At 63.8% G+C, this 54685-nt stretch carries 57 protein-coding genes, 1 tRNA gene and 1 riboswitch (1 of these 59 cut by a window edge); of the genes, 34 read left to right on the top strand and 24 right to left on the bottom strand.

Annotated elements, in window-relative coordinates; all coding sequences use genetic code 11:
- Positions 1-1344, bottom strand: partial view of a transcription-repair coupling factor gene (mfd, locus tag DK874_RS00500; protein WP_114311705.1) — the start only. Its footprint begins 1599 nt before the window's first position; 1344 of the gene's 2943 nt are visible here — the first part of the coding sequence; the start codon lies at positions 1342-1344; its stop codon lies off the left edge, out of view.
- A 52-nt stretch (positions 1345-1396) separates the two neighbouring features.
- Complete coding sequence (locus tag DK874_RS00495) at positions 1397-2233, bottom strand: DegV family protein (RefSeq protein ID WP_114311643.1); 837 nt, start codon at positions 2231-2233, stop codon at positions 1397-1399.
- 51 nt (positions 2234-2284) lie between these two features.
- Here DK874_RS00495 and DK874_RS00490 point away from each other — a divergent pair, with 51 nt between their 5' ends.
- The 5 genes from DK874_RS00490 to DK874_RS00465 all read left to right on the top strand — a co-directional run bounded on the left by DK874_RS00490 (position 2285) and on the right by DK874_RS00465 (position 7267).
- Positions 2285-3532, top strand: a complete 1248-nt coding sequence (locus tag DK874_RS00490) for a lipid-A-disaccharide synthase-related protein (protein ID WP_338065437.1) — start codon at positions 2285-2287, stop codon at positions 3530-3532.
- A gap of 163 nt (positions 3533-3695) precedes the next feature.
- Positions 3696-4091, top strand: coding sequence for a glycosyltransferase family 4 protein (locus DK874_RS00480; RefSeq protein ID WP_240307563.1), 396 nt, complete (start codon positions 3696-3698; stop codon positions 4089-4091).
- Positions 4088-5209: a UDP-galactopyranose mutase gene (gene glf, locus DK874_RS00475; protein ID WP_114311634.1), complete on the top strand. Its 1122-nt coding sequence runs from the start codon at positions 4088-4090 to the stop codon at positions 5207-5209. The genes DK874_RS00480 and glf overlap by 4 nt, the downstream gene beginning before the upstream one ends.
- Positions 5202-6044: a glycosyltransferase family 2 protein gene (locus tag DK874_RS00470; protein ID WP_114311632.1), complete on the top strand. Its 843-nt coding sequence runs from the start codon at positions 5202-5204 to the stop codon at positions 6042-6044. The genes glf and DK874_RS00470 overlap by 8 nt, the downstream gene beginning before the upstream one ends.
- Before the next feature lie 11 nt (positions 6045-6055).
- On the top strand, positions 6056-7267 hold the full coding sequence (locus DK874_RS00465) for a glycosyltransferase family 4 protein (protein WP_114311629.1): 1212 nt from the start codon (positions 6056-6058) through the stop codon (positions 7265-7267).
- Here the strand turns inward: DK874_RS00465 and DK874_RS00460 are convergent.
- Positions 7206-7889 carry a glycosyltransferase family 2 protein gene (locus DK874_RS00460; protein ID WP_114311627.1) on the bottom strand — a complete coding sequence of 228 codons (684 nt, stop codon included), beginning with the start codon at positions 7887-7889 and terminating at the stop codon, positions 7206-7208. The genes DK874_RS00465 and DK874_RS00460 overlap by 62 nt on opposite strands.
- Positions 7890-7903: 14 nt before the next feature.
- On the opposite strand from DK874_RS00460, the gene DK874_RS00455 reads away from it, so the two are divergent.
- Both DK874_RS00455 and DK874_RS00450 read left to right on the top strand, forming a co-directional pair.
- Positions 7904-9070, top strand: a complete 1167-nt coding sequence (locus DK874_RS00455) for an MFS transporter (protein ID WP_114311625.1) — start codon at positions 7904-7906, stop codon at positions 9068-9070.
- On the top strand, positions 9061-10242 hold the full coding sequence (locus DK874_RS00450) for a polysaccharide deacetylase family protein (RefSeq protein ID WP_114311622.1): 1182 nt from the start codon (positions 9061-9063) through the stop codon (positions 10240-10242). Before DK874_RS00455 ends, DK874_RS00450 begins: the two co-directional genes overlap by 10 nt.
- Here the strand turns inward: DK874_RS00450 and mnmC2 are convergent.
- A complete protein-coding gene (gene mnmC2 / locus DK874_RS00445) occupies positions 10151-10804 on the bottom strand; it encodes a tRNA (5-methylaminomethyl-2-thiouridine)(34)-methyltransferase MnmC2 (protein ID WP_114311619.1) in 654 nt (217 codons plus the stop codon). The genes DK874_RS00450 and mnmC2 overlap by 92 nt on opposite strands.
- Positions 10805-10822: 18 nt before the next feature.
- Here mnmC2 and DK874_RS00440 point away from each other — a divergent pair, with 18 nt between their 5' ends.
- From DK874_RS00440 to DK874_RS00380, 14 genes are all read left to right on the top strand, one after another.
- Positions 10823-11566 (top strand): DUF554 domain-containing protein, encoded by a 744-nt coding sequence (locus tag DK874_RS00440; protein WP_114311617.1) that lies wholly within the window; start codon positions 10823-10825, stop codon positions 11564-11566.
- Positions 11567-11592: 26 nt separating this feature from the next.
- Positions 11593-11862 carry an Asp-tRNA(Asn)/Glu-tRNA(Gln) amidotransferase subunit GatC gene (gene gatC, locus DK874_RS00435; RefSeq protein ID WP_205387539.1) on the top strand — a complete coding sequence of 90 codons (270 nt, stop codon included), beginning with the start codon at positions 11593-11595 and terminating at the stop codon, positions 11860-11862.
- A 2-nt stretch (positions 11863-11864) separates the two neighbouring features.
- A complete protein-coding gene (gene serS / locus DK874_RS00430; RefSeq protein ID WP_114311613.1) occupies positions 11865-13133 on the top strand; it encodes a serine--tRNA ligase in 1269 nt (422 codons plus the stop codon).
- Positions 13124-14233, top strand: coding sequence for an o-succinylbenzoate synthase (menC, locus tag DK874_RS00425; RefSeq protein ID WP_114311611.1), 1110 nt, complete (start codon positions 13124-13126; stop codon positions 14231-14233). The genes serS and menC overlap by 10 nt, the downstream gene beginning before the upstream one ends.
- The gene (locus tag DK874_RS00420) at positions 14206-14988 is read left to right on the top strand and encodes a GNAT family N-acetyltransferase (RefSeq protein ID WP_114311609.1); all 783 of its coding nucleotides are present in this window, start codon (positions 14206-14208) and stop codon (positions 14986-14988) included. Before menC ends, DK874_RS00420 begins: the two co-directional genes overlap by 28 nt.
- Positions 14969-16081 (top strand): amidohydrolase family protein, encoded by a 1113-nt coding sequence (locus tag DK874_RS00415; RefSeq protein ID WP_114311607.1) that lies wholly within the window; start codon positions 14969-14971, stop codon positions 16079-16081. Before DK874_RS00420 ends, DK874_RS00415 begins: the two co-directional genes overlap by 20 nt.
- A gap of 7 nt (positions 16082-16088) precedes the next feature.
- On the top strand, positions 16089-17453 hold the full coding sequence (locus DK874_RS00410) for a hypothetical protein (RefSeq protein ID WP_114311605.1): 1365 nt from the start codon (positions 16089-16091) through the stop codon (positions 17451-17453).
- A 10-nt stretch (positions 17454-17463) separates the two neighbouring features.
- Positions 17464-17766, top strand: coding sequence for a hypothetical protein (locus tag DK874_RS00405; RefSeq protein ID WP_114311603.1), 303 nt, complete (start codon positions 17464-17466; stop codon positions 17764-17766).
- 311 nt (positions 17767-18077) lie between these two features.
- A complete protein-coding gene (locus DK874_RS11630) occupies positions 18078-18218 on the top strand; it encodes a hypothetical protein (RefSeq protein WP_162798679.1) in 141 nt (46 codons plus the stop codon).
- A 583-nt stretch (positions 18219-18801) separates the two neighbouring features.
- Positions 18802-19884: a hypothetical protein gene (locus tag DK874_RS00400; protein ID WP_162798678.1), complete on the top strand. Its 1083-nt coding sequence runs from the start codon at positions 18802-18804 to the stop codon at positions 19882-19884.
- 233 nt (positions 19885-20117) lie between these two features.
- The gene (locus DK874_RS00395; RefSeq protein WP_114311598.1) at positions 20118-20549 is read left to right on the top strand and encodes a hypothetical protein; all 432 of its coding nucleotides are present in this window, start codon (positions 20118-20120) and stop codon (positions 20547-20549) included.
- Positions 20546-21496, top strand: a complete 951-nt coding sequence (locus tag DK874_RS00390) for a zonular occludens toxin domain-containing protein (RefSeq protein WP_114311596.1) — start codon at positions 20546-20548, stop codon at positions 21494-21496. The genes DK874_RS00395 and DK874_RS00390 overlap by 4 nt, the downstream gene beginning before the upstream one ends.
- 282 nt (positions 21497-21778) lie before the next feature.
- The gene (locus DK874_RS00385; protein WP_114311594.1) at positions 21779-22720 is read left to right on the top strand and encodes an IS110 family RNA-guided transposase; all 942 of its coding nucleotides are present in this window, start codon (positions 21779-21781) and stop codon (positions 22718-22720) included.
- A complete protein-coding gene (locus DK874_RS00380; protein WP_114311592.1) occupies positions 22720-24096 on the top strand; it encodes a chloride channel protein in 1377 nt (458 codons plus the stop codon). The genes DK874_RS00385 and DK874_RS00380 overlap by 1 nt, the downstream gene beginning before the upstream one ends.
- On the opposite strand, the gene DK874_RS00375 is transcribed toward DK874_RS00380, so the two are convergent.
- Positions 23984-24637, bottom strand: a complete 654-nt coding sequence (locus DK874_RS00375) for a PIG-L deacetylase family protein (RefSeq protein ID WP_114311703.1) — start codon at positions 24635-24637, stop codon at positions 23984-23986. The two genes, DK874_RS00380 and DK874_RS00375, sit on opposite strands and share 113 nt — an antisense overlap.
- A 68-nt stretch (positions 24638-24705) precedes the next feature.
- On the opposite strand from DK874_RS00375, the gene aroH reads away from it, so the two are divergent.
- Positions 24706-25074, top strand: a complete 369-nt coding sequence (aroH, locus tag DK874_RS00370; RefSeq protein ID WP_114311589.1) for a chorismate mutase — start codon at positions 24706-24708, stop codon at positions 25072-25074.
- Positions 25075-25116: 42 nt separating this feature from the next.
- Here the strand turns inward: aroH and DK874_RS00365 are convergent, their stop codons facing one another.
- From DK874_RS00365 to DK874_RS00345, 5 genes are all read right to left on the bottom strand, one after another.
- Complete coding sequence (locus DK874_RS00365; protein ID WP_114311586.1) at positions 25117-26709, bottom strand: aldehyde dehydrogenase family protein; 1593 nt, start codon at positions 26707-26709, stop codon at positions 25117-25119.
- A gap of 19 nt (positions 26710-26728) precedes the next feature.
- Positions 26729-27214: a pantetheine-phosphate adenylyltransferase gene (coaD, locus tag DK874_RS00360; protein ID WP_114311583.1), complete on the bottom strand. Its 486-nt coding sequence runs from the start codon at positions 27212-27214 to the stop codon at positions 26729-26731.
- Entirely contained in the window at positions 27215-27730 is a 516-nt protein-coding gene (locus tag DK874_RS00355) for an RsmD family RNA methyltransferase (protein ID WP_114311581.1), read from the bottom strand. It lies immediately after the preceding gene.
- A 10-nt stretch (positions 27731-27740) separates the two neighbouring features.
- Positions 27741-29231 carry a Na/Pi cotransporter family protein gene (locus tag DK874_RS11940; protein WP_114311579.1) on the bottom strand — a complete coding sequence of 497 codons (1491 nt, stop codon included), beginning with the start codon at positions 29229-29231 and terminating at the stop codon, positions 27741-27743.
- A 40-nt stretch (positions 29232-29271) separates the two neighbouring features.
- Positions 29272-29348, bottom strand: a tRNA-Pro gene (locus tag DK874_RS00345).
- A gap of 114 nt (positions 29349-29462) precedes the next feature.
- Positions 29463-29599: riboswitch (SAM riboswitch) on the top strand.
- Positions 29600-29728: 129 nt separating this feature from the next.
- On the opposite strand from DK874_RS00345, the gene DK874_RS00340 reads away from it, so the two are divergent.
- The gene (locus DK874_RS00340) at positions 29729-30994 is read left to right on the top strand and encodes an O-acetylhomoserine aminocarboxypropyltransferase/cysteine synthase family protein (protein ID WP_114311577.1); all 1266 of its coding nucleotides are present in this window, start codon (positions 29729-29731) and stop codon (positions 30992-30994) included.
- Entirely contained in the window at positions 30991-32133 is a 1143-nt protein-coding gene (gene metX / locus DK874_RS00335; protein ID WP_114311575.1) for a homoserine O-acetyltransferase MetX, read from the top strand. Before DK874_RS00340 ends, metX begins: the two co-directional genes overlap by 4 nt.
- 3 nt (positions 32134-32136) lie before the next feature.
- Here metX and mnmE read toward each other — a convergent pair whose 3' ends face one another.
- The 8 genes from mnmE to gap all read right to left on the bottom strand — a co-directional run bounded on the left by mnmE (position 32137) and on the right by gap (position 41566).
- Entirely contained in the window at positions 32137-33435 is a 1299-nt protein-coding gene (gene mnmE / locus DK874_RS00330; protein WP_114311573.1) for a tRNA uridine-5-carboxymethylaminomethyl(34) synthesis GTPase MnmE, read from the bottom strand.
- A gap of 3 nt (positions 33436-33438) precedes the next feature.
- The gene (gene hemL / locus DK874_RS00325; protein ID WP_114311570.1) at positions 33439-34713 is read right to left on the bottom strand and encodes a glutamate-1-semialdehyde 2,1-aminomutase; all 1275 of its coding nucleotides are present in this window, start codon (positions 34711-34713) and stop codon (positions 33439-33441) included.
- Between the two features lie 705 nt (positions 34714-35418).
- Positions 35419-36414, bottom strand: coding sequence for an alpha-ketoacid dehydrogenase subunit beta (locus tag DK874_RS00320; protein ID WP_114311568.1), 996 nt, complete (start codon positions 36412-36414; stop codon positions 35419-35421).
- Positions 36408-37448 carry a pyruvate dehydrogenase (acetyl-transferring) E1 component subunit alpha gene (gene pdhA, locus DK874_RS00315; protein WP_114311566.1) on the bottom strand — a complete coding sequence of 347 codons (1041 nt, stop codon included), beginning with the start codon at positions 37446-37448 and terminating at the stop codon, positions 36408-36410. The genes DK874_RS00320 and pdhA overlap by 7 nt, the downstream gene beginning before the upstream one ends.
- The gene (locus DK874_RS00310; RefSeq protein WP_114311564.1) at positions 37445-38560 is read right to left on the bottom strand and encodes a pyridoxal phosphate-dependent aminotransferase; all 1116 of its coding nucleotides are present in this window, start codon (positions 38558-38560) and stop codon (positions 37445-37447) included. The genes pdhA and DK874_RS00310 overlap by 4 nt, the downstream gene beginning before the upstream one ends.
- Before the next feature lie 32 nt (positions 38561-38592).
- Positions 38593-39345 (bottom strand): triose-phosphate isomerase, encoded by a 753-nt coding sequence (gene tpiA / locus DK874_RS00305; RefSeq protein ID WP_114311562.1) that lies wholly within the window; start codon positions 39343-39345, stop codon positions 38593-38595.
- 55 nt (positions 39346-39400) lie between these two features.
- Positions 39401-40570 carry a phosphoglycerate kinase gene (locus DK874_RS00300; RefSeq protein WP_114311559.1) on the bottom strand — a complete coding sequence of 390 codons (1170 nt, stop codon included), beginning with the start codon at positions 40568-40570 and terminating at the stop codon, positions 39401-39403.
- A complete protein-coding gene (gap, locus tag DK874_RS00295; RefSeq protein ID WP_114311557.1) occupies positions 40571-41566 on the bottom strand; it encodes a type I glyceraldehyde-3-phosphate dehydrogenase in 996 nt (331 codons plus the stop codon).
- A gap of 187 nt (positions 41567-41753) precedes the next feature.
- On the opposite strand from gap, the gene DK874_RS00290 reads away from it, so the two are divergent.
- The 8 genes from DK874_RS00290 (at position 41754) to DK874_RS00255 (ending at position 49226) form a co-directional block, all read left to right on the top strand.
- Positions 41754-42362, top strand: coding sequence for a biotin transporter BioY (locus DK874_RS00290; protein WP_114311701.1), 609 nt, complete (start codon positions 41754-41756; stop codon positions 42360-42362).
- 1 nt (position 42363) lies between these two features.
- Positions 42364-43074, top strand: a complete 711-nt coding sequence (locus DK874_RS00285; RefSeq protein WP_114311555.1) for a carbon-nitrogen hydrolase family protein — start codon at positions 42364-42366, stop codon at positions 43072-43074.
- Position 43075: 1 nt separating this feature from the next.
- Positions 43076-43510, top strand: coding sequence for an SsrA-binding protein SmpB (gene smpB, locus DK874_RS00280; RefSeq protein WP_114311553.1), 435 nt, complete (start codon positions 43076-43078; stop codon positions 43508-43510).
- On the top strand, positions 43507-44652 hold the full coding sequence (locus DK874_RS00275; RefSeq protein ID WP_114311551.1) for an N-acetylmuramoyl-L-alanine amidase family protein: 1146 nt from the start codon (positions 43507-43509) through the stop codon (positions 44650-44652). Before smpB ends, DK874_RS00275 begins: the two co-directional genes overlap by 4 nt.
- Before the next feature lie 2 nt (positions 44653-44654).
- On the top strand, positions 44655-45152 hold the full coding sequence (locus tag DK874_RS00270; RefSeq protein ID WP_114311549.1) for a GerMN domain-containing protein: 498 nt from the start codon (positions 44655-44657) through the stop codon (positions 45150-45152).
- The gene (locus DK874_RS00265) at positions 45149-48187 is read left to right on the top strand and encodes an SMC hinge domain-related protein (protein WP_114311547.1); all 3039 of its coding nucleotides are present in this window, start codon (positions 45149-45151) and stop codon (positions 48185-48187) included. Before DK874_RS00270 ends, DK874_RS00265 begins: the two co-directional genes overlap by 4 nt.
- Complete coding sequence (locus DK874_RS00260; RefSeq protein WP_114311544.1) at positions 48174-48500, top strand: nucleoside triphosphate pyrophosphohydrolase family protein; 327 nt, start codon at positions 48174-48176, stop codon at positions 48498-48500. Before DK874_RS00265 ends, DK874_RS00260 begins: the two co-directional genes overlap by 14 nt.
- A 75-nt stretch (positions 48501-48575) precedes the next feature.
- Complete coding sequence (locus tag DK874_RS00255; RefSeq protein WP_114311542.1) at positions 48576-49226, top strand: peroxiredoxin; 651 nt, start codon at positions 48576-48578, stop codon at positions 49224-49226.
- 54 nt (positions 49227-49280) lie between these two features.
- Here the strand turns inward: DK874_RS00255 and DK874_RS00250 are convergent, their stop codons facing one another.
- Both DK874_RS00250 and DK874_RS00245 read right to left on the bottom strand, forming a co-directional pair.
- Positions 49281-49529, bottom strand: a complete 249-nt coding sequence (locus tag DK874_RS00250; RefSeq protein WP_114311540.1) for a TFIIB-type zinc ribbon-containing protein — start codon at positions 49527-49529, stop codon at positions 49281-49283.
- On the bottom strand, positions 49530-50210 hold the full coding sequence (locus DK874_RS00245) for a zinc metallopeptidase (protein ID WP_114311538.1): 681 nt from the start codon (positions 50208-50210) through the stop codon (positions 49530-49532). It abuts the gene before it with no gap.
- A 257-nt stretch (positions 50211-50467) separates the two neighbouring features.
- Here DK874_RS00245 and DK874_RS00240 point away from each other — a divergent pair, with 257 nt between their 5' ends.
- The gene (locus tag DK874_RS00240) at positions 50468-51325 is read left to right on the top strand and encodes a sulfurtransferase (RefSeq protein ID WP_114311536.1); all 858 of its coding nucleotides are present in this window, start codon (positions 50468-50470) and stop codon (positions 51323-51325) included.
- A gap of 1 nt (position 51326) precedes the next feature.
- Here DK874_RS00240 and sdaAA read toward each other — a convergent pair whose 3' ends face one another.
- The gene (sdaAA, locus tag DK874_RS00235) at positions 51327-52190 is read right to left on the bottom strand and encodes an L-serine ammonia-lyase, iron-sulfur-dependent, subunit alpha (RefSeq protein ID WP_114311534.1); all 864 of its coding nucleotides are present in this window, start codon (positions 52188-52190) and stop codon (positions 51327-51329) included.
- 44 nt (positions 52191-52234) lie between these two features.
- On the opposite strand from sdaAA, the gene DK874_RS00230 reads away from it, so the two are divergent.
- Entirely contained in the window at positions 52235-52888 is a 654-nt protein-coding gene (locus tag DK874_RS00230; protein ID WP_114311532.1) for a response regulator, read from the top strand.
- Positions 52889-52891: 3 nt separating this feature from the next.
- On the opposite strand, the gene rplS is transcribed toward DK874_RS00230, so the two are convergent.
- From rplS to rimM, 3 genes are read right to left on the bottom strand one after another with little or no spacing between them, the layout of a single operon-like run.
- Positions 52892-53347, bottom strand: a complete 456-nt coding sequence (rplS, locus tag DK874_RS00225) for a 50S ribosomal protein L19 (protein WP_114311529.1) — start codon at positions 53345-53347, stop codon at positions 52892-52894.
- Between the two features lie 56 nt (positions 53348-53403).
- Positions 53404-54123 (bottom strand): tRNA (guanosine(37)-N1)-methyltransferase TrmD, encoded by a 720-nt coding sequence (gene trmD / locus DK874_RS00220; RefSeq protein ID WP_114311527.1) that lies wholly within the window; start codon positions 54121-54123, stop codon positions 53404-53406.
- On the bottom strand, positions 54124-54612 hold the full coding sequence (rimM, locus tag DK874_RS00215) for a ribosome maturation factor RimM (RefSeq protein WP_114311525.1): 489 nt from the start codon (positions 54610-54612) through the stop codon (positions 54124-54126).
- Positions 54613-54685: the final 73 nt, after the last annotated feature.

Genomic DNA, 54685 nt, shown 5'->3' with positions numbered 1-54685 from the left:
ATCCGGGGTCAGCTGGTGGGGAAAACCCCTTTCGATCAGGGGATCCCACTCCGGCAAGGGGGGGAAGGCCCGGCCCGGGGTAGCCTTGCGCTTGGCCTGAAGGACGAGGAGCCTTGCCGCCAGCTCCTCCACATCCTTCCTGGCCTTTTCCTTGAGCCGCTGCCATTCCCCTTTGCCCAGGGAAGAGAGCTCCGGAGGGTCATCCGTGGTGCCGGGATGGCGCTTGAGAAGGGGTAGCCCTTCCACCGGAAGGTAGAGCTTTCCCTCCCCCTTGTAGCGGAGGACCAGGTAGTCCCGCCTCACCCCCAAAACCTCCCGGGTTTCCAGCCCCAGGTACTGGCCCACGCCGTGCTCAGGGTGGATGAGGAAATCCCCAGGGGAAAGGGCCCCGGGGTCGGCAAGACCCTCCCCCACCCGCACCCTGGACCGCACCGCTCCCGTGGCAAAGACCAAGGCCTCGGTAAGCAGAACCTCCTCCCCCCACTCCCCTCCCCCCTCAAAGGCTCCCCGGAACAGGGAAAGCTGGCCCTTGGGTCCGGGAAAGCGCGGGAGCACCTGGGGTTGGAAGAGGGCAAGGCGCCTTTTCAGGTAGTCCAGGGTACGCTCGTGGGCCACGAAGAGGCTAACCCGCCTCCCCTCCTCAAGCCAGCGGGCCAAGTCCCTTTCCAAGGCCTTAAGGCTTCCCCGGTACGGGGAAAGAGGCCTCACCCCCAGGTCCCAGAGGGGAAGCTCCACCCCGCCCCCTAGGGCCACCACCTGACGCCCCCCTAAAAGGGGCCAAACCTCCTTTGGGGCCAGAGCCGGGGTGTCCAGATACACGGGGCCCGGAAAGTGGAGGATTTTCCTGGAGGAAAAGGCTTCCGCCTTTCCCGGTTTGGGCAATAGGACGTGCCGCCTCCTTTCCTCCCCGGCCACCCGGAGGCGCTCCAGCTCGTCCCCGAAGAACTCCAAGCGCACCTCGCCCAGCTCCAAAACCTCCCCCAACACCCGGTAATCCTCATCCCGGGCGTACCCCATCCGCAAGAAGCGGTCCACAAGTTCCCCCCGAGGGTAGCTCCGCCCCACCTCCAGCACCAGGCGCCAGGCGGAGGGGTCCTCAGGGAAGGGCGCCAGGGCCTCCCCGTAACTCATCACGAAAAGGGCCCGCTCCTCCCAGGCCTCGAGGCCAGGGTTCACATAAACGGGCCCACCAAAGGCCCCAAGGTCCCGGTAGCGCCCTAGCCGCTCCTCCGGGGCCAAGAGAACGGCCGGAGGCCTCTCCTGGGAAAAGAGCAAGGCCGCCACCACCTGAGGCACAGCCAGGCGGTGGCCGTAGTAGCGTTCCCGTTCCAGGGCGATCTCCATGGGCAAGAAACACCTACCCCCCTGGCCCTGGGGCCGGAGGGGCACCCTTTGCCTATTCTAGCGAGTAGGCGTGGACCGCTATAGCCCCAAGGCCCACGTTGGCGGCGATGGTGGCCCCGCTTCGCGTGATACGCCCCTTTTCCAGGCGCAAAGCCCCCTCCAAGCTTTTCTTTAAGCCCTCAATCCACTCGGTTCTGGCGTCGGTATGGGCGATGGTGATGCGGGCAGGCCGTCCTTTGAGCTCCTGGAGGACGAGGCGGGCAAGGACCTCGGGCACCGCACCCTCCCTGGCCACTTTGAGGAAGCGTATATGCCCCTTCTCAATCCGCAAGATGGGGCGAAGGCCGAGGAGGTTGCCCACCACCTCCCCGAAGCGGGGAAGGCGGCCATTCCGGGCCAAGTGGGATAAGTCGGCCACGCTGAAGTAGAGACTGGAATGCTTAAGCCTCTCCCACTCCCGCACCACCGCCTCCTCCTCCGCCCCCTTCCTCAGCATTTCCACCCCCCTGAGCACCATGGCCCCAAGCCCTGCGGACACCATCCCCGAGTCCACCACCCGGATGCGGGTGGGGGCCACCTTGAGGGCGGCCTCCCGCGCCCTATCCACGGTTTTGGAAAGCTCCCCCGAAACGTGGAGGGAAAGGATGCGGTCGTATACCTGGAGGTAGCGCTCATAAACCTCGGCAAAGTCCTCCACCCCTGGAGGCTCGGTCACAGGCTCGGCCCCTGCCCGCATGGCTTGGTAGAGGGCATCCGGGGTAAGTTCCTGCCAGTCCTTGTACCTTCTGCCCGCCAGGTGGACATAGATGGGCACCAAGCCCACGGCCTCCTCCTCCAGGATCCTGGGGGACAGGTCCGCAGCGGTATCGGTGATCAGGCCTAGTTCCATGTGAGCCATTTTATACTAAGTCAAAGGCAATGCCCGACCTATAATGGCAACGTGTTGGTTCCTGCCACGGGGAAGGCTACACGGTCCCTGATCCTCAGTAGATTCAAGCCACACCGAGGTGAACTCCGTATGAAAATAGTTTTTGTCTCCAACGGTCCCACCGAGGACGCCATCGGAGCCCGCATAGCCCAACATCTGGCTTCAGGAAAGGAAATCTTAGCCTTACCCCTAGTGGGTCAGGGGAACGCATACGTGGGAATAGCCCAGGCAATCCTCGGGCCACGTAAATCGATGCCTTCGGGTGGCTTCCTCTTCGGTAGTTGGCAAAACCTCCTAGCAGACCTCAAGGCAGGTTTTATCTCCATGACCCTTGCTCAGTGGCGTGCAGCGCGCTCCCTTTTGGTTGATGCAGTGATAGTAGTAGGAGATGCGTACGCCTTAACCGTAGGCCTCTTGGCGGCAAAGGGCGCTCCCATCTTTCACGTCAATCCCCTTGTTTCTACATACTACTTGGAAAACGCATCCTTCTTGGAGTTAGCGCTAGTCTGGGGAGGAAGCGACTTCACCCCCTACGAACGGCTTCTTCATCGCTCGGTGAAGGCGGTCTTCGTGCGTGACCTAAAAAGCCTGGAACGCCTTAAGAGCCTAGGGGTCCATCATGCGTATTGGTACGGTAGCTTCGCCATGGATCTTTTGCCTCCCCCTGAGCGTGACCTCGACCCTTTGGTGGGCGAGGCTCCAGTCATGGCCCTTATCCCGGGGACTCGTGGAGATGAAAGTTTCAGTCTACCCCTTATGCTGGAAGCCAGCCTTCGCGTTCCCTTGACCCCTGTGGTGGCCTGGGCTAAGGCATGGAACGCCCTTCCTCCCTTACCCGGTTGGCAGGCCCAGGAAGAAGATGCCTACACCCTCCGTCTCACCAAGGCGGGTAAGGTCGCCTGGGTTCTTCGGGGGTCCTTCTCCGCCATCCTCCACCGCAGCGTCCTCGCCCTATCCACCGCGGGAACCGCTAGCGAGCAAGCCGCAGGCTTGGGCATTCCCATCGTAGGTTTCCCCACACCCGGTCCCCAATACACCCGGGCCTTCGCCCGCCGACAAAAGAGGCTCTTAGGCCCAGCCCTTCGCCTGACCGAAGCCGACCCACATAGGATAGCCGCGGAAGTCCTTTTCCTACTCAACGCTCAGGAAGCCTACGTTCAGGCTAGCCAAGAAGGCAAACGCCGCATCGGACCCCCAGGCGGAATCACCGGCACTGCCCAACACATACGTAACCAACTGGAGAACCCTGAGGTAAGCTAGATGGGCATGCGTCTCTACCGCGTAGGCCTCTTCACCGACGTGTACTTCCCCAACCCCAACGGGGTGACCACCAGCGTTTACCTTCTCCTTAGGGAGCTCCGGCGAATGGGGCACAGCGCCCTAGCCGCTCCTCCGGGGCCAAGAGGAGGTAGACTTTCTCCTGGTGGGAACAGGGGAACTCATGGGGCTTTGGCAGCGCACTACCCGCCTCCTCAACCTAAGAAATGTGCACTGTCTCGGGCGCCGCAACGACATGCCTGAACTTTACCGGGCTGTGGATGCCATGCTCCTGCCCACTTTAGGAGAGAACCAAAGCCTGGCTACCCTCGAGGCCATGGCCTCAGGGCTCCCCGTGGTAACCACACCGATCCCCGCACAGAAGGAGGTAATACGCCATGGGAAAGCAGGTCTGCTCATACCCCCTCGTCCTTCCGCCCTAGCCTATGCCCTGCAGAACCTACCCAAACAGCTGGGGGAAGAGGCGCGAACCTATGTCCTCGCCCACCACACCCTGGAGGCTAGCGCCAAGCAGCTTTCTAAGACTTTGGAGGAGATATGAAAATAGACTACCTCATCGTGGGTGCCGGTTTCACCGGGGCCACCCTGGCGGAGCGCATAGCCAAGGAACTGGGCAAGAGGGTGTTGGTGGTGGACCGCCGCCAGCACGTGGGGGGCAACGCTTACGACGAGTACGATGCAAACGGGGTCCTGGTGCACAAATACGGTCCCCATATCTTCCACACCAACAGCCAAAAGGTGTGGGACTATCTCTCCCGATTCACGGAGTGGCGCCCCTACTACCACCGGGTACGGGCGGTGGCGGAGGGCCAGGAGATCCCCCTCCCCTTCAGCCTGGCCTCTTTGCGGGCCCTTTTCTCCCAAAGGCTTGCCGAGAGGTTAGAGGAAAAGCTCATCGCCCACTTCGGCTACGGGGCCCGGGTCCCCATCCTCAAGCTCAAGGAGGTGGAGGACCCCGATCTCCGCTTTCTGGCCGATTACGTGTACAAAAACGTCTTTGAGGGCTACACCCTGAAGCAGTGGGGCCTGAGGCCCGAGGATCTTTCCCCCACGGTCACCGGACGGGTCCCCGTGCTGGTGAGCTACGACCAGCGTTACTTCCAGGACACCTATCAGGCCATGCCCAAGGAGGGGTACACCGCCCTTTTCCAAAGGATGCTGGCCCATCCCCACATCAAAGTGCTCCTGGGGGCGGACTGGAAGGAGGTGGAGGGGGAGGTGCGCTTTGACCGCCTCATCTTCACTGGGCCCATCGACGAGTTTTTCGGCTACCTCCATGGCCCCCTGCCCTACCGCTCCCTGCGCTTCCGTCTGGAGCACCATGCCAAGCCCTGGTTCCAGGAGGTGGCCACGGTGAACTACCCAGGCGACCAGCCTTTCACCCGGATCACCGAGTTCAAGCACCTCACCGGGCAAACCTACCTGCCCCACACCACGGTGGCCTACGAGTTCCCAGAGGCCTACGAAACGGGAAGGAACGAGCCCTACTACCCGGTTCCCCGGGAGGAGAACGAGGAGCGGCTCAGGCTTTACCAGAAGGAGGCGGCCAAGCTGAAGACCGTCCTCTTTGCCGGGAGGCTTGGCGATTACCGCTACTACAATATGGACCAGGCGGTGGCAAGAGCCCTGAAGGTGTTTGAGGAGGTGGCCCGTGGATAGGGTGTGTGCGGTGATCGTAACCTACAACCGCAAGGAACTCCTGCGGGAGTGCTTGCAGGCAGTGCTATCCCAAACCCGCCCCCCGGACCATGTCCTGGTGGTGGACAACGCCAGCACCGACGGGACCCGGGAGATGCTCAAGGAAGAATTCCCCCAGGTGGAGGTCCTGGCCTTGCCGGAGAACCAGGGGGGTGCCGGAGGCTTTCATGAGGGGATGAAGCGGGCTTATGAAGCAGGGTATGACTGGATATGGGTGATGGATGACGATACCATACCTGGAGAGTCCGCTCTTGAAAAGCTCTTAGAAGCGGCAGCCTGTCTGAATCAAAAAGGAAGGGCCGTAAACGCAATAGGCAGTAGAGTTCTCTGGACCAACGGTAAGGTCCACCCTATGAACTCTCCTTGGTCTAAATTAAGATTTCTCCCCACCCCATGTGCACTCAAAGAGGTGGTCTGGATAAGTTTTGTTTCGGTACTAATAAAAAGGGAAGCCATTTTTAAAAAAGGCCTGCCGAAAAAAGAATTCTTTATATGGAATGATGACGTTGAATACTTCCTTCGCCTTGGTAACGCGTTTCTCAATCCCTCTAGTATAGTGGTCCACAAAACCACTGCCATCTACACGCCTGCGGATTCTAAAGACGGCCGGTATTATTATCAGGTTCGTAACCGTCTTTGGATAATGCGTTCTAAGAACCTGCCGTTATTTTGGCGATTTCTTCTTTTCCTTCACTTTGCCGGCGAAGCCATAGTCTACCTCATCAGGCAAGGCAAGCGAGGCTGGTACACAATCCTCAAGGGCTTAAAAGATGGCCTAAAACCTCTTCCCTGGTAAACTAGCCTTGCATGCGTCTCTACCGCGTAGGCCTCTTCACCGACGTCTACTTCCCCAACCCCAACGGAGTGACCACCAGCGTCTACCTTCTCCTTAGGGAGCTCCGGCGAATGGGACACGAGGCCTGGGTGGTGGCTCCCCATCATCCGGAGGCTCCGGAAGGAGAAGAAGGCGTGGTCCGGGTCCCCTCCGTGGCTTACCCCTTTTACGAGGGGCAGCAGATCGCTCTACCCTCTTCCCGCCACCTGCCCACGGAGTTTGAGCTCATCCATACCCACACCCCCTTAACCCTGGGAGTATGGGGCCTAAGGATCGCCCGCAACAAAAACCTGCCCCATGTTTCCACCTTCCACACCCACTACGAGAAGTACGCCCATTACGTTCCCGGGCTAGCCATACTGGACAAATACACGGGCATCATCCCTAGGCTCGCCAAAGCCTTTTACAACCGGGTGGAGGTGGTCATCGCCCCCACGGAGCCAGTCAAGCGCTTGGCGGAGGGCTACGGCATCCAAAGGCCCATTCGGGTCATTCCCACAGGGATTGACAACCGCATTCTGGAGGAAGCGCCCCTTCCCTCACCCTCCCCCTGGCCGGAGGGCAAAAGGCGGCTCATCACCGTGGGTCGGCTAGGCAAGGAAAAATCCTTTGATGTGGTCCTCAGGGCTGTAGCTGAGATGGCCCGGGAAGAGGACGTCTTCCTGGCGCACATAGGCGAGGGGCCGGAACTGGAAAGCCTAAAGCGCCTGGCGGCCCAGTTGGGTATAGAAGACCGGGTACGCTTCTTGGGCACCGTGCCCTACCGATATATCGGCGGGTACTACCGGATGGCGGAAGTCTTTCTGTTCGCCAGCGAGACCGAAACCCAGGGGCTGGTCATCTGGGAGGCCCAGGCCATGGGGGTACCCGTGGTGGCCGTGGGAGCCGAGGGGGTCCTGGAGGGGGTGGTGGAGGGGAAAACCGGGTACCTGGTGCCTCCGGGCGACCACCGGGCCCTGGCGGAAAAGGCCTTGGATCTCCTGCGGGATGAGGACAAACGCCGGCATTTCAGCTTACAAGCCCGGGCCTGGGCCATGGAGCGGTCTGCGGAGCGAATCGCCGAGAAGATTGTCGCGGTGTACGACGAAGCCAATGAGATTCTGCGGGTGGAGCCCCAGAGGCTTATCTTTCCCTTCCCCCGTCTTCCCCGAAGTACCCTCGAGAATCACCCAAGAGATTTCTAAGCTGTTGGGCCAAAAACCTTCCCCAACCCCCCTTTAACCTTCTGGGCGAGGTTAGGACCAGGGCTTCGGGCACATACCGCACTTTTCCTATCTGGCGAAGCCTCCAACCCAAAAGCACATCCTCCCTGGCTTCCACCTCCGGGAAGCCTCCCACCTTCAAGGCGGCCTCCTTCAGAACCATCATGTTGGCCCCGGCCAGGTTGGGTCTTCCCAAGAAGGCCATCAGGTTCAGGAAGGCCCGGTAGCCCCACTCGGAAACCACGCCCGCCCAAGGCGACACCCCATAAAAGCGCAAGGGTCCGTAAAGGGCCACTGCGCCTTCCGCACGGTGGGCCAGGCTCTGAAGCCACGTGGGAAGGGGCAGGGAATCGGCATCGGTCATGGCCACCCATTCCCCCCGGGCAGCCAGTAGTCCCGCCTGGCGGGCATAGGCCACCCCTTTCCTGGCGCAGTACACCACCCGTACCCCAAGCGCCTCCGCCACCTCCCGCGTGCGGTCGGTGGAGGCATTGTCCACCACGATCACCTCAAAAGGAGGCAGGGTTTGCTGCAAAACCGCTTGCAAGGCTCCTGGCAATAGGGTCTCTTCGTTGTGGGCCGGGATCACCACGCTGATGCGCACGGGTATACTTTAGCGTGTTTCGCTATCTACCGTGGGCCAAGGAGGGGCTTTTCGTCTTCCTACGCCTCGTCCTAGCTGTAGGTCTGATGGAGGGGGTACGAAGCGGCTTTTTCGCTGGCCTCCTCCCCTTCTATGCCCCAGAGCACCTGGGGCTGGGTCCTGCCACTTTCACCTTAGCCTTTACCTTCCACCAGCTCTCCGAGAACCTTTCCAAGACCTTTGGAGGGCTGCTGGCGGAAAGGGTGGGGTTCGGACGCACGGTAAGCCTGGCTGCCTTTATAGGTTTCCTCACCCTCCTCCTTACCCCCACGGCCCACGCCGGCTGGGTCCTATGGGGGCTGGCCATCCTTTGGGGGATGAGCATGTCCACCCTGTACCCCGGGCTTATGACCCTAGCCAGCCGCATCGCCGTGCCTGGCCGGGAAGCCAGGGCCCTATCCTTCACCCTGACCTTGGTGATGCCTTGGGTGGGGATTGGTCTGGTAGGCGTAGGGCAAGTGGCCCAGAAGGAATCCGAAGCCGCGCTTACCCTCCTTATCCTGGCCCAGGGTGTGGTCCTGCTTCTCGCCTTGAGTCTGTTTCCCTTCCGCATCCCAATCCCCCAGACTGCGCGGGAACCCTACCCCTTCCAACGGCTTCTCCTTTTCCTTCCCGCCGCCTTCGGCCAGACCTTCGCCCCCGCCCTGGTTTCCCTGTTCATCTTGCGTTTTGCCAAGGAGGAGCTAGCCCTCGAGCCCATCGCCTTAGGCGGACTCCTCCTTTTGGGTGGTGGTCTCGCCTTCGGCCTCCTGCCCTTTACCGGCCGGCAGGTGGACCGGCGGGGCTACCGCTTCGCCCTGGTGAGCGGGCTTCTCCTCCTGGCCTTGGTGATGGCACGCCTGGCCTTCGCCCCTAGCTCCTGGGAGCTTTTGCTGCTCGCCGCCCTGGGCGGCCTTGGCTTTAGCCTTTTCCTGCCTGGCTGGAATGGCTTCCTGGCCAAGAATCTGCCCCAGGAAAATCGGGCCGCCATCTGGGGGGGGTTGATGACCGTGGAGGGCCTGGGGATAGCCCTGGGGCCGGCGGTGGGGGGAATACTCTGGGAGGCCTTCGGCATAAGGGCTCCCTTGCTGGTAGGTAGCGCTATCTTTTTTCTGCTTAGCCTCTTTTACGCTACCCTTTTCTGGAGAATGCGATGGAACTGATCCTGGGCCTGATCCTCCTCCTCTATGGGCTCTCGGACCTCCTCTTTCGCTTTTTGGGTCTTGGGGCTTACGCCCACGCCTCGAGGCGCACCCCCAAGGTGGCCCTAACCTTTGACGACGGCCCCTCCGAGAGGACGGAGGCTCTCTTGGCGCTCCTGCACCGCTACGGGGTCAAGGCCACCTTCTTCCTGACCGGGGAACGGGCCAGGGCTAGACCCGACCGGGTGGAGGCCATAAGGCGGGAAGGACACCAGATAGAGGACCACGGGGAATGGCACCAAGCCTGGAAACTTTTCCTACCTTGGCTGGAATGGGAACACATGCGGCGAAATCCAGGCCGTTACTACCGGCCACCCCATGGGCTTCACACCCCTTTCACCCGGCTTTTTGCTCGACTTCTAGGTAAACGCGTGGCCCTATGGGACCTGGAAAGCAAGGACTGGCTGGACCTCCCTCCCGAAGCCCTGGCAGAACGCCTGCTTTACTACCTGCGCCCCGGATCCATCGTGCTTCTCCACGATGGCCCAGAGCGCACGCTCAAGCTCCTGGAACGGGTGCTGCCCCAGATGCTCCACCTCGGATACGAGCCGGTCACCCTGGACGGGCTTACCCCCAGGCCCCTCACCCCCAGGCTGGCCCTCATCCGCGGCCTGCAAGGGTTTGAGGAACGGTACAACACGAGGCACCGGGTGGCACGGGCGGGATATGGTCCCTTTGACCTATTCCGGGTGGAGAAGAAACCCTTCCCTGGGCCCAACCTTAAAGACCTGCCCCGCGGTACCCCGGCCTTTGAGCTACATCTGGAAAGCCAGCGAAGCATGGAGCTTACCCCCCTGGAGGCCATTCGCTACGCCCGGGAGAGCCTGAAGAAGGTGGCCCAAAAGGTGGCAGAAGACCCGGAGGTGCGCCTGATTTACGGATACAGCTACCTGGCGCAAGGAGCCAGGCTCTTTGGGTTTCAGACCCACTCCCTTCCCCCTTGGCCCCGTCTCCTGGCCACCCTGAGCAGCGCCTGGTTCCTATGGCTGTACCGGGGGGAAGTGCCCAAGCCCGACCGCTCCTGGGCCAAGCTGGCCTACCTCAGCCGGGAGGAGCTTTTAAGGCGATTCCCACCGTCCACTCCCGCTTCCCCAAAGCCGGCACCCGGTGAAGGGCAAACCCTGCCGCCTTAAGGCTCCTGCGGAAGCCCCCTTGGGCAGAGTACGTGGCCAGCCTCCCACCACGCCGCAAGGCCCGGCGAAGCTTCTGCAAAACAGCCAAAGACCAGGGCCCTGGGTTTGCCCGAGGGCTGAAGGGGTCCAGGTAAACCGCCGTGGCCCAATCCCGGGGAAGTTCCAGCGCCTCCACCTCCCCAAAGAGGATGCAAAGCTCCCCCCAAGGCCCCCGGAAACAGGCCTGAGGCCAACCCTTGAGGATCTCGGCAAACACCTCCTCCGCCCGGGGGAGGGGAAGGCGCACCTGGGCTAAAAGGTCCCGGGGTAGGGGCTCCCGTTCCACGGCCAGATAGCGGAGGTAGACCCCTCTTTCCAGGGCACTTTCCAGGGTGGTGCGAAAGTTTACCAAAAGCCCCAGGCCCACCTCGAGGACCCTAGGGGCCGGGTGCAGGTGGGTTAGGGTCTTCTCCAGGTAAAGCCGCCTGGCTTGGAGCAGGGCCCCCTGCCGGGGATGGTAGGCCTCCCCATAGCCGGGGTGGAACAGGGTAGGGGTGCCATCCTGGGTGAGAAGGGGCTCCACTCCCGTAGAATACCCCCCATGGAGCTCAGCCTTCTGGACAAGCTCTCGGGGACCCTGACCAACGCCGCCACCGTGACCCTGGGCACGGGGTTGGGTCTTTTGTTACGGGGCCGGCTACCCGAGCGCATGGCCCGCATCATGGTCCAGGGGGTGGGGCTCACCACCCTTTTCATCGGGTTCTCCATGGCGGGCGCCCTGGGAAAAGCCAGGGGTGGGGCCATGGACGGGGTTGTCCTGGGGCTCATCGCCCTGGTCCTGGGGGGGCTTTTGGGGGAGTGGTGGCGGATTGAGGAGGGCCTCGAGGGCATCGGGGAGAGGATCAAGCAGGCGGTACGGGGAGGCGGAAGCTTCACCGAAGGTTTTGTGGCCGCAAGCCTTCTCTTCTGCGTGGGGCCCATGACCCTCCTTGGCTCCATCCAAAATGGCCTTACGGGTGACCCCAGCCTTCTTCTCCTAAAGGCCACCCTGGACGGGCTTTCCGCCATCGCCCTCACCAGCTCCTTCGGCATCGGCGTGGGGTTTAGCGTCCTGGTGATCCTGGGCTACCAGGGAGGGATCGCCCTGCTGGCGGGTACCCTAAGCCAGGTCCTCCCCGACCCCGCCCAGGACCCCCGGGTCCTCCTGGTGACCGGGGTGGGGGGGCTTATGGTCCTAGGGGTGGGGATCAACCTCCTGGGCCTCACCAAGGTGCGGGTGGGCTCCTTCCTCCCTGCCCTTCTCCTGGCCCCTTTGGTCTGGGCCTTAGCCGAGTGGCTTTCGTAGGGCTTCCGCAAGGTAAAATGCGGGACATGGAGCTATCCCCTGAGCTGCTTCGCAAACTGGAAGCCTTGGCCAAAATCCGGCTTTCCCCTGAGGAGGAGGCCTTGCTGCTCACGGACCTCAAGGGCATCCTGGAGTTCGTAGACGCCCTTCCCCAGGTGGGGGAAGCTGGGGAGGAGGAGGCCCAAGGCCACCTGAGGGAGGATGAGCCCCTTCCTTCCCTCGCCCAGGAAGAGGCCCTAAAGGCGGCCCCGGAGGCGGAGGAAGGGTTTTTCCGCGTCCCCAAGGTGCTGGAGTAGCTATGGTGGACCTAAGGCATCTTCGCCGCAACCCTGAGGTCTATCGGGAAGCCATCCGCCTCAAAGGGGTAGCCCTGGACCTGGATGGGCTTTTGGCCTTAGACGCTGAGGTCCAGGGCCTAAAGGCCCGGCTCCAAGACCTCCAGACCGAGCGCAACCGTATCGCCAAGGAGGTGCCCAAAGCCGCCCCTGAGGCCAGACCTGCCCTCATCGCCCAGGGCAAGGCCTTGGCGGAGGAGGCCAAGGGGGTGGAGGAGGCCTTGCGGGAAAAGGAGGCAAGGCTTTGGGAGCTTCTCCTACACGTACCCCTACCCCCTTGGCCGGGGGCCCCCGTGGGGCCTGACGACTCCGCCAACGTGGAGATCCGGCGGGTGGGGAACCCTCCGGACTTCTCCTTCCCTCCCCTGGACCACGTGAGCCTGCTGGAGAAAAACGGCTGGTGGGAGCCCAGGATCAGCCGGGTTTCGGGAAGCCGCACCTACGCCCTAAAGGGGGATCTCGCCCTCTATGAGCTCGCCCTGATCCGCTTCGCCATGGACTATATGGTGCGAAAGGGCTATACCCCCTTGACCCTACCCTCCTACGCCAGGGAAAAGGCCTTTATCGGCACCGGCCACTTCCCGGCCGCCCGGGACCAGGTCTGGCCCATCGCCGGCACGGACCTCTACCTCACGGGCACCGCCGAGGTGGTTCTAAACGCCCTCCATAGCGGGGAGATCCTGGGGCTCGAGGAGCTTCCCAAGCGCTACGCCGGCTACGCCCCCGCCTTCCGCTCGGAGGCGGGAAGCTTCGGCAAGGACGTGCGCGGCCTCATGCGGGTGCACCAGTTCCACAAGGTGGAGCAGTACGTGCTGACCGAGGCCAGCCTCGAGGCCTCAGATCAAGCCTTTCAGGAACTCTTACAAAACGCCGAGGAGATCCTGGGGCTTCTGGAACTTCCCTACCGCCTCCTGGAAGTTTCCACTGGGGACATGGGCCCGGGAAAGTGGCGCCAGGTGGACCTGGAGGTCTGGGTGCCCTCGGAAGGGCGCTACCGGGAAACCCACTCCTGCTCGGCCCTCCTGGACTGGCAGGCCAGGCGGGCAGACCTCCGCTACCGGGATGGGGAGGGCAAGGTGCGTTACGCCTACACCCTCAATAACACCGCCCTGGCCACTCCCCGCATCCTGGTGATGCTTTTGGAAAACCACCAGCTTGAAGACGGCCGGGTGCGGGTGCCTAAGGCCCTGGTCCCCTACCTGGGCAAGGAGGTGCTGGAGCCATGCGCCTAGAGGCGGCGGAGCTGAGGGTTTTGGAGCTACCCCTAAAGTTCCGGTTTGAAACCAGCTTCGGGGTGCAGACCCAAAGGACCATCCTCCTCTTGAGGGTTTTTGGGGAGGGCCTCGAGGGCCTGGGAGAAGGGGTGATGGAGCTACTTCCCCTCTTTCGGGAGGAGACCGTGGCCAGCGCCCGCTACCTCCTGGAGGAGGTCTTCCTCCCCCAGGTTCTGGGAAAGGAGTTTCCCAATCCTGAGGCCTTAAACGGGGCTCTCGCTCCTTTTCGGGGAAACCCCATGGCCAAGGCGGTCCTGGAGATGGCCTTCTGGGACCTCTTTGCCAAGGGCCTGGGAAAACCCCTCTGGCAGGTCCTGGGAGGGGTGCGGCAAAGGGTGGAGGTGGGGGTTTCCCTGGGCATCCAGCCCACGGTGGCGGACACCCTGAAACTGGTGGAAAAGCACCTTTCCCAAGGGTATCGGCGCATCAAGCTCAAGGTCAAACCGGGCTGGGACTATGAGGTGCTGAAGGCGGTGCGCCAGGCCTTTCCCGAGGCCACCCTTACCGCCGACGCCAATAGCGCCTATACCCTCGCGGACCTCCACCGGCTTCGGCGATTGGACGAGCTTGGGCTGGACTACCTGGAGCAACCCCTGGGCTACGACGACCTCCTGGACCACGCTCGGCTCCAGGGGGAGCTTGCCACCCCCATCTGCCTGGACGAAAGCCTCACCTCCCCGGAGAAGGCCAGGAAGGCCATAGAGCTTAGGGCGGGAAGGGTATTCAACATCAAACCCGCCCGGCTTGGAGGGCACGGAGCAAGCCTCAAGGTGCATGCCCTGGCCCAAAGCGCCGGGATTCCCCTTTGGATGGGGGGGATGCTGGAGGCCGGGGTAGGCCGGGCCCACAACCTCCACCTGGCCACCCTGCCCGCCTTCACCAAGCCCGGGGACGTGAGCTCGGCCAGCCGCTACTGGGAGGAGGACATCGTGGAAGAGGCCCTGGAGGCGGAGGAAGGCCTCATGCCTGTGCCCGAGGGTCCTGGTATCGGCGTGCACCTGAAGCTTCCCCTGGTGGAGCGGATCACCCTATGGCAGAGGTACATGTCCGCGAGCTGAGAGGACCCGAGGAGATGGAGGCCGTGGTGGAGCTCCAGCGGGAGGTCTGGGGCCGCGCGGAGAGCGACCTGGTGCCAAGAGGCCTTCTCATCGCCGTCCAGGACGAAGGGGGCTTGGTGGCGGGGGCTTTCTGGGAAGGCAAGATGGTGGGCTTCGTCTTCGGCTTTCCCACCCAGGACCCCACCCTCCAGCACTCCCACATGCTGGGGGTCCTGGAAGCCTACCGGGGCACGGGGGCAGCCCTCCTGCTAAAGCGCTTCCAGCGGGACTGGTGCCTGGTCCGGGGGATTAGGAAGGTGGTCTGGACCTTTGATCCCTTGAGGGGGGTGAACGCCAACTTCAACCTGAGGAAGCTGGGGGCCACGGCCAGGACCTACCTTCCCGACCACTATGGCCCCATGACGGGCATCAACGCTGGAGCCCCTTCGGATCGGCTCCTGGCGGAGTGGGAACTCCTTTCGGAAAGGGTCTACACCCGCATCTACGCCCCTCCTCCCGAAGCCGAGGTAGAGGGGCTACCCCAGGCCAACCGGGTGGAGGGGGATAGGCCCCAGGAAGCCTTCTTGGACCTCGAGGCTCCCCGCCTCCTTTTCCAGATCCCCGAGGACTGGGGGAGGATCCTAAAAGAGGATCCCACCTTAGCCCTTAGCTGGCGGGAACACAGCCGCCAGGTCCTCGGCCACTACTTTGCCCGGGGCTTTCGGGCGGTGGACTTTGTGCGGCACCCCAACCGGTATGTTCTGGCTAAAGACTGAGCTCTGGACCGCCGAAGTGGTGTACACCGGCTTCGGCACCCCCATGCTCCATGGAGCCCTCGCCGTGCAAGGGGGCACGGTGGTGGGCCAGGGAAGCCTGGAGGAACTAAAGGCCCGCTTTCCCCAGGCGGAGGTGATCCACAAGGGAAAAGCCCTCTTCCCACCCCCCGTGAACGCCCACACCCACCTGGATCTCTCCCTGCATCCCCTTTATCAAGGGCCCTTTTCCGGCTTCATTCCCCACGTGGTGGCCCACCGGGAAAAGCGGGAGCTTAGGGCGGCGCAAAGGGGCCTCGAGGAGCTGGTGCAAAGCGGGGTGGGCGCCTTTGCGGACATCGTCTTCCAGGACGAGGTGATGGAGTTTCTCCTCCAGGAAAGCCCTTTGCCCGGCATAGCCTTTTACGAGGTCTTCGCCCCGGATCCCCAGGATGCGGAGGAGATGTTCCAGAAGGTGAGGGCCAAGGTGGAAGCCTGGCGCAAGAGGGAAGGGCGGGTCAGGATAGGCCTTTCCCCGCATGCCCCCTACTCGGTGAGCCCTCCCCTCCTGCAGAAACTAGCCCACTACGCCCACACCCAGGGCCTTCCCCTCATGGTCCACGCCGCGGAAAGCCGGGAGGAGGTGGCCTTCCTGAGGACGGGGGAAGGCCCCCTGGCCGGGGTGTACCGGCGCTTTAGCCGAACCCCCTGGAAGGCCCCGGGCCTCACCCCCGTGCGCTATCTCCAGACCCTTGGTGTCCTGGGGCCCGATACCGTTTTGGTGCACGGGGTACACGTGGATGAGGAAGAGGTGCGGATGGTGGCGGATTCGGGCAGCAAGGTGGTCCTATGCCCCCGGTCCAACGGGAACCTCCAAGTGGGGGAAGCCCCCTTGGGGCTTTACGCCCGCCACGGGGTAGAGCTGGCCCTGGGCACGGACTCCCGGGCCAGCAGCCCTGACCTGGACGTGAAAAACGAGGCGCTATCCCTCTGGGGGAAGGCGGAACCCCGGCTCCTGGTCCGGGCCCTAACCCGGGGAGGCTACCGGGCCCTGGGCCTTCCCACCCCCCGCCTGACCCGGGGAACCCCCATAAGTCTGGTACACTCCCTCTTATAACGGACTCATGAGCTCTCCTAGGGTCCTGGGGTACGGCATAGACACCCTGGTCGTTAATCTGTATTGGCCGGACGGTGCGTATCAGCTGCCGGATGATATTGAGGACACGCTAGATAGCCTGAAGGAGTTGTATCGTCGGGACCCCGAGGGTGCGATTTTCTGGGGGATTGATGCCTATTTTCCGTTGCCGAATCCGTCGGACCATGACCGTTTGTTTGAGGCGGCAGTGGTGCAGCCTACTAGGCACTATGCCTGGCAGCTGTCCTTTGGGGGGTTGGTGTTCGTCCGCCTTAGCTCCGTGAAGGATACTACGCAGCGCAGGGACTTTCCGGCCATGCGTGTGGAGTTCACGGGGACCTACATGCTGTATGCGGATAGGGATGCTAACGCCGTTGTGGAGTGGGTGCTGAGGGCGGCTGAGAATCTTACTGGTGTTCGTCCTGAGCGTGTTCAGGTATCCCGTGCTGATGTGTTTGTGGATATAGATGTGGAGCCTGGGACGTTCCAGATTGAGGACCTGCACCGGTTCACGTCCAGGAGTCATGTGAGGGGGTTCTACTCCCTGGGGGGTGCGGAGCCCGGCGAAGCCGGGCCCGCCCCCCAGGAGGGGCCCATGAGTAACACGCCCCCCCAAAAGCGACTGGAGGTTCCGGGGTCGTGGGTGGAGGGTCTGGAGCAGGCATCGGCATTCGTGTACCGTCGTCAGTGGTCGGGATTTGTTTTTGGTCGTGGTCCATTGATGGCGAGGGTCTATTCCAAATCGGTTGAGGCTACGGTTAAACCGGCCACTAGATATTTGCTGGCTATGTATGAGGAGCTTGGCGATGAGCCGCTTCGGGAAGTGGTCCGGGTGGAGTTTCAGTTGACTACCGAGGCCCTTCGGGAGATGGTTGTGGAGGGCGATGGGACAGATTTGCGGGACTGGGATACGTTCCTGTGGGCGTTGCCGTCCGTGTGGGCGTATTTGACGGGAGCGTGGTTGGTGTTGCGGGATGGGGACAGGGCGCACAGATATGGGCGTCTGCGTGATGTTCCCGTTGATCCTGTATGGGTCCGTGTACAACGGGCCTTTGGGGAGGGGGGTGATAGGAGAAAACTGGTGCGGGATAGGCTGTTCAGGCGGGTTGATCCGGTGGCGCTAGCGAAGCAGGCGATGGGTGCGTTTCTGACGGCGCTAGTGGCTGCGGCGAAGTTTAACGTCAGCTTTCGGGACTGGTGGGTAGGAGCGTTCAGAGCGTTGGGCTCGGATATGGACGAAAGGGAGAGACTGGCTAAAGAGGCATCGGTGGCATACACGAGGTCGTGGCAACGGAAACTAGCAGCTGTTGGGTTGATGCCGGAAAAGTGGGCGTTTGGTGGTGTTCCTGGTTAGGAGGTGCAGCATGCAGATTCTGGTTTTGGGTGTGAGCATCTTTCAGCGGAAAGACGGGACGCATGGCGCTAGGGTTACGGTAGCTTCTACTCCTCGTAACCCGAATCAGAGGGGGCTGGCAGTTGCTGAACTAGAGGCGTTGCCTGAGGTGGCGGATACCATGCGCGTGTTCCCGGGCATTTACAAGCTTGACATGGACCTGCCGGTGGCCAATGGTTATGGCCGTCCTAATGAGGTGCGGCCGTTGGTGACGGGGGCTACGCTGGTGGCTCCTGTGGTACCTGGTAAGAAGGAAAATGCTCCTTCCTCCTGAGTTGTGGCAAAGCCTGCTGGTTTTTGCGTTTGGGCTGGGTGTTATTGCGGGTCTTCTGTCGGGAGGTGATTGGTGAACCCTGTTGAATGGTTCGGGTGGTTCCTGGGTCTGGCTAGTATCCCGTACGCTCTGTTAGCGGCGTACCGGTACATGGGAAGGCTCTATGGAGGGGTTTGATGTGGCCGAGCTCTATACGGCCTTTTGGTGGGGGGTTGCGGCTGGTGTTGTGGCTGCGTTCCTCCGGAACCTGCTCAGGAGGCTCTAGGGACAATCGGGGCTAACCCCGTGGAGGTCCAGAAAGGAGGTGAGGTATGGGATTCGAGCCAGCAGAGGTGGCTAATACGGTTACTCAGTATATTCTGGCTATCGCGGGTGCAGGCGCGGCCGTGTTGGCGTTGACGATCGGTCTTGCGGCTGCTTGGCGCTACGCGAAGAAGTTCCTCAAGGGCTAGTATGTGGGGGCGGATCTTCCTCCTGGTATTGGCTGTCTCGCTGGGTGGGGGGTCCGCCCTTGCCTCCCAACAGTTTCGTGATGCCGTGAAGGGCGTGGTCCAGGGCATGACCCTGGATGAGATTATTGAGTGGTCTAACCGTCAGTTTCGCCGTCAGGCCACGGTAGGCCGATATGTGCGGTGGACGGGGGGCGTGCTCCTGGGTGCCGCGTTGGTGTCGGGTGCTCTGCATTGGTTTTATGACATTGCGCGTCGGGATACGGGTACCCCATTGGATGATTGGTATTACTGGGCGCCCACGGTTTGGGCTGCTGCTGGCCAGTATCAGGCCTATCCCGTGTCCCAGGGGTCTGGGTCGTCGACGGTATACTCCTGTAAGTACAAGTTTAGGTTTTCCTTGTACGTGTCCGGTAGGACGGATGGCTGGGTGGATCACTATAGCCCTAACGGGTGGTCTAAAACACCCGTGGAGTGTCCTGCAGAGGATGCCAGGGCGTATGCGCACCGATATGTGAAGAATCAGTTGGGTGTTTGGGCACAGGATTATATTTGGGTGCCGCCTAGGTCGTCGTTGGTGAACGGTGTGCGGTCCCAGGACCAGCAGAGGTTTTTGCAGGACCTCTCATGGGCTGAGGATGTCCTGGTGTCGTCTGAGGACAAACCGGATTTGGATCAGTGGTTGCAGCAGCAACCCAGTGCAGCTGAGGGTATCAAAAACGTGGTTACGAGCTATCTGGATGCCCATGAGCCGTCGTCTATGGCACAGCCATGGCCGGGCGTGCAGTTGGACCCTGTCCCAAACCCTAACCAGTGGACCGATAACCCGTTTACTAGGCGTGATATTGATACGGACGGTGATGGGTTCCCGGATTGGGTGGAGTGGGAGGAGGCGAATCGCCGCGGAGTCCCGTGGCCGGACGTCATAAATAATCCGAATGAGTATCCTGACCCCTATGCGGACCCTGATGGGGATGGGTATACCACGCTGGAGGAGGTCCAGGTAGGGACTAACCCCTATGACCCCAACAGTCATCCTAGTCGTCGGCCAGCACCGTCTACGGATACGGATGGGGATGGCTGGCCGGATGCCGACGAGATAAAGCGGGGTACCGACCCGAGTAACCCCAATGAGTTCCCGTATCAGCTTCCGTATAACCAGGATACGGATGGAGATAGCGTTCCCGATTGGAAGGAAATTGAGTCGGGTACGGACCCGTACTCTCCCGAGAGCCGTCCTGAGGCTGAACCGGAGGAGCAACCTGAGGACTCTCAATGGCCGGGCGGTCCTCCTGTCCCGGGTTTGAAAGAGGTGGAGTTCCCTACCAGGGAGGTTGAGCGCCAGCCGTTGCCTGAGTTGGATCGTTTGCTCCAACCCTGGGAGGAGCAGGTAGTTCAGCGGTGGCAGCAGGCTATCCGTGAGTTGAAATCGGTCCTAGCGGATAAGTTTCCGTTTGGTATCGTGTTGGCGTTGAGCCGGGTATCGGTGAGTCGGGAGGGTGCCCAGTGCACGTTTGATGTCCCTCTCGGTCCAGTCCGGGCGACGATTAGCCCGTGCGAGACGCCCTTTTTCCAGACGGCCGAGTCGTTCCGCCCCATCCTGGCGGGGTTGCTGTGGCTCTCCTTCGTCCTCCTCATGGTCCGTCGTGGTCTGGATGTCCAGGGGTGATGCCATGAGCCCTTTCTTCCCCTTCCGCCCCCTTAACTGTTCGGTACTCTGGGGCGGGGTGCCGTCAAGGGCTTGGGCCGCGGGCTGCCCTCCATCACGCACGTTTACCGGTGTTGGAGGACGGGGTTTGGACATGCAGGGGCAGCCCGCGGGCTGCTCTGCACCCTTGACGGCGGGGTCCCCGCCCCCAGTACCCTGGCCGTGGGGGGCGGAAGGGGTTAGTCGGGAGGTGGATGATGGCGGCTATTGTTGAGGGCCTCCTGGAGCTGTTCCAGTGGCTGGCCGGTACTGTCGCTGGCTTTTTTGCCTGGTTGTGGGCTGTTGTTACGGGCGTTCTGCGGTGGGTGTGGTCTGTCGTAGACGCCGTCCTGGCTACTGCGTGGAACTGGTTTATTGAGTTTTTAACCTGGGCTATCTCTGCTCTGTTTTCCATCCTGGGTGTCCTTCTAGTGTTGCCTATAAAGCTTCTGACTTTCCTGGCTTCTCTTCTTCCTCCTGTTCCTACTGTTCTGTTGGATGCCATCAACCCTATCGTGCCTGCGTTTTCTGTTGCTGACCGTATTCTGCCCGTTTCCGATGCTATCCTGGCGTTTAGCCTCTGGGGTACGTTTTATGGCTTAATGGCTATTTGGCGCATCATTACCTTCATCCGGGGTGGCCGATGATAGAGGCGTTCGTGGGTGTGCCCGGTTCAGGCAAGTCGTACGCCTTGGTTATCAAGGGTCTGGAGGCTCTTAAGGCGGGTCGGCGTGTCTATGCGAACTTCGGTCTGATTCCGGAGCGTGTTTATCTGTGGCTCCGTCGGCGTGCTAGGTTATCGCATCGTGACGCCGTCTTGCGTGCTGACATGATCCGTGAGATTCGGGATTATGCTGAGTTGTTGAACGTCCATGATGGGGTTCTCCTGTTTGATGAGGCCCATATGTGGTTGCCGTCTAGGCAGTTTGACCTGATTCCGGTGGAGGTGATAGCGTTCTGGTCGCAACATCGGAAGGTCGGCGTCGACGTATATTTAGCTACCCAGCGGTATGGTTCTGTCGATGCAATCGTGCGGGAACTCGTTGCTAATGTTTTCTGGGCTCGTCCGGCACCGTTTTGGTTGCGTCTGCTCCTTCGTCCCTGGGCTCGTGGTCGTCCTGTCCTGCGCTATACCGCTATCATGGATGAGTCGTTGGGCATAATGCAGCGCACTACCCGGGGCGTGTTTGAGGGCGTGGCTCGTAATAGCATCGTTATCCTGGACCCTCTGGCTGCTAGTTGCTATGATACCCACGCTATTTTTGAGCCCCCCATTGTCCGGCTTCAACGGGAACTGGACCCTAAACGCCGTGCCATCATGGACCGGATGGGTTTGAGGTGGGATGCTTCTCGCCTACAGGGGCGTTTCCGTCCGTCGGATGGGTTGCCATTCCTCTCCATGCGCGAGCTCGCTGATGCATATCGCCGGGGGGTTCCTCCCCATGAGGTTTTACGGGAGAAGTGGGGTGATGTAGTCTCTTCTCATGAGTCTGCTCCTCCTCATGCTCTTAATCGTTCTCCTCTGGACCCTGTACCTTCTTTATCTGCGGATGAGGAGGCGTTTGACTGGTCCCGCGTCAGCTGGTCCGGCTAAGTGTTCTGTGTGTGGTATGCCTCATAGGTTAGCTTTGCAAGTCAAGGCCTATAAGCGCCATTGTCGGTACGTGGCTTTTCGTCAATGTCCGTATGACCCTCGGCGTGGGGTCTATCGCTTAAGGCGTTAGGCTGGGTTATACTCCTTTTGGGCGGGCGGGCCGTGTACACTCCTGGCCTTTTGGGGTCGTGCGTCAGACTGGCCTAAATCCCTGGCGTGGTTAATGTTGGCCCTACGCGGTCGCGTATAAGAGTGCCTTGGGTGCCCGTCCCTTTTCTGCGTATGTTTGTGGGTGTGGATGTTGGTTCCAGGTGGCTTGATGTCGCCCTAGGTCCAGAGGGTGAGGTACTCCGGGTGGCTAATCCTGCGGGTATTCCGGATTTGCTCCAGCGGTTGCCGTCTGGTGCTGTTGTTGGTTTGGAGGGCACGGGTACCTATTATCGTCCCCTTGCCTATGCCCTTTATCGTGCGGGTTTCCATGTGGTTGTTCTAAATCCGTTTGCGGTGAAGAGTTACAGCCGTTCCCTCCTCCGGCGTGCTAAGACGGATCGCGCGGATGCTCGTCTGATTGCCCGCTTTGTGGCTGAAAGGTGGCAGCAGTTACCGCCTTACTATCCGTCCGAAGATTCTTTGGTTCTCCTGGGTGTTTTAGTCCGCTTGTGGGATAGTCTGACGTCTGATTATGTCGGTATGCTGAACCGCTTGCACGCGTGGGAATATGTTGTCCCTGGGCTGGCTGACCTTCTGCGGGATATTCCTGCTGGTGTGGAGGGGCTCCGTCGTCGTGTTCTGAGGGAGGCCCTTCAGGTGGTGGGTTCGGATGACCTTCTGTCATCGTGGGTTGAGTCTCTGATGTCCTTGCCTGGGATTGGTCAGGTGTTGGCGATACGGATACTCGCCTATTCTGGGGACTTGCGACGCTTTCGCTCGGCTCGTGCATATGCGGCCTTTACTGGGCTCACTCCTAGGATTGTTCAATCTGGCGTTATGCCCCAGTCGTCTCGTATTTCTCGTTTTGGTCCGCCGGGTCTGCGTGGTGCGTACTATATGGCTGCTGTGGCGGCCTACCGGTCGTCGTCCCTCCATAGGTCTTTCGTGGAAGCGTTGATGGCTCGGGGTAAGCCCAAAAAGGTGGCTCTGGTGGCCCTTGCTAACCGCTTGGCTCGTGCGGCGTGGGTTGTGTGTGTCAAGGGGGGGCTTGACAAGGGGGAGGTTAATGTCTGATGCGCCCCTTGGGCCGCGGCCCCCAGCTCAACCTCCCCTCCCTTTGGGATGAGGAAATCCGGCACACCGGCCCCCTCATCCTCTACAGCGCCTTCACCGGGGCCCTGGCCGGACTTTTAGTGGCTCTGTTGAATGGGCTCCTTCGGGTTTTGACCGAAGCCTTTGGTCTCTTCTTTGGTTATCTGGCCCCCGAGCCCCCAGGGGAAGGAGGCCTGGCCCAGGCCTTCACTGGACCCTCCCTCTGGCCCCTCGCCTTCCTCTTTCCCTTCCTCTTCGCCCTCACTAGCTTTCTGGGGACGGGGCAGGGGCTTGCCGCTCTCCTGCTTCAGGCCCGGGAGGACCGGCCAAGCCCCCCTTCCTCCCACCTGCGGGCCGTTTTAGGGGGGGTGCTCCAGCTCTCCCTCTACTCCCCCATGGGGCGGGAAGGTCCCTTTGGGGTGCTGGGGCTTTGGCTGGGCCGGGGCCTGGACCGGCGCTTTCCCCGTCTGGGCGGGGGTCTCGCCTTTGCTGGCCTTGCCGCCGGGCTTGGGGCCAGCCTCCACGCTCCCGTAGCTGGGGCCCTTTTGGCCACGGAGATCCTCTACCGGAGCCTCCTCCTCGAGGCCCGGGCCCTAACCCCAGCCCTCATCGGGGCCCTCTCGGCCTTCGCCGTGTACGGGGCCTTCTTTGGCTACACTCCCCTCTTGCCCCTTAGCGCCCCCATGGACCTAGGGGCCTTGCCAGCTGGGGCGCTGGTGGGCCTGGCAGCCGCCATGCTGGCCACCCTCTGGATGGAAGGCGCCCGCCTCCTGCAAAGGTACCTCTCCCCCTTGGCCTTTCCCTGGCGGCACGGCCTCTTGGGCCTGGCCTTGGCCTTGGCCCTCCTTTTCCTCCCCGAGGCCCTGGGTACGGGCCTGGGCTTTGTGGCCGTGGCCACCACCCCCCTCATTCCACCCAAGGCCCTCCTTTACCTTATCCTGGCCAAGCTGGCCCTGCTCCTTTTGGCCAGTGGGGTCCGGGCCTACGGCGCCCCCTATACCCCCGCTTTGGTCTTGGGCGGGCTTCTGGGTAGCTTCCTGGCCCACCTCCCAGGCCCCCTGGACCTACCCCCAGAAGCCCTGGCCCTGGCGGGAGGCGTGGCCGTGCTGGCAGGGGTGGCCCGGGCTCCCTTTGCCGCCACCTTGCTGGCGACAGAGTGGGGTGGGTACGCCACCTTGCCCCTGGTCCTACCTGCGGTGGTGCTGGCCTACGTCCTCACCCCTCCCTACGACCCCGAGGAGGGACTTAGGGAAGGGCCGGCCACGCCGGAGGAGAGTCCGTCTGAAACACCTCCGCAAAGGGAACCCCCGCCTCCCGGCCCCGAAGCCGCCGCTGGGCCCGAAAGTCCTCGAGGCTAACGGGCCAGCCGTAGAAGGCCTGGTAGAAGCCAAACACCGCCTCCGCCACCTCCTGGGTGGCGGAGACATCCACGTACACATAAGGCCGGGAAACCTCCCGCCTGGGGTAGTGGTACAGCCGAACCGGCTTCCGGTGCGCTTCCCCCACCAGTTTGGGGATGCGGCAAAGCTTCAGGGCAGAAAGCACCGCCTGGTGGGTGGCCCGGTGGTCGGGGTGCACGTCCCAAGGGTCCCAGGTGATGACGGCATCCGGCCCAAACTCGGCCATGACCCGGGCCAGGGCCAGGGCCTCTTCCCGGCTCCCCGTGAGAAAGGTGTCGCGAAAGGGGAGAAAACGGTACTCGGCCCCGATCAGCTGGGCCACATGGGCCCCGTGCCCTTCCCGCATCTCCGCTACCCTCGCCTCCTCCATGGCCCCGAACTGGCTGGCCAACTCCCCCCTGGTCATCCAAACCAAAAGCACCCGGTCCCCACGCCGGGCGTGAAGGGCCAAGGTGCCCAGAGCCCCGATCTCATCGTCGGGATGGGCAAACACCGCCATCAGGTTCATGCTCCCTAGCCTACCCTCCTTGCCCCAAGGGAGAAAACCCCTTAGCATGGAGCCCAACTATGGTCCGGGGCATCCGAGGCGCCATCACCGTGGAGGAGGACACGCCGGAGGCCATCCACCAGGCCACCCGGGAACTCCTTCTCAAGATGCTGGAGGCAAACGGCATCCAGAGCCACGAGGAGCTGGCGGCCATCATCTTCACGGTGACGGAGGACCTAAGTTCCGCCTTCCCCGCCGAGGCCGCCCGCCAGATCGGCATGCACCGGGTCCCCCTTCTCTCCGCCCGGGAGGTGCCGGTCCCGGGAAGCCTGCCCCGGGTGATCCGGGTCCTGGCCCTTTGGAACACGGACACCCCCCAGGACCAGGTGCGCCATGTCTATCTGCGGGAGGCCGTGCGCCTCAGGCCCGACCTGGAAAGCGCCCAGTAGTCAGAGCGAATCCCAAGACCAAGGGGAAGGCGTTCCCGGCCTTCAAAAGCCCAGGATTTCTCCCCAGGGCGTGGGGGGCTTGGGGCTTACGTAGCCGGTATCCATCTGGGCCAGCTGGAGCTTGCCCGAGTACTCCTCGTTCACCGCATGCCAGTAGGTGTACTCCTCAATGACCCAGATACCCGACTCCCGGGCCCCGTTGCCGCTGGCCTTAACCCCCCCGAAGGGCAGATGGGCCTCGGCGCCCACGGTGGCGTTGTTGATGCTGGTCATCCCCGCCCGGATGCCCACCTTGAAGAGGTAAGCCCAGTGGCGGTGGTGGGTGTAGATGGCGCTGGACAGGCCGTAGGGGGTGGCGTTGGCCACCTCTATGGCCTCCTCAATGCCGTCCACCTTGACCAGGTTGATGGTGGGGCCGAAGATCTCCTCGGCGAACTGGCGCATCCCGGGCCTGGCCTCCCAGACCGTAGGCCAGCCGTAGAGGCCCGCCTCGGGGTCACCCCGGAAGCGGGGGTAAGGCTTTTCCCGGGTGATGCGCCCCTGGCCCAAGAGCAAGGTGGCCCCGTCCTCCTTTCCCCAGGTGTAATGCTCCTCCCAGCGGCGGTATAGGCGCTCGTTGATGAAGGGGCCATAGGTGACCTCAGGGTGGAGAAGGGGGTTCCCCACCACCGTAGCCTCGGTCCTTTCCAAGAAGCGCTTTTTGAACTCGTCATAAATGGGTGCGTCCACGAGGATATTTCCCGCCGAGGTGCACCGCTGCCCCCCGGTGGCGAAGGCACTCCACCAGGCGCCTTCCACCGCCAAATCCAGGTCGGCATCCCGCATCACCACCAAGGGATTTTTTCCTCCAAGCTCCAGGGTGGGCCGGATCAGGTTCCGCCCTGCCACCTCCCCGATCCAGCGCCCCACCTGGGTGCTGCCGGTGAAGGCGAACTTGTTAAGGAGGCCCTCGTCCATGAGCTCCACCAGCCACTGGCCCGTGGAGTCCTTCCCGCCCCCGAAGACCACGTTGATGACCCCGGGGGGCAGGCCCGCCTCCTCAAAAAGCTTGACGAAGATATAGGAAAGGGTGGGGGAGTCGTCGGAAGGCTTCCACACCACGGTGTTACCCGTAAGGACCGCGGGGATCAGCTTCCAGCTGGGCACGGCGATGGGGAAGTTTCCGGCGGTGATCATCCCCACCACGCCCAAGGGCCTGCGGAAGGTAAAAAGCTCCTTGTTCCGCATCTCGCTGGGCACGGTTTGGCCGTAAAGCCTCCGCCCCTCGGAGGCGAAGAAGATGGCGGTGTCGATGGCCTCCTGCACATCCCCGCCCGCCTCCTTGAAGGTCTTCCCCACCTCCCGCACCATGAGCCGGGTCAGGGTGGGCTTCTCCCTCTCCAGAATCTTGGCCAGGTTGAAGAGCACCTGTCCCCGCACGGGGGCTGGGGTCTGGCTCCACTCCCCAAAGGCCTCCCGCGCCTTGAGGGCAGCCTTCCTTAGGGTTTCCTTGGTACCTTGGGGAAAGCGGGCCACCAGGTCCTCGAGGTCCGCAGGATTCCGCCTCTCCAAGACCTCCCCTTCGTAAACCTCCTCCCCGCCGATGAGATGCCCAAACTCCAGGGCGTTCCCGTACTTACTGGGAAAAGCCTTCATGGCTACCTCCAAGGGGATTTTACCCCTGGCCGAACTTGGCCTTGAGGGCCCTGAGGGTGGCCGGAGGCACCAGCTTGGACACATCCCCCCCGTAGCGGGCGATCTCCTTCACCATGGTGCTGGAAACAAAGGAGTACCGGGTGGCGGCCAGGATGAAAAGGGTTTCCAGGCCCGGCAGGAGCTGGCGGTTCAAATGGGCCATCTGGAGCTCGTACTCGTAGTCGGAAACCGCCCTTAGGCCCTTGACGATGGCTTGGGCCCCCACCCGCTTTACGAAATCCACCAAAAGGCCGGAAAAGGTGTGGGCCTCCACGTTGGACAGGTGGGCGGTGGCTTCCCGCACGATGTTGAGCCGCTCCTCGGCGGTGAAGAGGTACTGCCCGCGCTTGTTGGGGTTTTCCAACACCGCCACCGTGACCCTCTCAAAGAGGCGGCTTGCCCGCTGGATCACGTCCAGATGACCATTGGTTAGGGGGTCAAAGCTTCCCGGATAGACCACATGCATCTAAGCCTCCACCAGGGTAAGGGCGTTTTCCCCGTATACCCGCCGCTCCCCGAAGGGAAGGTGCAGGTCCTTAGGGTGTTGCAGGATATAAAGCCCTCCCTTCTCCACCAGGCCGCTTTCCAGGAGGGCCTGGAAGGCCTGGACGAGATCCAGGGGGTAGGGAGGGGCCATGAAGGCCACGGTGTAGCGCTCGCCCCGGGCCTTGGCCTCCGGCAGGAAAACCTCCACGGGAAGGGGAACGATCCGAGCCCTTAGCCCGGTGCGGCGGAGGTTTTCCTTAAGAAGGGCCACCGCTTCCTGGTCCTTCTCCACCAGGGTAGCCTCAAAGCCCTCGCTGGCCGCCTCGAGGCCCACCGCCCCGCTTCCGGCATAGAGGTCCAGGAACCGGCCCCGCTTGGGGTAGCGGAGGCGAAGGAGGTCAAAAAGGGCCTTTCTCAGGCGCACTGGGGAGGGCCTGGCCGAAGCCGGCACCTTCAGCGGAACCCCCTTGGCCTTGCCGCCCAGGATCCTCACCACGCTTCCTAGCTTAAAGCCCCCGGACCAGGCGGCAAAGCCTGTCCACCCCGCTGGAAATCTCCTCGAGGGTGATGAGGAGATCCAGGTGGGCCAAGGTGGTGGCCCGACTCTCCGCCCTTCCACTTTCCAGGCGGCTTAGGTGCGCCCGCCGCAGGCGATCCAAAAAAGCTGCCACTTCCCCTTCCTCGGCCAAAACCCCCTCCGCCAAAGCCTTGTCCCCCGTGGCCAAGGCCGCCGCCATGCGCTCCAAGCGGCCTAATACCAGCCTCCCCGCCTCTAAAAGGTCCTCCTTGCCTTCTGGGCTAAAGGTCAAGCCCTGGGCCCAAAGCTTCTCCGCCTGCCGTACCACCCGGCGCACCAGGTCCCCCAGGTGCTCCAGCTCGCTGGCCGCCACGAAGAACCGAACCGCCCGCTCGTCCCGGGTACGGGTGGAAAGCTCAGCGGTGTAGAGGACCACCTCCCGGGTAAGCTGGTCCACCTTCTCCTCCAGGGCCGAAAGCTCCCCCTCGCCGCCCTCCTCCTGGGCCAGAATGCGCACCGCCTTGGCCAACATGTCCCGCACGGCATCCGCCACCCGGCCCAGCTCCCTCCGCACCAGGGCGTAGGCCAGGCCTGGGGTTTCCAGGGTCTCGAGGGAAAGGTACTTGGGGCTAATGGTGGGGCGGGGGAACAGGCGCTGGGCCAAGCGCAAGTAGAAGGCATGGAGAGGAAGAAAGCCCAAGGCGTAGACCCCATGGCTCAGCAGATGGAGCCCCACCACCCCCAGCCCCCCTAAGGGCCCAAGCAGGAACAAGAAGGGCAAGGAGAGAAGAAACCGATGCCCAAAGAGCACCGCGGAAAGTGCCCATGCCTCCCTCCTACCCCCCAAGGCCGCCAGGAAAAGGACCCCGGAAACCCCCACCCCTGCCCCCAGGGTCAAGGCCATCCCCCCCTCCTGCCCCAAAAAGGGCAGAAGGGCCAGGGCCAAAGCCGCCACCCCATTGGCAGTCCCCAGAAGGAAGGCCAGCAGGATCCCCACCAGGTACAAGACCCATGGACCTGGGTTCAACAGGCTCAGAAGAGGCACAACGGCCTTGGCCCCTTGGCCCATCTGCAAAAAGCCCAGGAAAAGAAGGCCCAACCCCAGGAGAACCAGCCCCCCGCTCCGGCTTCCCCTGAAGAGGAAAAGGGGAAGGCCCAGGACCAAGAGCGCCTCGGCCACCTCCCGCTGCGCCAGGGCCACCACCCCCACCCAGGCGGAAGCCCCGGCGGTGGCCGCCAAGGAAAGGAGAGCGGCCTGCCCCAGGGAAAAGATCCCCCCTTCCAAAAGCCCCAGGGCCAGGAGGGAGAGGCCAGTCCCGCTACCCGAAAGAAGTCCCAACAGGAAACCGGAAAGCAAAAGGCCCTCCGGTTTGGAGAACGCCCGCGCCAGGAGGTACCGCTTCCCCTTGACGGAGGAAAGCCCTTCCCCAATGAGGTGAAGCCCCAGGAGCAAAAGGGCAAGGCCCGCCAGAAAGCCCACGGGAGGAGTATACGAAAAGCCGGCCCTAGGGCCGGCCTTCTGGTCGGGGAGACTGGATTTGAACCAGCGACCCCCTCGTCCCGAACGAGGTGCGCTACCGGGCTGCGCTACTCCCCGTAGCGCCCATCAGTATAGGGTAGGAAGGCCAAAAGGTCAAAGGGTTGACGGAAAAGAACCCTCCTCCTACACTAACCCTTAACCGCGCCGGGGCGCGGCGAAAACCAGCCCGTTCTCTTATCCAGAGCGGTGGAGGGTACGGCCCTGTGAAACCGCGGCAACCTCCCATCCCTTCCGTTCCATGGCCGGATGCGGGTGGGGCTGGTGCCAAGGCCGGCCCGGGTGGGGGAAACGCCCGGGGACGATAAGAGAGGGGGGTAAGCGCCACGCCCAACCCCTTCTAGGCGAGAGAACGGTGCCCTTGCACTTCCCGCCAGAAGGGGCCTTCTTATTGGCCCCTTCCAAGCGCCCCCGGCAGGTTCTTGGAAAGGAGGCCAAGGATGCGCTTTGAGACCCTGCAGCTCCACGCCGGCTACGAGCCCGAGCCCACCACGCTAAGCCGCCAGGTGCCTATCTACCCCACCACCAGCTACCTCTTCCAAAGCCCCGAGCACGCGGCCAACCTCTTCGCCCTTAAGGAGTTTGGCAACATCTACTCCCGCATCATGAATCCCACGGTGGAGGTGCTGGAAAGGCGGCTGGCGGCCCTCGAGGGGGGTAAGGCCGCCCTGGCCACCTCTTCGGGGCACGCGGCCCAGTTCCTGGCCCTCACCACCCTGGCCCAGGCGGGGGACAACCTCGTCTCCACCCCGAACCTCTACGGCGGAACCTTTAACCAGTTCAAGGTAACCCTGAAACGGCTTGGGATTGAGGTGCGCTTCACCTCCCGCGAGGAACGCCCCGAGGAGTTTTTGGCCCTCACCGATGGGAGGACCCGGGCCTGGTGGGTGGAGTCCATCGGTAATCCGGCCCTAAACATCCCTGACCTCGAGGCCCTGGCCCAAGCCGCGCAAGAGGTGGGGGTGGCCCTTTTCGTGGACAACACCTTTGGCATGGGGGGCTACCTTCTTAGGCCCTTGGAATGGGGGGCGGCGGTGGTGACCCATTCCCTCACCAAGTGGGTGGGGGGGCACGGGGCGGTGATCGCCGGGGCCGTGGTGGACGGAGGGAACTTCCCCTGGGATAACGGCCGCTACCCCCTCCTTACCGAGCCCCAGCCTGGGTACCATGGCCTAAGGCTTGTGGAAACCTTTGGGGATCTGGCCTTCATCGTAAAGGCCCGGGTGGACGGCCTCCGCGACCAGGGCCAGGCCCTGGGCCCCTTTGAGGCCTGGGTGGTCCTACTCGGCATGGAAACCCTCTCCCTGCGGGCAGAGCGCCACGTGGAGAACACCCTGCACCTGGCCCATTGGCTGGCGGAACAGCCGGAGGTGGCCTGGGTGAACTACCCAGGGCTCCCCCACCACCCCCACCACGCCCGGGCCCAGAAGTACTTCCGGGGTAAGCCTGGGGCCGTTCTCACCTTCGGCCTGAAGGGAGGGTACGAGGCCGCCAAGCGCTTTATCTCCCGCCTTAAGCTCATCTCCCACCTGGCCAATGTGGGGGACACCCGCACCCTGGCCATCCACCCCGCCTCCACCACCCACTCCCAGCTCTCCCCCGAGGAGCAGGCCCTGGCCGGGGTAGCCCCGGAGATGGTGCGCCTGAGCGTGGGCCTCGAGCACGTGGAGGACCTCAAGGCGGAGCTCAAGGAGGCCTTGGCATGAGCGAGATCGCCCTGGAGACCTGGGGGGAACACGAGGCCCTTATCCTCAAGCCCCCCCGCTCTCCCCTTTCCATCCCTCCCCCAAGGCCCCGCACCGCCGTTCTCTTCCCCCGGCGGGAGGGGTTCTACACGGAGCAGGGCGGCTTCTTGCCCGAGGTGCGCCTGCGCTTTGAAACCTACGGGCGGCTTTCCCGGCTTAGGGACAATGCGGTTTTGGTCTTCCACGCCCTTACGGGAAGCGCCCATCTTGCCGGCACCTACCACGAGGCCACCCTCCAAGAACTCTCGCCCCTGGAAAGGGCCTTTGGCCCGCAGGGTTGGTGGGATGCCCTGGTGGGCCCCGGGCGGATCCTGGACCCTGCCCTTTACTACGTGATCTCCGCCAACCACTTGGGAAGCTGCTATGGCTCCACGGGACCCCTCTCCCCGGACCCCCGCACGGGCAAACCCTACGGCAAGGGGTTCCCCCGCCTCACCATCCGCGACCTGGCCCGCGCCCAGGCGAGGCTTCTGGACCACCTGGGGGTGGAGAAGGCGGTGGTGATCGGGGGAAGCCTTGGGGGGATGGTGGCCTTGGAGTTCGCCCTCATGTACCCGGAGAGGGTGAAGAAGCTGGTGGTCCTGGCCGCCCCAGCCAGGCACGGGCCCTGGGCCCGGGCCTTTAACCACCTAAGCCGCCAGGCCATCCTCCTGGACCCCGAGTACCAGGCGGGCCATCCTGCCCCCCAGGGCATGGCCTTGGCCCGGGGCATCGCCATGATGAGCTACCGCGCACCCCGGGGCTTTGAAGCCCGCTGGGGCCAGGAGCCGGAAAAGGGGGAAACCTACCTGGACTACCAGGGGGAGAAGTTCCTAAAACGCTTCCATGCGGAAAGCTACCTGGTCCTCTCCCGGGCCATGGACACCCACGATGTAGGCCGGGGAAGGGGTGGGGTGGAGGAGGCCTTGAAACGGCTTAAAAACCTACCCTCCCTGTTTGTGGGCATAGACACCGACCTCCTCTACCCGGCGGAGGAGGTGCGGCAGGTGGCCCGCTTGAGCGGAGGAAGGTACCGGGAGGTCCGTAGCCCCCACGGGCACGACGCCTTCCTGATTGAGACCGACCAGGTGGAGGCCATTCTGGATTCCTTCCTGCCCTAGCCCCTACTTTCCCACGCAGAAGTTCTGGAAAATCCGGGCCACCACCTCCGGGGAAACCTCCCTCCTGCCCCTTAAGGAGGCCAGGGTCCGCACGGCTTCCTCCAAAGCCAGCCCCATCAGGTCCTCGGGGAGGTCCAGGGCCTCTAGAAGCCTCTCCCTGGCCCGGTGGAGGGCCTCAAGTTGCCGCTCGGTGAGGAGGTAATCCCCCCCTTCCCTGCCCAAAAGGGACTCCCGGATGGCCTCCTTAAGCCGGTCCAGGCCCTGGCCGGTGAGGCTGGAAACGGGAAGGAACTCCGGGTCTTCCCAAAGGGGGGGAAGGTCGGCCTTGGTGGCCACCTTCAGGCTCCTGGGGGGCAAGGGAGGAAGGGGGGGCTTGGGAGCCGAGCGGTCGGCCACGTAGAGGACGAGATCCGCTTCCTCGGCGATCCTTAAGGCCCGTTCCACCCCCGCCCTTTCCAGGGGGTCTTCCGTGTCCCTTATCCCGGCGGTGTCCACCGCCATCAGAGGAATGCCGAAAAGCTCCAGGGGCGCCTCCAGGTAGTCCCGGGTGGTACCGGGGATAGGGGAAACCAAGGCCCTTTCGTAGCCCAAAAGGGCGTTGAGAAGGGAGCTCTTACCGGCATTGGGCGCCCCGATTAGGGCCAGGCGGGCTCCCTTCTGGGCCAGCCGGGAGGCCCGGCCCTGGGCCAGGAGGGCCTCCACCTCTTTCAGCACCTCCCCAATCACCCGCTTGGCCTCCAGGGGCTCCACCCCCTCCTCGGGGTAGTCCAAAAGGGCTTGGATGTGGGCGAGGAGGGAAAGAAGTTTCTCCTCGAGATGGGCTATTCTCCGCGAGAAGCCCCCCTCGAGGCTCCGTAAGGCCTGGCGGCGGGCCAACTCCCCTTCCGCCTCCACCAGGGCCAAGACCGCTTCCGCCTGGGCCAGGTCCAGCTTCCCGTTCATGTAGGCCCGGAAGGTGAACTCGCCCGGAGCCGCCACCCGAGCCCCCGCCTTCACCAGGGCCTCCAGGACCCTCCTCAGGACCGCCGGCGAGCCATGGGTGTGGAACTCGCAGGCCTCCTCCCCGGTGTAGGACCGGGGTGCCCGGAAAACCAAAAGGAGGGCCTGGTCCAGAAGCTCTCCCGTTTCCGGGTCCACCACCTCCCCCAGGGTGAACCGGCCTCCCTTCAGCTTCCGGGGATCCCTTCCCCGCCACACCCGGCTTGCCACCTCCAAGGCCCCCTCCCCGGAAAGCCGCACCACCCCGATGGCCCCCTTGCCCAAGGGGGTAGCGATGGCGCAGATGGGGTCCTTCAGGGTCATAGGCTAAAGGGCCCGTTCCAGGGCCTCGAGGGTAAAGGCTAGATCCTCCTCCCTATGGGCCACCGAAAGGAAGGCCGCCTCAAAGTTGGAGGGCGGCCAGTACACGCCCCGGTCCAGGAGGCCATGGAAGAAGCGCTTGAAAAGTTCCGTGTCCGTGCGCCTGGCCTCCTGGAAGGTAACCACGGGCCCTTCGGTGAAGAAAACCGTGATCATGGAGCCCATGCGGTTCACCGTGTGGGGAAGACCCTTTTGGGAAAGCACCTCCTTGAGCCCCGCCTCCAGCCTGGCCCCCAAGGTCTCCAGGTACGCGTAGTAACTGGGGTTCCTCTCCAGGATCTCCAAGGTGGCCAGGCCCGCGGCCATGGCCAAGGGATTCCCCGAAAGGGTCCCCGCCTGGTAAACGGGCCCCAAGGGAGCCACCCTTTCCATGATCTCCCGCCTGCCCCCGTAGGCGGCGGCGGGAAGGCCGCCACCCAGGATCTTGCCTAGGGTGATGAGGTCGGGCTTAAGCCCAAGCCGCTCCGTGGCCCCGCCAAAGGCCAGGCGGAAGCCCGTCATCACCTCGTCGGCGATGAGGAGGACCCCGTAATCCCGGGCCTCATGCAGGGCCTTGAGGAACTCCTCCGTGGGGATCAAGACCCCAGCGTTGCCCACCACCGGCTCAAAGATGATGGCGGCAACCTCCTCCCCCCGCTTCCTTATAACCTCCCTTAGCCCCTCGGGGTCGTTGTACTCCAAGACCCAGGTGAGGCGGGCGTATTCCTCCGGAACCCCGGCGCTGCTGGGAACCCCAAGGGTAAGGGCTCCGCTTCCCGCCTCCACCAGGAGGCCGTCCGCATGCCCATGGTAGTTGCCCCGGAACTTGACGATGTACTTCCTCCCCGTATACCCCCGGGCCAGGCGCAAGGCGCTCATGGTGGCCTCGGTCCCGGAGTTGACAAAGCGCACCAGCTCCAGCTTTGGGTAGGCCCGCTTCACCGCCTTGGCCAGCTCCGCCTCCAGGGGATGGGGAGCCCCGAAGGTGAGGCCCTTCTCGGCCACCTCCTTGACCCGGTGCACCACTTCCGGATGGGCATGGCCCAGGATCAAGGGCCCCCAGCTGAGCACGTAGTCCACATACCGGTTCCCGTCAGCATCCCACACATAGGCCCCCTCCCCCCGCACGAAGAAGGGAGGCGTACCCCCCACCGCCTTGAAGGCCCTAACGGGGCTGGAAACCCCGCCAGGGATATGCCTTTGGGCTTCGGTAAAAAGCTTCTCGGAGATGGGCCTCTCCATACCCTTCACTTTACGCCAGTCTGAAGCCGAGACCAAACGCCCCCACCCCCGCAGGCACGCCCCAGGTTTCCTAGGGGAATGCCAGAGGAAGAGGGCTTTTCTCCAGCCGACAAGCCCCGTGCCCCTAAGGCCTTCATCGGCGCAGGCGGCGGTTGTCCCCTTTGCGCCAGGGTAGGGTACTTCCCCGTGCCCTGGACCTCCTCGGCCTCCGTCGGGTTACCTCTCACTGGGTCCAACCCTTGAACCTCTTCAACGCCCTAGACCGGGAAACCCACGTGGTTTGGCAAAGGGGGAAGAAGCGTGGAGTTGCGCGGGGCTTTAGCGCCCCCGTTTTGTTGGGCAAATGCCTTCCCCCACCCTGGCCTTTCTTGCCTGCGCTTGTTCTATTCAAGCTAACCGGCCTCAGGCCCAGAGTGTACCGCTGGCTTGCGGACAACCGAGCGTCCATTCCCGAAACGGGGTGCGAGAGTGGAGCGTGTTCCCCAAAGGATACGCGGTTTCCCCCCGAGTAAGCCCCCGCCTCCTGGCTGGCCGAGGCGCCAGCCGTGCCCCAGGTTTGCCCACCTACCCAGCCCTCGAGGATTCCTTGACGTGACGGCCTCATACCACCCCACCCTGGCTTGCGCCAGGGTGGGGGCCCCGCAAAGGGCCTCGGATAGGCATCATCTCGTTGCGGCTTAGAGAACGAAACAGGAGGAAAGGGTATCAGTAGGTGAGCACCCGCCTTAAGGCCGCCAGCACCCGGCGGGCGTTGGGCCGGTAGTGGTGCTCAATGGCGCTGAAGGGAGGGTACGGGGCGTCGTACCCCGCCACCCGCACCACGGGGGCTTGGAGGTGGTCTATGGCCCCTTCGGCGATGCGGGCAGCGATTTCGGCCCCGAAGCCACCGGTGCGCATGGCCTCGTAGACCACCACCGCCCGGCCCGTCTCCCGCACCACCTCGAGGAGGGTGTCCTCATCCAGGGGAACCAGGGTTTCCAAGTCCACCACCATGACCTGCACCCCCTCCTTGGCGGCCACCGTAGCCGCCTCCAGCATCACCTCCACCATGCCCCCGTAGCCGATCAGGGTGGCGTGCTTCCCCTCCCGCACCACCCGGGCTCTGCCCAGGGGGAGGGTGTAGTAGCCCTCGGGCACCTCCGCCCGTACCCCCCGGTAGAGCTTGATGGCCTCCAGGAAGAAGACGGGGTCCTCGTCCTCAATGGCAGCGAGGAGGAGACCCTTGGCCCTTTCGGGGCTCGAGGGGATCACCACCTTAATCCCAGGGGTATGGGCTAGAAGGGCCTCGGGAGAGTCCGCATGCTGCTCAGGGGTGTGCACCCCACCCCCATAGGGGGCCCGTACCACCACGGGCAAACCCACCCACCCCCGGGAACGATGGCGCCAGCGGCCCAGGTGGGAGAGGATCTGGTCCAAAGCCGGGTAGAGAAAACCGGCAAACTGGATCTCCGCCACGGGCCGCATCCCCCCCATGGCCAACCCGATGGCCAAGCCCAGGATGCCGCTTTCCGCCAAGGGGGTATCGAATACCCGGCCCTCGCCGTATTTGGCCTGGAGGCCTTCCGTGACCCGGAACACCCCCCCAAGCCGCCCCACGTCCTCCCCGAAGACCAAAACCCGCTCATCCCGGGCCAAGGCCAGGTCCAGGGCCTCGTTGATGGCCTGAACCAGGTTCAGCACCCTGGCCTTTTCCGCTACCATAGCTCCTCCACGTGTTTCCCCTGCCGCAAGGCCTCCCAAGCCCGCCTCTGGTCGGGGCCCATCTGCGCGTACACATGCTCCACCATCATCTCGGGCGTGGGCTCAGGGGCCTGGTCCGCCAAGGCCACCTCCCGGGCGAACTCCTCCTCGAGCTCCCCCAAGAGGGCCTCCTCCGCCTCCACTCCCCATAGTCCCCGTTCCTCCAGGGCTTTCCGGAGGCGTAGGATGGGGTCCTTGGCCCGCCAGGCCTCCTCCTCCTCCCGGGTGCGGTAACGGCTGGGATCGTCGGAGGTGGTGTGGGGGGCCAGGCGGTAGGTGAGGGCCTCCAGGAGGGTGGGCCCCTCCCCTCTCCTGGCCCTTTCCACCACCTTTTTGGCCTCCAGGTAGACGGCGAAGGCGTCGTTGCCGTCCACCACCACCCCAGGGATCCCGTACCCCTCCGCCCGCCGGGCGATATAGTCCACCCGCATCTGCCTGTGCCGGGGCACGCTGATGGCGTAGCCGTTGTTCTGCACCAGGAAGACCACGGGGGCGTCAAAGACGGCAGCAAAGTTAAGCCCCTCGTGGAAATCCCCCTCGCTGGTCCCCCCGTCCCCTATGGAGGTGGCCACCACCCAGCCCTCCCCCCGGTACCGCCCCGCCAGGGCCAGGCCCACCGCCTGCGGGATCTGGGTGGCGATGGGGATGTAGGGGTTCACCGCCCGCACCCCTTCGGGAAACCGCCAACCTGCGGGATGGGCTCGCCAATAGAGGATCAAGGTATGGATGGGGAGGCCACGGGCTAGGAGCATGGCGGACTCCCGGTAACTGGGCACCACAAAGTCCTTCTCCCCTAGGGCCAGGGCCACCCCTACCTGCGCCGCCTCCTGTCCCATGAAGGGGGCATAGACCCCAAGCCGCCCCTGGCGCTGAAGGAGAAGGGCCTTCTCGTCAAAAAACCGGGCCCGGCGCATGGCCCGGTAAAGGGCCAGGGCTTCCCCCTCGCCTATGGGAAACTCCCCCTTATCCAGGTATCGGATTACCTTGGGCTTCACGCCGGGGAGTTTACCACAGGAGCTAAGCGCTCCAAAGCTAGGGCGATCTCATTCTCGCCCTTGCAAAAGGCGAAGCGAAAAAGCCATGGGGGTGGATCCTCCCGGTAGAAGGCGCTGGCGGGGATCAAGGCCACCCTGGCTGCCTCTACCAGCTTTAGCGCCTCCCATCCAGGAAGTTCCGCCATGAGGAAGTACGTACCCTCGGGCTCGTAGGCCCGAAGGCCCAAGGCCCGAAGGCCAGAAAGGAGAAGGTCCCGCCGCCCCTTGTAGCTCTCCCGCAAGGCCTCGTAGAACCCCTCCTTTCGGGCCACCCTTAAGGCCTCCGCCACCCCCGCTTGCAAGGGGCTTGGGGCGGAAAAGCTGGTCCACTGGCGCATCCCCGCCAGGGTGGGCATGAACTCCTTGGGCCCCACGATCCAGCCCACCCGGTATCCGGTGGCCTCGAGGCGCTTCCCTGCACTGCCCACGGTGAAGGTGCGCTCGGGGGCCAAGTCCCGCAACCGGGGTGGCCTTTCCCCGAAGTAAAGCTCGTCGTAGACCTCGTCGGAAACCAGGAAGAGGTCGTGCCTCCGGGCCAGTTCCGCCACCGTCTTAAGCTCTTCCCGGAAGACCAGGCCCGTGGGGTTCATGGGGGTATTGAGGAGGATAAGCCGGGTGCGGGGGGTGATGGCCGCCTCCAGGGCCCCTAGGTCCAGCCGGAACCCCCCCTCCTCCAGGGGCAGGCGCACCAGCCTGGCCTCGGCCCCGGCCAGGAAAGCATCGGGGAGGTAGACATCAAAAAAGGGCTCCAGCACCACCACCTCATCCCCCGGACCCACCAGGCTTTGCAGGAGCACATATAGGGCCTCCGTGGCCCCCGAGGTGACCACCACCGAGTCGGGTTCCACAGCAAACTCCTCCGCCAAGGCCTCCCTAAGCTGGGGAAGGCCCGCAGGAGGAGCGTATTGGTCAAAGCGGCCCAGGGCCCTTTGCACCGCTTCCCGCAGGAAGGGGGGCGGAGGGCTTGAGGGAAAGCCCTGGCCCAGGTTCACCGCCTGGAGTCTGGCCGCAAGCTGGCTCATCTTGGGGAAGATGCTTTCCCGAGCCGCCTGGGTGCGGGGATGGAGCCGCATGGGTATAAGGGTAGCCCAAAACCCTCTTTGGCTCAACCGGCAATCCTGAGAAGGCTCAGGAAGCTTTCCAGCTCGAGGCTGGCCCCGCCCACCAACCCCCCGTCCACGTTGGGCATGGAAAGGAGGTCGGCGAAGTTCTTGGGGTTCACGCTCCCCCCATACAGGACCCGGACCCGATCCGCAAACGCCCTTCCGTAGAGCTCAACCAGGGCCTGGCGGATGGCCTGGTGCATGGCCTCGGCATCCTCGGGGGTGGCGTTCCGCCCGGTGCCGATGGCCCAAACCGGCTCGTAGGCGATGACCAAGGCCTCTGGGCCCGGAGGGTTCACCCCCTCGAGGCTCCCTTTAAGCTGGGCCAGGGTATAGGGCACCGCCTCCCCCCTTTCCCTTACCTCCAAGGGTTCCCCCACGCAGAGGATGGGGGTAATCCCCTCCTCCAAAAGCCTTTTGGCCTTCTCGGCCACCAGGGCATCGGTCTCCCGGTGGTAGCGCCGCCTTTCCGAATGCCCCACCACCGTGTAACGGCACCCCAGGTCGGAAAGCATCCGGGCGGAAACCTCCCCCGTGTAAGCCCCTTCCCGGTGGGCAGAGACATCCTGGGCCCCATAGGCCACCTGGCTTCCGGAAAACACCTCCTTGGCCAAAGGCAGCATGGGAAAGGCCGGCAATACCGCCACTTCGGACTCCAAGGAAGGAAGAAGCCTTTTGAGCTCAGCAAACCACACCCGGGCCTCCGAGGGCACCTTGTGCATCTTCCAGTTTCCTGCCACCAAGACCCTGCGCATGCCGTCATCCTATAGGAAAACCCCGCCCACGAGGGCGGGGCCGGACCAAGCCTCCCTACTCTAGGACCTCGATGCCGGGGAGGGTACCCTTCTCCAGGTACTCTAGGCTCGCCCCACCCCCAGTGGAGACGTGGCTGAAGCGCTCCTTGAGGCCCAACCGGTTCACCGCCGCCACCGAGTCCCCACCGCCCACCACGGTAAAGGCCCCCTCCAAGGCCGCCAGTGCCCGGCCCACCGCCAGGGTGCCCTGGTCAAAGGGCGGCACCTCAAAGACCCCCATGGGACCGTTCCAAAAAACCGTCTTGGATCCCTGGAGGGCCTCGGCGAAAGCCTCCTGGGTCTGGGGACCGATGTCCAGGCCCATAAAGGGCACAGGAATGGCATCCGCGGGAAAGGTGCGGGTTTCCACCCCCGCCTCAATCCGCTCCGCCGCCACCACATCCACGGGAAGGTGCACCTTCACCCCCAAGGACTCCGCCCTCCTCAAGAGGTCCCTCGCCAAGTCCAGGCGGTCTTCCTCCACCAGGCTCTTGCCCACCTCGCCCCCCAAGGCCTTGATGAAGGTGAAGGCCATGGCCCCGCCGATGAAAAGGCGGTCTATGCGGGGCAGGAGGTTCTCAATAACCCCGATCTTGTCGGAAACCTTGGCCCCACCGATGACCACCGCGTAGGGCTTTTCCGGATCCCGGAGCAAGCGGGAAAGGGCCTTCACCTCCCTATCCATGAGGAAACCTGCAAAGGAAGGAAGAAGCCTGGCCACCCCCACCACGCTGGCGTGGGCCCGGTGGGCGCTCCCGAAGGCATCCAGGACGAAAGCCTCCCCCAGCCGGGCGTAACGGGCGGCAAGCTCGGGGTCGTTCTTCTCCTCCCCCGGTTCAAAGCGCACGTTTTCCAGAAGGGCCACCTCACCCGGGGCCAGGGCCTGCACCGCCTGGTGCGCCTGGTCGGAACCGGGGCTATGCGGCACGAAACGGACGCCGGTTAGATACCGGCCCAAGGCCTCCGCCACCGGGGCCAGGGAGTACTTGGGGTCCACCCCCTTGGGCCGACCCAGGTGGGAAAGAAGCACCAGGGAGGCCCCTTGTTCCAAAAGGTGGCGCAGGGTGGGAAGGCTTTCTTGGATGCGGGTATCGTCCTGCACCACCCCATCCTTGATGGGCACGTTGTAGTCCACCCGCACCAGGATGCGCTTGCCCCGGGCATCCAGATCCTGTAACGTGCGCATCTAGACCCCCTTCTTGAGCACCAGCTCCACCAGATCCGCCACCCGGTTGGAATAGCCCCACTCGTTGTCGTACCAGGCGAAGACCTTGACCAGGTTGCCCAGGGCCTTGGTAAGCTTGCCGTCCACGATGGAGGAGTGGGGGTCCATCACGATATCCTGAAGGACGATCTCGTCCTCGGTGTAGGCCAAAATGCCCTTCAAGGGACCCTCGGCCGCCGCCTTGAGGGCCGCGTTCACCTCCTCAGCGGTCACTTCCCGCCTGAGCACCGCGGTGATGTCGGAGATGCTCCCCGTGGCCGTGGGCACCCTGAGGGCGCTCCCGTCAAAGCGGCCCTTCAAGGAAGGAAGCACCAAGGCCGTGGCCTTGGCAGCCCCGGTGGTGGTGGGGATGATGTTGATGGCCGCCGCCCGCGCCCGGCGCAGGTCTTTGTGGGGCAGGTCCAGAACCCGCTGGTCGTTGGTGTAGGAGTGGACGGTGGTCATGAGGGCCTTCTCCACGCCGAAGGCCTCTTCCAGCACCTTCATCACGGGGGCCAGGGAGTTGGTGGTACAGGAGGCATTGGAAATGATGTGGTGCCTGGCGGGATCGTACTGCTCGTGGTTCACCCCCATGACGATGGTGATGTCCTCGCCCTTGGCCGGGGCGGTGATGATCACCTTCTTGGCCCCCGCCTCGAGGTGGGCCTTGGCCTTGTCGGCGTCGGTGAACACCCCCGTGGACTCAATGACCACGTCCACACCCAGGCTTCCCCAAGGAAGCTCCTTGGGATCCTTTATGGCCGTGGCCCGGATGGGCTTGCCGTTCACGTAAATGTTCTCGTCATCGTACCCCACCTCCCCAGGGAAGCGGTGGTAGATGGAATCGTACTTCAAAAGATGGGCTAGGGTCTTGTTGTCGGTCAGGTCGTTGATGAGGGCCACCTCCACGCCCCGCCCATGAAGAATACGGAACACCTGGCGACCGATTCTGCCGAATCCGTTGATGCCTACCTTCATAGCTTACCTCCTAGCGTGGCTCCTGCCCCCCTCGCTGTGCCGGCGGGGTAAAGAGCTATGGCTTTAGTATAGCGGCTTTTCCATAAGTGATTGCCGGCACTTGGTTTAAGCGAACCCCTGACCTTGACCTGTCAACCCCAAGACCATACCATGGTTGACGGCCACCCAGGTGGTCCTGGAGGTAGCCATGTGGAAAACCGAGGTTCTTCCCTATACCCCCTTGGTTAAGATCCTTTGGCCCAACCGTACCCTGGCCCGAGACCTAACCCTAATCCTGGCGGGTAGCCTCCTGGTGGCCCTGGCCGCCAGGATCAGCATCCCTTTGCCCTTCACCCCCGTGCCCATCACCGGCCAGACCCTGGCGATTCTTCTGGTGGGCGCCGCCCTGGGTAGCCGCCTGGGATTCCTGGCCCTGCTCGCCTATTTGGCGGAGGGCGCCACGGGGCTACCCGTCTTCGCGGGGGGCACAGGCGGCCTGGCCAAGATCCTGGGCCCCACCGGAGGGTTCTTGTTGGCCTTCCCCTTGGCAGCGGGGCTCGTGGGTCTTTTGGTGGAGCGGTTTGGCCTGGACCGCAGCTTCCTGGGAACCCTCTTGGCCATGCTGGCGGGCAACGCCCTCCTCTACCTGGTGGGGCTTCCCTGGCTTGCCGCCTGGCTCATGGGGGCAGGAAAGTTCGCCGGAACGGGCGCCCTTCTCGCCATGGGGCTTTTCCCCTTCATCCCCGGGGACCTGGTGAAGGCGGGGGTGGCTGCCCTCCTCTTGCCCTCCGCCTGGAAACTCCTGGGAAAGCGCTAGCGTGCGGGTAGCCCTAGCCCACCTGGGCAAAAGGCGTAGCGTTTCCGAGTTGCTCAAGGCCCTCCTACCCCTGGTAGAAAGGGCGCAAGGGGAGGGGGCCTTGGCCCTCCTCCTTCCCGAGCTGGTCCTGGGAAAGCAAAGGGAAGACGCCCTTCCCCAGGCCCTTAAGGCCCTGGCTGAGGAAAACCGGATACCGGTGGTGGCAGGCTTCCTGGCCCCTGGCCCCAGGAACCGGCTTGGCGTCTTCCCCCAGGGTCCCTCCTACGATAAGGTGCATCCCTACCTGGCGTGGGGCGAGGAGGGGGATGAGGGGATTGCGCCCGGGGAAGGCCCCGTGATCTGGGAGTTTGGGGATACGGGGTTCGGGCTTGCCCTTTGCTACGATCTGGACTTCCCCGAGCTGTTTCGCAGTTATGCCCTGATGGGCGCCGAGGGCTTTCTGGTGGGCTCGGCCTGGCCCGGGGAGTATAGGGAGCTTCTTGTGGTTCTGGCCCGGGCCCGGGCTGCGGAGAACCAGGCGTACCTGCTCCTCGCCAACCGTGCGGACACGGGAAGCCCTTCCCTGGCGGTGGGCCCTGATGGGCGGCTTCTCGGCCTTCGGGAAGAGGAGGGCCTTCTCCTGGTGGACCTGGACCTGGCCTTCCTGAAGGAGTACCGCGCCCGCTACCCCATCCTCGGCCACCGGCGGCCGGAAGCCTACCGCCTCTGGTAAGATGGCCCTCGTGCTGGAGAACCGCCGGGCACGGCACGACTACGAGATCCTGGAAACCTACGAGGCAGGGCTGGTCCTCAAGGGGACCGAGGTCAAGTCCCTGCGCGCCGGTAAGGTGGATTTTACCGGGAGCTTCGCCAAGTTTGAAAACGGTGAGCTTTACCTGGAAAACCTCTACATCGCCCCCTACGAAAAAGGATCCTATACCAACGTGGACCCCAGGAGAAAGCGCAAGCTCCTTCTTCACCGCCACGAGCTGAACCGGCTTAGGGGCAAGGTGGAGCAAAAGGGTCTCACTCTGGTACCCCTTAGGATTTACTTCAACGAACGGGGCTACGCCAAGGTGCTCCTGGGTTTGGCCCGAGGGAAAAAGGCCTATCAGAGAAAGGAAGAGGACAAGAAGCGGGCCGTGCGCCGCGCCCTGGAGGAGCTATGAGGTTCCTGGCGCTGGCCTTGTTCCTCCTTCTCGCCCTGGCCCAGGCTCCAAGGCCCCTCCTGGCGGGGGGAGAGGTGGGCCAAGCCCTGTACCCTGGGGGTCGGGGCGTATCTTATGGGGAAGTGGACCTCCTAGCCCGGGGCCTGGGGCTTGCCGTGTGGCAAGGGGAAGGCCAGGTAGCCCTGGGCCTGGGAAGCCGCTACAAGGCCTTCCCCCTGGTGGCCAACGAGGCCCAGGCGGCTGCCCGGGGGGCCGCCTGGAAACGAGGGCAAGAGGTCCTTGTCCCTTTACGGCCCCTAAGCGAGGCCTTGGGCCTGGAGTACCGGGCCCAGGAAGGCATCCTCGTTCGCCTTCCCTGGGCCCGCCTTCTCGGCATGACGCACCGACCCGACCGGGTGGTCCTGCGCTTCTCCCGGGAGGTGAACGCCCTGGTGGAGGGCAACAGCGTCCTCTTCCTCCTGGCCCAGGGAGAGGGGGCGGGCCTGAGCCAGGAGGAAAAGGGCCTGCGCCTGGCCCTGGAAAGCCCGCCCGCCCGGCTCTACTACCCCGGCGGGGGCCAGGTGGTCCTGGAGTGGGGTTCCCTGGTTAGACCTAGGCCCTCGGTGCTCCTGGACCCGGGACACGGGGGGCAGGACCCAGGGATCTCAGCAGGAGGCTTCTTGGAAAAAGACCTCACCCTGGATCTGGCCAAGAGGGTGGCCTCCCGCCTGCCTGGCGCCAGGCTCACCCGGCAAACCGACCGGTACGTGCCCCTCGAGGCCCGCCTGGCCCAGGCGCAAACCGCCTCGGTGATGGTCTCCCTGCACGTGACCCAGGGGGGTACCGTTAACCTCTACCTCCCCAAGGCCCGCACCTCTCCCCTTGCCCAAAACGCCGAGGCCCTCCTGGCCACAGCCCCGGCGGAGCAAACCGCCTTGCTCAAGGTCTACGCCGGCGACCCAGGGCGCCTGGCCCAGGCCTTGCAAAAGGCCTTTTCTGCCCTGGGCATCGTGCTGGCCCGGGCCGAGGGTCCCTACGCCCTCACGGATATCCCCGGGGCAGGGGTACTCCTGGAGGTGGGGGTGGAGCGGCTCAAGACCCCTGAGGCCCGCAACCAGGTGGCGGAGGCCATCGCCCAGGCCATCCGCACCTACGTGGAGTAGCCATGCGCCGACTCTTGACCTTCTGGAACCTCCTTGGCCTTGCCGTCTTCGCCCTGGGGACCCTGGTTTACTGGCAAAGCCCGGGGCGCCAGGCTTCCACCGCCCTGCCCTTGCCCTCGGAGGAGACCCTGGCCGCACGCAGCCTGCCCACCATCCTTTACCTTCCCAACCCTCCTCAAGGCCTCCGGAAGGAAACCCGCACCCTGGAGCTGGCCCCAGGGGATACGCCGGAGAACAAAGTTCTGGCCGCCTGGGCCGAGGCCCTAGGGGCCCCTAAACCCCGGGCCCTGTACCGGATGGCCCAGGTTTTCGTAGTGGACCTTCCCGCCGATTTCGCCCTGGGTCTGGATGCCACCCAGGAAGCCCTACGCCTCTATAGCTTGGCCTACACCCTCCTTTCCACCTTTCCCCAGGCCCAGGAGGTGCGCTTCCTGGTGGAGGGGGAACCTAAGCCGGGGCTGGCCCATTTAGACCTAAGCCAACCTTATCGCCTGCCATGAGGGAAAGGGAAGCCTGGCGCATCGACCGCTTGGTCCTACAGGGGTTCAAGTCCTTTGCGGAGCGCACCGCTTTGGACTTTCCTGACCCCATCACCGGCATCATCGGGCCCAATGGCTCGGGCAAGAGCAACCTGGTGGAGGCCCTGCGCTTCGTGACCGGGGCCCGGGCCCACGAGCTAAGGGGACAGGAACTTAAGGCCTTCCTCTTTCACGGCAGCGATGGCCGCCCTCCCCAGGGTATGGCGGAGGTGCGCCTAGAACTTTCCCGGGGCCGGGAGCGCCTGGTGGTGGAAAGGCGGATAGAGGGGGAGCGCTCCGTGTTCCGGGTGAATGGCCGGCCCGTAAGCGCCAAGGCCTTGGCCCTGCACCTGGCCGGCACCGGCCTGGGCCGGGGGGGGTATGCCATCGTGGGCCAAGGGGAGGTGGCCCTCCTTCTGGAGGCCCCGGAAGAGGTGCTCCTTGGCCATCTGGAGGAGGCCTCGGGACTTAGGCCCGTGGCGGAGGCGGCCCGGACCACGGAGGAGCGCCTTCGGGAAGCCTGGGACCTCTTGGAGAAGCGAAGGCTTGGGCTTAAGGAACTCCAGGCCCGGGCGGAAGGGCTAAGAAGGGAAGCCCAGGCCGCGCAAAGGGCCCGGGAGCTGGACCTCCAGGTTCTGGCGCTGAAGGCGAGCCTCCTCGAGGCCCGGATAGAGGAAGCCCAGAAGGAGAGGCAAAGGGCCCAGGAAAGGCTTGAATCCCTAGCCCAGGAAGAGGAAGCCCTAAAGGAGGAACGGGCAAGGCTGGAGGCCCACCGCCAAACCCTAGGAAGGAAGGAGGAGGCCTTGCGTCAGAACCTGGAGGCGGTGCGCCTTCGCCTCAAGGAACGGGAGGCCTGGGAGCGCGAGCTAAGGGAGCTTGCCCGGCTGCAAAAGACCTTGGACCGCCCCCCGCCGCCTGACCCCGGTCCCCCCGTTCCCCCTCCCCCCGTACCGGCAGAGGAACTCCGCCAGCGCCTCAAGGCCCTGCGGGCCCGGGAAAACCAGCTAAAGGAAGAGAAACGCCGCCACGAAGAGGCCCTGCGCCGCTACTTGAGCGAACGGGCCCGCTATGAGGAGAGGCAAAAGGCCTATTTGGAGGCCCTCGCCCAGCGGCAACGCCTGGAGGAGGAACTTGGCCGAAAGCAGGAGGCCCTTAGGGTCCTCGAGGCCCAGGCGGCCCAAAGAAGGGAGCTGGAAGCAAGGCTGGCCGAGCTCAAGGCCCAAGCCCAGGCTGCAAAGCGGGAGGCCGAGCGCCTCAGGCGCCTTTTGCAGGCGGGAAGCGACCTGCAAGAGGGCCCCCGAAAGGTGCGCCAGCTTCCCGGGGTCCTGGGGGTGGTGGCCGACCTGGTGAGGCCCGAACCGGGGCTGGAGCTGGCCCTGGAGGTGGCCTTAGGCCCCCGGCTCCAATGGGTGCTCACCCAGGATGAGGAAGCCGCCAAAGCCGCCATCGCCCTCCTGAAGCGGGAAGGGGGCCGGGCCACCTTCTTACCCCTCACCCTTCTTTCCCCCCCACCTCCCCCTTCAGCCCAACCGGCCCCTGGCCTCCTGGGACCCGCTTTCCGGCTGGCCCGGCTGCGGCTTAGGGTACCCCACGAAGAGGCAGTCCTCCTCACCCTTTTCGGGGACACCTTGGTCTTCAAGGACCTGGATACCGCTCTCGCCTACCGTAAAGCAGGGGGAAGGGAACGGCTGGTCACCTTGGAAGGGGAGGTGCTGGAACGCCTGGGGGCCCTCACCGGGGGAAGGCCAAGGGGAGGAGGGGAGACCCTCCTCCTAAGGCGGCGCCTGGAGGACCTCGAGGCGGAAGAAGCGCTCCTCCCGCAAAAGGTCCGGGCCCTGGAGGAGGCCTTGGCCCCCTTGGCCTCCTACCAGCACCTGGAGGAACTCCGGGCCCAGGTGGCCACCCTCAAGCGCTCCCTCGCCTCCCCCCTACCCCCGCCCCCAGAGCCCCCCCTGCCTCCCCAAGACCCCTGGGAGGAAACCCAGCTTCAGGCCCTGGAGGAGGAGAAGAGAAGGCTGGAGGAAGCCCTAGCCCAGGCCGATGCCCACGAACGCTGGCGGCTTCTTTCCCAAGCCCAGAAAGCCTGGGAAGAGGCGCAACGGGAGGTGCGCCGCCTCCAGGTGCGAATGGAGGAGCTGAAGGCCAAGCTGGCCGCCAGCGAACCCCTCCTGGCCGAGATCCAAGCCCTGGAAAGCCAGCTGATGGCCCTACGGGAGGAAAAGCGAGCGCTCCAGGAAAGGGAAACCCGGGCCCTCACCCGGGCCAACGCCCTTTTGGCCGAGCGGGAAAACCTAAGCCTCCTCCTGGCCCGCCGGGAAGCCCTCCTGGAGGAGCTTTTGCGGGAGCGGGCCGCATTGCCTCCCGGGGAAAGGATCCCCGGTACCCCCAAGGCCCTACAGGCCAAGCTGGCCCAGCTAGAACGGGAGCGGGCCAGCTTAGGACCCGTGAACGCCCTGGCGGAAAGGGAGCTCGTCCAGCTGGAAGCCCGCCTTAAAGCCCAAGAGGAGGAGGTCCAAGAAGCCCTGGAAGCCCTGCATCGCCTCGAGGCGGAGACCAAGGCCGTGGAAAGGGAATACGCTGAGCGCTTGCGGGAAAGCTTCGCCGTGTTCCAGGAAGCTTTCCGGCGCAACGCTTCTGCCCTCCTGGGAGCCCAGGCCGAGGTGCGGCGGGAGGGCCGGGGCCTGAAGCTCATGCTGGTTCCCGCAGGCAAACGCACCCAGGACCTCCGCCTCCTTTCCCTGGGAGAAAAAACCCTGGGCGCCTTGGCCTTTCTGTTCTCCCTGGGGGAACTCCAAGGGGGTCTGCCCCTGGCGGTACTGGACGAAGTGGACGCCGCCTTGGATGACGCCAACCTGGCCCGCTTCACCCGGTTCTTGCACTCGGGGCAGCAGTTCATCCTCATCACCCATCAAAAGCGCACCATGGAGGCCTGCCACGCCCTCTACGGGGTCACCGCCCAAGGAGGCGTGAGCCGGGTCTACTCCATCCGCAAGGAGGTAGCCCATGACCCTGAATGAGTACCAGCAGGAGGCCAAGAAGACCGCCCTTTACCCCGAGGCCTACCGGATCCTGTACCCCACCTTGGGCCTGGTGGGGGAAGCAGGGGAACTGGCCAACAAGGTAAAGAAGGTGCTTAGAGACCACGGGGGAACCCTCGGCCCTGCCGCTCGGGAGGATCTCTTGGCTGAGCTTGGGGACGTGCTTTGGTATGTGGCCCAGCTGGCCACCGACCTGGGGGTAAGCTTGGAGGAGGTGGCCCAAGGCAATCTAGCTAAGCTCCGCTCCCGCCTGGAACGGGGAAAGATCGGGGGCTCGGGGGACAACCGCTAACGAAAATCACTTGCATCTAGTACCCCTTTGGGGTATAGTGTCGCTTGGCTGGTACTCCAGCCGAGGAGGTTTGCTATGGAAGAGACCGTTACCCTGCCCCGTCTAAACGAACCTGCGCCGGACTTCGTGGCCAAGACCACGGCCGGAGAGCTTCGGCTATCCGACCTCAAGGGCAAATGGGTGGTGCTCTTCAGCCACCCCGCCGACTTTACCCCGGTGTGCTCCACGGAGTTTCTGGCCTTCGCAAAGCGGCAAAAGGAGTTTGAGGAGCTGGGCGTTCAGCTGGTAGGCCTTTCCATCGACTCCATCTACGCCCACCTGGCCTGGCTAAAGGACCTCGAGGAGATGTCCAGGATCCCCATCAACTTCCCGGTGATCGCCGACCTAGACATGAAGGTGTCCAAGCTCTACGGCATGATCCACCCCGCCGCCAGCGAAACCGCTGCGGTGCGGGCGGTGTTCATCATCGACCCCAACGGTATCCTCCGGGGCATGCTGTATTACCCCCTCACCACGGGTCGCAATATCGACGAGATCCTACGCTTCATCCGAGCCCTGCAGTTCACCGACCGCACCGGCTTGAACACCCCCGCGGACTGGCAACCCGGGGAGGCCGCCATCGTCAAGCCTCCGGCCACCTTGGACGAGCTCAAGGCCGACGAAGCCAGAAAAACCGAGTACGCCGAGTATAGGCGCTGGTACCTCCGCCTCAAGAAGGCGGATTAGCCTATCCCCGAAAAAGCCCCCGGGGTCTCCCGGGGGCTTTCAGGCAGCATGCCCTCAGTCAAAGAGGTCAAAGATGTCCAGAAACCCTTTCTTTTTCCTGTAGGGTTTCCCTTCCTTGCGGTGGTGGGCCTCCCTTTCCTCCTCGTAGGAACGCTCCACCTCCCGGGCCTCGGCCAGGAGTTTCTCCAGCTCCCCCTTATCCAGCCACACACCCCCGCACTGGGGGCATACGTCCAAGAGGACCCCCCGTCTTTCCACCTCCCGCATGCCCACCTGGCAGTTGGGGCAAAGGAGAAGGGGCATCTACTCCTCCCGGCGGCCCATGAGGAGGCTGGCGTAGTAAAGAAGGGTAGCCAAGGAGCTGGCCAGGGCCGCCACATAGGTCAGGGCTGCCCAGGTCAGCACCTGGCGGGCGGGGGCCATCTCCTGCTGGGAAAGAAAGCCCATGCGCCTTAGGAACTCCAAGGCCCGCCTCGAGGCGTCAAACTCCACCGGCAGGGTCACCAGCTGGAAAAGGGCCACCGCCAGGAAGAGGTAGAGGCCCAGCTTGGCCAAACCGATCGCCCCCACCATAAGCCCCAGGATCACCAACCAAAGCCCCAGGTTGGAACCCAGGCTGGCGGCCGGTAGCAGGCTGGCCCTTACCCGCAGCCAAGCATACCCCTGGGCATCCTGCACCGCATGCCCCACCTCGTGGGCCGCCACCGCCAGGGCGGCTAGGCTGGGCGAGGCGTAGTTGGGCTCGGAAAGCCGCACCGCCTTGGCGTGGGGGTCGTAGTGGTCGGTGAGAGCCCCGGGCACCGGCTCCACCCGCACGTGGGTGAGGCCATGGGCATCCAGAATGGACCGGGCCACCTGGGCCCCCGTGAGGCCACGGCTATTGGCCACCCGGCTAAAGCGGGCAAAGGTAGCCTGCAACCCTCCTTGAATCACCATGCTGGCCACGAAGACCAGCACCATGAGCAAAAGCGCCAACACGTCCATTCCCTTCCACCTCCTTACGAAGAGTAGCAAAAAACCGAGGCCACCCGTAGGTGGTCTCGCCATGCGCCCTCAGGCGCCCCAGCCGACCGGGGAAGGCTCCCGTACTGACGATCGGCTGGCCCCCACTGGGGGCGGCTACTCCCCGCAGGTACCTTTATACCAGACGCCCACCCCCATGGCAAGGCCCTATTGCCAAATGTGGGCTCGATTCCTTTATTATCTTACGCTCATGGGTATATTGGCCTGGGAGGTAACCCATGGGGTATGCCCATCCTGAGGTACTGGTAAGCACGGAATGGGTTCAGGAGCACTGGCAGGACCCGCAGGTTCGCATCCTCGAGGTGGACGAGGACATCCTCCTCTACGACACCGGCCACATCCCCAATGCCCAGAAGGTGGACTGGCAGAGGGACTTCTGGGACCCCGTGGTGCGGGATTTCGTGGACGAGGAAGGATTTGCCAGCCTCATGGAAAGGCTTGGCATCGCCAACGACACCACGGTAATCCTCTACGGGGACAAGAACAACTGGTGGGCCGCCTATGCCTTCTGGTTCTTCAAGTACAACGGCCACCAGGATGTGCGCCTGATGAACGGGGGACGCCAGAAATGGGTGGAGGAGGGCCGTCCCCTCACCACCGAGGTGCCCACCTTCCCCAAAGGCCAGTACCGCGTCCCCTATCGGGATGAATCCATCCGCGCCTACCGGGACGAGGTGCTCAAGCATATCCTCAAGGTGAAGGAGGGCAAGGGCGCTTTGGTAGATGTGCGCAGCCCCGAGGAATACCGGGGGGAGCTCACCCACATGCCCGGTTATCCCCAGGAAGGGGCCCTACGGGCCGGCCACATCCCCGGCGCCAAAAACATCCCCTGGGCCAAGGCGGTGAACCCCGACGGCACCTTTAAGACCGTGGAGGAACTTCAGGCCCTGTACCAGCCCCTGGGGATTACCCCGGATAAGGACGTGGTGGTCTACTGCCGCATCGCCGAGCGCTCCAGCCACTCCTGGTTCGTCCTCAAATACCTTCTGGGCTATCCGCACGTGAAGAACTACGATGGCTCCTGGACGGAATGGGGCAACCTGGTGGGGGTGCCGGTGACCAAAGGAGAGGAGTAGCTTAAACCTCGGAAGCCTCCCCCAGGGCCTGGGCGGCAAGCCGACGCCCCGTGGGGGTGTCCGCCAAGCCCCCAAGGCCTGTTTCCTTTAGCTCCAAGGGCAGGAGGCGGCCGATGCCCGCCATGGCCAGGATCACCTCATCGGGGGGGATTACGCTCCTGATGCCCGCAAGGGCCATAGAGGCCGCGCTTACCGCATGGACCGCATAAAACCCATTGCGCATCACACAGGGGACCTCCACAAACCCCCCCACGGGGTCGCAAATCAGACCAAGGGTGTTCTGCAGGGCTAAGGCGGCTGCGTGGGCACAAGCCTCGGGGTTCCCTCCAAGGAGCTCGGTAACGGCGGCGGCCGCCATGGCCGCCGAGGAACCGATCTCCGCCTGGCACCCCCCGCTGGCCCCCGCGATGTAGATCTGGCGGTTGATGATCTTGGCCACGCCGGCGGCCAGGACCATGGGCATGAGGAGGTCCTCCTCGGGGATACCCAGGTGATCCGCCACCCCCAGAAGGGCCCCCGGCAGGGTCCCGGCGCTCCCCGCTGTGGGTGCGGCCACAATCCGTCCCATGCGGGCGTTCTCTTCATTGACCGCCATGGCGTAGGCCTGAACCCGTTTCAAGAGGGGGTCCCTTAAGGGATCGGGAGCCTCCCACAAGGTCTTGGCGTTCCTACCCACCATCCCCGCCACGCTGGGGGCATCCGAGGCTAGACCTCTCCGGATGGAATCCCGCATGACGCCCAGGCGCTCCCGAAGCCTATCCAGGATAACCTCCGGCACTAAACCGGTTTCCTCCACCTCCTCGCGAAGCACCGCCTCCGACGCCCGGCCGGAAAGGCTTGCCAGTTCGTTCAGGGTTAATGGCATAGCCTCAGTATAGGCGTTGGCCCCATCCGCCCAGGGGTAGGCCTATGCTAAGGGCAGGAATGGGGACGCCAGAACCTAGCCTCCGCGTCCTGATCGCCGACGACCACCCCCTCTTCCGCCTGGGGCTTAGGGCGGGCCTCGAGGGGGAAGGCCTGGTGGTGGTGGCCGAGGCCCAGGACGGACAAGAAGCCCTGGACAAGACCCTGGCCCTATGGCCCGAAGCCGTGCTTCTGGACCTCAGGATGCCCGTATTGGACGGGTTAGAGTGCACCCGGAAACTACGCCAAGCGGGATACCCAGGCCTCATCGCCCTCCTCACCACCTACCAGGAGCCCGCTTTGGTACGGGAAGCCTATCTGGCCGGGGCCAACGCCTACTTTTCCAAGGAGCTGTCCGCCCCCGAGCTGAAAAGGCGCCTCCTGCGGGTGGCCCGGGGGGAGGAACGCCTCACCCCCCCTGACCTCCCCGCCCTGACCCCTAGGGAGGAAGAGGTACTGGGCCTTCTGGCCCAAGGGCTTTCCGTGAAGGAGATAGCCAAGGCCCTGGGCCTTTCCCCGGATACGGTGAAAGACCACCTGGAAAGCCTCTACGGCAAGCTCCTGGCCCGGAACCGCGTGGAGGCCTTGGAGAGGGCCAGAGCCCTGGGGTTTCTAACAAAAGCCGGGGGGCAGGATTCCCCGCCCCCCAGCACGGGATAACGGCTACTCGGCGCTGGACTCCCCTTGGCTGGGTGTCTCGGAGGCCTCGGCAAGGGCGGCCTCCTTGGCGGCCTTGGCCATCTCCTGGTCCTGGCCGATGCGCTTGCGGTCGGCGCGGAGCTTACGGCGGATCTCCCTTTCGGAAAGCTCACGGATGAAGTAAAGCTTGGCCCGCCGGGCCCGGCCCCGCTGGACGACCTCAATCCGCTCGATGAGGGGGGAGTTCAGGGGGAAGATGCGCTCCACCCCTACCCCATAGCTCACCTTGCGCACGGTGAAGCTGGTGTTGTAGCCGTTCCGCTTGATCTTGATGACGATGCCCTCAAAGTTCTGCACCCGGGTGCGGTTGCCTTCCTTTACCCGGTAGGCCACCCGCACGGTGTCGCCAGGCCGGAACTCGGGCAGGTCGGTGCGGGTATACTTGGCCTCCACCACTTTAAGAAGAGCTCCTCGGTTCATCCCAATCCTCCTACCCCAGAGGAACCCTTAGGGGTTCATGGGCAACAGCCTCTAGTCTAGCCCTCCCGGTCCAGTTCTGCAAGCCAAAGGGCCTCGAGGGGCCCAAGCTTCGCCTCCCTAAGAAGCTCGGGGCGCAGGGCCAGGGTCTTCCTCAAGGCCTCCCGCCGGCGCCAGCGCTCCACCTCCTGGTGGTTCCCGGAAAGGAGGACCTCGGGTACCTTTAGTCCGCGGAACTCCGGCGGACGGGTGTAGTGGGGGTAGTCCAAAAGCCCCCCTACGAAGGAGTCCTTACGGTGGCTTTCCGGATCCCCGATCACCCCGGGAAGAAGCCGGGCCGTGGCCTCCAACACCGCCAAGGCCGCCACCTCCCCCCCCATGAGCACATAGTCCCCAATGGTTAGGGAGCGGGTCACAAAGGCCTCCACCCGGGCGTCAAACCCCTCGTAACGCCCGGAAAGAAGGACCAGGTGCTCCTTCTCGGCCAGCTCCTCCGCCACCTTTTGCGTGAAGGGCTCCCCCGCCGGGGAGAGGAGGATCACCTCGTCCGCAGGGAGCACCGTCTCCAAGGCCGCCACCGCCACATCGGGACGGATCACCATCCCCGCCCCGCCGCCATAGGGGGTATCGTCCACGGTGCGATGGCGGCCCAGGCCAAAGGCCCTTAGGTCCACCACCTCCACCCTGATGAGCCCCCGCTCCCTGGCCCTTTTGATCAGGGATTCCGAAAGCCAAGGAAGGATGAGCCCAGGGAAAAGGGTAAGGATGGTATAGCGCATTCACTCAAAAAGCCCGGGGATGGGCTCCACGTGGATCCCTTCCGCCTCCACCCGCACGTAAGGGGCCTGCAAGGGTACCAGGAACTCCCTTTGGTCGCGAAGCCTCTCCCCCACCCCGCGGATGATCAAGACGTCCTGGGCCCCGGCGTCCAGGATGTCCACCACCTCGCCCACCTGAACCCCCTCCACAAACACCGGCAGGCCCATGAGGGCAAAGTAGTAGTACTGCCCCGCTTCCAAAGGGGGTAGTTCCGTAACCTCGGCGTACACCCTGAGGCCCACCAAGGGCTCCGCCAGCTCCCGGCTTCGCACCCCCACCAGGTGGACCACCAGCTCATCCCCCACCTGGTAGAGGTCCTCCAGGGCCCGCCAGCCATGCCCTTCCACATAGACCCGCTCCAGGTGGGCCACCACGGGCTCACCCCGGAACTTAAGCCCTCCTTGAAGGGCATAGGGCGCCCCAAACCGGCCTATCTCCACCAGGCGCATACCCCTATTATGCCAAAATCCCCTTGCCTGCGCCCACGCTGGGGAAAAAGGGGGTTATACCCTTTCCTCCTGT

The organism is Thermus caldifontis, assembly GCF_003336745.1.
GTDB classification, from domain to species: Bacteria; Deinococcota; Deinococci; order Deinococcales; family Thermaceae; genus Thermus; species Thermus caldifontis.
Note: the sequence above shows the minus strand (reverse complement) of the source record. Positions and strands in the feature narration are given on the sequence as shown.

Coding starts and splice junctions, on each gene's coding strand:
- DK874_RS00495 (WP_114311643.1), bottom strand. CDS start 2,233: ATGGAACTAGGCCTGATCACCGATACCGCTGCGGACCTGTCCCCCAGG.
- glf (WP_114311634.1), top strand. CDS start 4,088: ATGAAAATAGACTACCTCATCGTGGGTGCCGGTTTCACCGGGGCCACC.
- DK874_RS00465 (WP_114311629.1), top strand. CDS start 6,056: ATGCGTCTCTACCGCGTAGGCCTCTTCACCGACGTCTACTTCCCCAAC.
- DK874_RS00450 (WP_114311622.1), top strand. CDS start 9,061: ATGGAACTGATCCTGGGCCTGATCCTCCTCCTCTATGGGCTCTCGGAC.
- DK874_RS00440 (WP_114311617.1), top strand. CDS start 10,823: ATGGAGCTCAGCCTTCTGGACAAGCTCTCGGGGACCCTGACCAACGCC.
- gatC (WP_205387539.1), top strand. CDS start 11,593: ATGGAGCTATCCCCTGAGCTGCTTCGCAAACTGGAAGCCTTGGCCAAA.
- serS (WP_114311613.1), top strand. CDS start 11,865: ATGGTGGACCTAAGGCATCTTCGCCGCAACCCTGAGGTCTATCGGGAA.
- menC (WP_114311611.1), top strand. CDS start 13,124: ATGCGCCTAGAGGCGGCGGAGCTGAGGGTTTTGGAGCTACCCCTAAAG.
- DK874_RS00420 (WP_114311609.1), top strand. CDS start 14,206: ATGGCAGAGGTACATGTCCGCGAGCTGAGAGGACCCGAGGAGATGGAG.
- DK874_RS00415 (WP_114311607.1), top strand. CDS start 14,969: ATGTTCTGGCTAAAGACTGAGCTCTGGACCGCCGAAGTGGTGTACACC.
- DK874_RS00410 (WP_114311605.1), top strand. CDS start 16,089: ATGAGCTCTCCTAGGGTCCTGGGGTACGGCATAGACACCCTGGTCGTT.
- DK874_RS00405 (WP_114311603.1), top strand. CDS start 17,464: ATGCAGATTCTGGTTTTGGGTGTGAGCATCTTTCAGCGGAAAGACGGG.
- DK874_RS11630 (WP_162798679.1), top strand. CDS start 18,078: ATGGGATTCGAGCCAGCAGAGGTGGCTAATACGGTTACTCAGTATATT.
- DK874_RS00395 (WP_114311598.1), top strand. CDS start 20,118: ATGATGGCGGCTATTGTTGAGGGCCTCCTGGAGCTGTTCCAGTGGCTG.
- DK874_RS00390 (WP_114311596.1), top strand. CDS start 20,546: ATGATAGAGGCGTTCGTGGGTGTGCCCGGTTCAGGCAAGTCGTACGCC.
- DK874_RS00385 (WP_114311594.1), top strand. CDS start 21,779: ATGTTTGTGGGTGTGGATGTTGGTTCCAGGTGGCTTGATGTCGCCCTA.
- DK874_RS00380 (WP_114311592.1), top strand. CDS start 22,720: ATGCGCCCCTTGGGCCGCGGCCCCCAGCTCAACCTCCCCTCCCTTTGG.
- DK874_RS00375 (WP_114311703.1), bottom strand. CDS start 24,637: ATGGCGGTGTTTGCCCATCCCGACGATGAGATCGGGGCTCTGGGCACC.
- aroH (WP_114311589.1), top strand. CDS start 24,706: ATGGTCCGGGGCATCCGAGGCGCCATCACCGTGGAGGAGGACACGCCG.
- DK874_RS00365 (WP_114311586.1), bottom strand. CDS start 26,709: ATGAAGGCTTTTCCCAGTAAGTACGGGAACGCCCTGGAGTTTGGGCAT.
- coaD (WP_114311583.1), bottom strand. CDS start 27,214: ATGCATGTGGTCTATCCGGGAAGCTTTGACCCCCTAACCAATGGTCAT.
- DK874_RS00340 (WP_114311577.1), top strand. CDS start 29,729: ATGCGCTTTGAGACCCTGCAGCTCCACGCCGGCTACGAGCCCGAGCCC.
- metX (WP_114311575.1), top strand. CDS start 30,991: ATGAGCGAGATCGCCCTGGAGACCTGGGGGGAACACGAGGCCCTTATC.
- mnmE (WP_114311573.1), bottom strand. CDS start 33,435: ATGACCCTGAAGGACCCCATCTGCGCCATCGCTACCCCCTTGGGCAAG.
- hemL (WP_114311570.1), bottom strand. CDS start 34,713: ATGGAGAGGCCCATCTCCGAGAAGCTTTTTACCGAAGCCCAAAGGCAT.
- DK874_RS00320 (WP_114311568.1), bottom strand. CDS start 36,414: ATGGTAGCGGAAAAGGCCAGGGTGCTGAACCTGGTTCAGGCCATCAAC.
- DK874_RS00310 (WP_114311564.1), bottom strand. CDS start 38,560: ATGCGGCTCCATCCCCGCACCCAGGCGGCTCGGGAAAGCATCTTCCCC.
- tpiA (WP_114311562.1), bottom strand. CDS start 39,345: ATGCGCAGGGTCTTGGTGGCAGGAAACTGGAAGATGCACAAGGTGCCC.
- DK874_RS00300 (WP_114311559.1), bottom strand. CDS start 40,570: ATGCGCACGTTACAGGATCTGGATGCCCGGGGCAAGCGCATCCTGGTG.
- gap (WP_114311557.1), bottom strand. CDS start 41,566: ATGAAGGTAGGCATCAACGGATTCGGCAGAATCGGTCGCCAGGTGTTC.
- DK874_RS00290 (WP_114311701.1), top strand. CDS start 41,754: ATGTGGAAAACCGAGGTTCTTCCCTATACCCCCTTGGTTAAGATCCTT.
- smpB (WP_114311553.1), top strand. CDS start 43,076: ATGGCCCTCGTGCTGGAGAACCGCCGGGCACGGCACGACTACGAGATC.
- DK874_RS00275 (WP_114311551.1), top strand. CDS start 43,507: ATGAGGTTCCTGGCGCTGGCCTTGTTCCTCCTTCTCGCCCTGGCCCAG.
- DK874_RS00270 (WP_114311549.1), top strand. CDS start 44,655: ATGCGCCGACTCTTGACCTTCTGGAACCTCCTTGGCCTTGCCGTCTTC.
- DK874_RS00265 (WP_114311547.1), top strand. CDS start 45,149: ATGAGGGAAAGGGAAGCCTGGCGCATCGACCGCTTGGTCCTACAGGGG.
- DK874_RS00260 (WP_114311544.1), top strand. CDS start 48,174: ATGACCCTGAATGAGTACCAGCAGGAGGCCAAGAAGACCGCCCTTTAC.
- DK874_RS00255 (WP_114311542.1), top strand. CDS start 48,576: ATGGAAGAGACCGTTACCCTGCCCCGTCTAAACGAACCTGCGCCGGAC.
- DK874_RS00250 (WP_114311540.1), bottom strand. CDS start 49,529: ATGCCCCTTCTCCTTTGCCCCAACTGCCAGGTGGGCATGCGGGAGGTG.
- DK874_RS00245 (WP_114311538.1), bottom strand. CDS start 50,210: ATGGACGTGTTGGCGCTTTTGCTCATGGTGCTGGTCTTCGTGGCCAGC.
- DK874_RS00240 (WP_114311536.1), top strand. CDS start 50,468: ATGGGGTATGCCCATCCTGAGGTACTGGTAAGCACGGAATGGGTTCAG.
- sdaAA (WP_114311534.1), bottom strand. CDS start 52,190: ATGCCATTAACCCTGAACGAACTGGCAAGCCTTTCCGGCCGGGCGTCG.
- DK874_RS00230 (WP_114311532.1), top strand. CDS start 52,235: ATGCTAAGGGCAGGAATGGGGACGCCAGAACCTAGCCTCCGCGTCCTG.
- rplS (WP_114311529.1), bottom strand. CDS start 53,347: ATGAACCGAGGAGCTCTTCTTAAAGTGGTGGAGGCCAAGTATACCCGC.
- trmD (WP_114311527.1), bottom strand. CDS start 54,123: ATGCGCTATACCATCCTTACCCTTTTCCCTGGGCTCATCCTTCCTTGG.
- rimM (WP_114311525.1), bottom strand. CDS start 54,612: ATGCGCCTGGTGGAGATAGGCCGGTTTGGGGCGCCCTATGCCCTTCAA.